Genomic DNA, 45,677 nt, shown 5'->3' with positions numbered 1-45,677 from the left:
CCGCCGCGCTCTGGGCCGCGGTCGCGCCGGCGGTACGGGACCGGGTCGTGCCCGCCGTCGTCCGCGACCGGCTGGTTCCCGTCGCCGTCTTCGCCCCGCCGGCGGCCGCCGTCGCCCGGGTCCGGCCGGTGGTCCCCGCGGCCGTTCGCGACCGGGTCGTACCGGTCGTCGCCCGGGTCGTGCCGGCGGTCGTCCGGCTCGTGCCCGTCGTCCGGGCGGTCCGGGCCGTGGGCGCGGCCGGCGCCGCGGCCTGCGTGCTCGCCGGAACGGGCCGTGCGGTCTCCCGTCTGCCGACGGCCCGGCGCGCCACCATCGTCCCGACGCCGACGGCCGCGGCCACCGGCCAGTCGAGGACTCCGATGGCGGCGGCGGCCGCGAGGCCGCCGTAGAACATCAGCCGGTCCCTGGGAGGCAGGTACGCGGCGGCGACCCGGCCCATGTCGCCGACGAGGGCGAAGCCCCGCGTGGGAAGGGGGATCCTCAGCATCTTGACGTGGGGCGTCACGACGGGAACGGGCAGCGCCGCCCCGTGCTCCTCTGTCCGCGTCGTGTCCGCCGTCACCGCCGTCGCCGGGGTCGCCGTACGACCGCGCCGCGTGGTGGCGGCGGTCGTCGCCGAGGCCCTTCGCGTCGCGGGCTTCTCCTTCGTGGCTGTGGCTCTTCTCTCCGCGGCCATGCCGACCATCCCCCGATCGTGCCGGTACACCGTTTCCGCTCTTGAAGACCCACGTTGCTCCGCGAACGGCCTCGACACAAGCCCACAATGGGAGATCCGGACAGACCTTTTCCCTGCTCAGGGTTAGACGGAGGGCAAATTCGAGCGCGTTGCCACATACGCCCGATTCATTCCGGCCCGCGGCCGCCCCGACGCAGATGAACGCCACGAGCAGACGTTCCCGGTCGGCGCACGTCCGAAGCGAACCCGCCCCGCCGGCCCGGTGACGCGACTCGCCCGGTGACGGCGGTGGTGGGTAGAAGCCTCATCGAGGTAGGGCGCGACCGTCTCGAGGAGGGCTTGAAGACGATGCCGGACGTCGAACCCGGGCACGAGCCCGACTACCGCTTCTCGCTCGCCAACGAGCGCACCCTGCTGGCCTGGGTACGGACGGCCTTCGGCCTGGTCGCACTGGGGATACCACTGGTCGGCGGCATCCACGGAGTGGTCCTGCCGGGGTGGCACCGGGAGATCGGCCTCGGTGCCATCACGCTGAGCGTGGTGATCGCGCCCGTCGCCTACCGGCGATGGCGGCGGGCTCAGCAGGCGATGCGGCTCGGGGTGTGGCTGCCGCGCGATCCGCTTCCCGCCGTCCTCACGGTCGGCGTGGCGGTCCTCTTCACGGTCACCCTCGTCAGCGGGCTCGTGACCCGGTGAGCTCCGGCCTCCAGGCTCAGCGGACGGAGCTCACCTGGCGGCGGGCCGTGCTGTCCTGCTGGGCGGCCGGCCTGCTCGCCGTCAAGATCGCGTTTCCGCTCGGTATCGTGGCGCTGCTCGGCCCGCTGGTGGTGACGGTCGTCGCCTACCGGAGGCGCCGGTGGCTGCGCGGGCGGAGTGAACCGCCGGTGCTGTCGCGGGTGGAGGGACTGCTGCTGGCCGGCGCCTGCGTGTGGGTCGCGCTCGCGGGCGTCCTGATGCTGTGACCCGCCACCCGGCGCGCCCGGCCCCGCGTGCGGCCTTCGTGCGCCCGCGCGCGGGCGGAGGTCAGCGGACGCCCCGTACGGTGAAGGCGGCCCACACGACCTTGCCGTGACCGTACAGCGGGGCCCAGTTCCAGGTGTCGCTGAACGCGGCGACAAGGTGGAGACCTCGCCCGCTCTGGGAGACGAAGTCGGCCTCTCCCTGCCGGGGCACGTCGTCGCTCGGGTCGGCGACCGCACAGGTCAGCCGACCGGCCGTGCGCAGGAGCCCGAGCCTGATGGGGGTGTCGCCGGATCCGGCCGTCGCTCCGACGGCGTGCCGGACGGCGTTCGTCACGAGTTCGGAGACGACGAGACCGACGTCGTCGTACATGGCCGCCAGACCCCAGATCCCCAACCCGTCCCGGGTGAACTCGCGCGCCTCGCGGACCGATTCGGGCACCGCCGCGAGGTCCCGCGTCACCGCGTCCAGCCCAATCCTGACGTGCGGTCCGGCGGGGCCGGACCAATGTCCGCCACGCGCGATCGCCGACAACAGCCACTCGTGCGCCTCGTCGACGCTCTCACCGGTCATCCAGCGCGCTCCGTGTGCTGTCATCGCGATCCCCTGGGAAGCAGTGATCGGCGTGCCCTCGCGCGCTATCCTGCTCGACATGCCTTGCATATGCAAGGCCGGATGCACGTGCAGACGATCGTGCAGACTCTGCCAGCGACGGGAGGGAGTGGCACACTGTGCGCTGACCGATGCTCATGGAGGTAGGGGTGGACACAGCGCAGCCCGCTGGGGGACCGACCGTTCTTCGCCGGCTCCTCGGCGCTCAGCTGCGGCGGTTGCGTGAGCGGCAGGGCATCACGCGCGAGGAGGCCGGATACGCGATCCGGGCCTCCGGTTCCAAGATGAGCCGCCTGGAGTTGGGCCGGGTGGGCTTCAAGGAACGCGACGTGGCCGACCTGCTCACCCTCTACGGCGTCATGGACGAGCGCGAGCGGGAGAGCCTTCTCGAGCTGGCCCAGGACGCCAACACTCCCGGCTGGTGGCACAGGTACGGCGACGTTCTGCCGGGCTGGTTCGAGACCTACGTGGGGCTGGAAGAGGCGGCCGCGCTGATCCGCACCTACGAGGTCCAGTTCATCCCCGGTCTGCTGCAGACCGAGGGGTACGCCCGCGCCGTCATCTCCCTGGGCAACTCGGCCGCACCTCCCGAAGAGATCGAGCAGAGGGTCAGCCTGCGGATTACTCGCCAAAAGCTGCTCACGCGAGGGGACGGTCCTCGCCTGTGGGCGGTCGTGGACGAGGCGGCGTTGCGACGCCCGATCGGGGGACGAGAAGTGATGCGCGGCCAGATCGAGCGCCTCATCGAGGCGACGAAGCTGCCGAACGTCATTCTTCAGGTGCTGCCGTTCCGGGTCGGCGGTCATACCGCCGAGGCCGGGGCGTTCACCATCCTGCGGTTTCCCGAATCGGACCTGCCGGACGTGGTCTACGTCGAGCAACTGACCAGTGCGCTCTATCTGGACAGACGCGACGACGTGGACGCCTACATGGAGGCCATGGAGCGCCTCTGCGTGGTCAGCGCGCCTCCGGACAACACCGCCGAGATCCTCAGCAGGATTCTCCAGGAGACATGAATGCAGTACCGGGCGTACAACGGCATCCCCGCCACCGATCTCGCCGACGTCCGATGGCAGAAGAGCCACCGGAGCAACTCACAAGGTAATTGCGTCGAGCTGGCCCAGCTCCCCGACGGCAGTGTCGCCGTCAGGAACTCCCGGCACCCGTCCGGGCCTGCTCTGGTCTACACGAAGGCGGAGATCAAAGCCCTCATCCAGGGCGCCAAGGCCGGCGATTTCGACACTCTGATCGCCTGACGGCGCCACCTCACACCCCCGCCCGGGCGCGCTCGGCCGGGGGCCCGCGCGGACCGGCCACTGCGGGCACGCCCCCCGAAACGAACCGAACAAGAACAGGTTCTTCTCCGCATCTATCGATACCGAGGGCCTTGAAACCGTCATATTAGAACGGGTTATAGTTCGGCGAGGCGTCGTCACCGCAGGAGGCCATATGGGCTCGCCGGTCATCGTGGAAGCCGTACGCACGCCGATCGGCAAGCGCCGCGGCCGGCTGGCCGGGCTCAAGCCGCAGGCGGTGCTGGCCCACGCGCAGCGCGCCGTGATCGAGCGCGCGGGAATCGACGCGTCCGATATCGGCCAGGTCTTCGCCGGCTGCGTCACGCAGGCGGGCGAACAGGGCGGCCACATCGGCCGTCACGCCTGGCTGTACGCCGGGCTCCCCCACCAGGCCGGCGTCACGACGATCGACGCCCAGTGCGGGTCGAGCCAGCAGGCGGTCCACCTGGCCGCCGCCCTGATCCAGGCCGGGGTCGTGGAGGCCGCGATCGGCTGCGGCGTGGAGGTCATGAGCCGCGCGCCGCTCGGCGCGAACATCACGGGCACCGGCCCCTGTGAGGAGGCCGGCGGCCGTCACCCGTACGCCCGGCCCCGTCCCGACGACTGGTCGATCGACCTGCCGGACCAGTTCACCGCCGCCGAGCGCATCGCGGCGCGGCGCGGCCTCACCCGCTCCGACCTCGACGCCTTCGGCCTGCGTTCCCAGCAGCGCGCCGCCAAGGCGCAGGCGGACGGCCGCTTCGACCGCGAGATCGCGCCGATCGAGGCGCCGGTGCTCGGCGACGACGGCGCGCCGACCGGTGAGGTCCGCACCGTCACCCGGGACCAGGGACCGCGCGAGACGACGCTCGACGGGCTGGCCCGGCTGCGCCCGGCGGCCGGCGACGGCCTGCACACGGCCGGGACGTCCTCCCAGATCTCCGACGGCGCGGCCGCGGTCCTCGTGATGTCCGAGGAACGGGCCCGCGCGCGGGGGCTGCGGCCCCGCGCGCGGATCCGGGCGCAGGCGCTTGTCGGCGCCGAGCCGTACTACCACCTGGACGGGCCGGTTCAGGCGACGGAGACCGTGCTCGCCGCGGCGGGCATGGCGATGCGGGACATCGACCTGTTCGAGGTGAACGAGGCGTTCGCCGCGGTCGTGCTGTCCTGGGCCGCGGTCCACGAGCCGGACCTCGACCGGGTCAACGTCAACGGCGGGGCCATCGCCCTCGGCCACCCGGTCGGGGCCACCGGCGCCCGGCTCATCACCACGGCCCTGCACGAGGTGGAGCGCCGCGACGCCTCGACCGCCCTCATCACGATGTGCGCGGGCGGCGCCCTGGCCACCGCGACGATCCTCGAACGCCTCTGATTCCCGCCTCCGCGCGGTCCCTCCCGGCGTCAGATGACGGTCTTCTCCTCCGTGACCATCACGCCGATCGAGTCCTGGTCGATGAACTTCGCCTCGTCGGGGTGGACCCGTAGCCGGTAGTTCTCGGAGGCGAAGAACGCGTCGTGATCCGCCCAGCTGTCGAACCAGATCTCGGTGAGGCCGTCGTACGCCGGAGCCGGGTAGTTCTCGGCCGGCACCGGATGCGAGACCGTGTACTTCCTGACGTACCGCTCCGCCTCGGGGATCGAGGTGAAGAGCGGGGCGTGATGGTTGCGGTGGTACTCGACGAACTCCTCGAAGGTCATGCCGTCGACCCGATTGATCAGATACGCGAACTTGATCACAGTGTCTCCTTCACTGACGCGAGGTCCGCCCACTTGACGCGGACCCCCTGTCGGCAGGGATTACGGTAAACGGTGACATTGATGTGAGGGGCAAGCGGAATCGTCAGCACGAAGGGACTGTCGATGAGGATCGGCGAGCTGTCGGAGCGGACCGGGGTCAGCCGGCGCTCTCTGCGCTACTACGAGGAGCAGGGGCTCCTCGTGAGCACCCGGTCGCCGAGCGGTCAGCGCCTCTACGCCGAAGACCAGGTCCAGCGGGTCCGGCTCATCCAGTCGTTCTTCGCGGCCGGCCTGTCCAGCCGCACGATCGTCGAGATGCTCCCCTGCATGACGACCAGGCCGACGATGCGGGCCGCGCAGGACTCGATGGCGGTGATGCGCCGCGAGCGGGAGCGTCTCTCGGCGACGCTCGACACGGTCCTCGCCGCACTCGCGGCGCTCGATCGGCTGATCGACGAGAACAGCGCCTATCAAGCGCGGCTGACCGGCGAATCGTCGGCGCGTCAGCGGGCCTCCACCACGACGATCTCCGAGACGGCGCTGACCGGTCACTCATAGTTCGCCCCACGAATTATGAGCAGGCCCGATGTTACCCTGGCCGGGTGAGCAAGCCTGATGATGGCCAGATCGGAATCGTCGCCGCACTGGTGCGGTCCTCGTTCCTGGTGAATGCCGTGTACGCGGAGTCCGGCCGAGAGTACGGACTGACCCCCCAGCAGGGGCAGTTGCTGTGCGTCCTGATGGCACGACCGCATGGCATGAGCGAGTTGGGGCCGATGCTGAGGCTGGCCAAGTCGAGCCTCACCGGACTGGTGGACCGCACCGAGCGCAACGGCCTGGTCCGGCGGGAACCGGATCCACGGGACACGCGCGCGGTCCGGGTCGCGCTGACCACGCACGGCGCCAAGCTGGCGGACGAGTTCTACACCGAGACGTGCCGGCGAATCGCGGAGTTGCCCGGCGATCTCACCCCGGACGAGCGCGACACGCTCGCCGATCTGCTGGGGCGCGTCGTACTGGCCCACGAGGTCCCCGCGGTCTTCCTGGAACCGAACGAAGGGGGCGCCGCCGCACACGAGCACTGATACGGCAGCGCACACCACCGGAAGGGTTGCTGTTCGTGGCGCGAACTAATATAGTTCGTGCAACGAACTCAACCCTTTTTAGGAGTGTGTAATCATGAGTCGTACCGTCGCGGTCATCGGCGGAGGCTACGGAGGCGCCGCGGTCGCCAAGGCGCTGGAGTCCGAGGCCGACGTCGTCCTCATCGACCCCCGCGAGGCGTTCGTCAACGCGGCCGCCTCGCTCCGGGCGCTGACCCGGCCGGACTGGGCGGGCAACATGTTCTTCCCCTTCGAGACGCTGCTCACCAAGGGCACGCTGATCCGCGACCGCGCGGTCTCGGTGGACACGGGCGGAGTCACCCTGGCCTCGGGTGAGCGTGTCGCGGCCGACTATCTGGTGCTGGCCACCGGCTCGAGTTACGCCTACCCGGCCAAACCCGCCTCCGACTCGATCGGCGCGGCCATGGACGACCTCCGCCGGACGCACAAGGAACTGCGGCAGGCCGACAAGGTGCTGATCCTCGGCGCCGGCCCCGTCGGCCTGGAACTGGCCGGGGAGATCAAGGAGGTCTGGCCGGACAAGCACGTGACCATCGCCGACCCGGCCGAGGAACTGCTGCCCGGTTTCCAGCCGGAGGTGGTCGAGGACCTGCGCGGCCAGCTGGACGCCCTCGGCGTCGAGCTGCGCCTGGGAACCGGCCTGGCGGCGCCGCCGAACACCGAGACCGGCCGGGCAGACGCGTTCACCGTCACGACCACCGGCGGCGACCAGATCACCGCTGACATCTGGTTCCGCGCCTACGGCAAGCGCACGAACAGCGACTACCTCGCCGACGGCAGGCTCACGACGCTCAACGCGCAGGGCCAGGTCCCCGTGACCGAGTCGCTCAACGTCAAGGGGTACGACCACGTCTACGCGGTCGGCGACATCACCGACGTCGCGGAGGCGAAAATGGCCGGCTACGCGATGCAGCACGCCGAGGTGGTCGCCACGAACATCTCCGCCCGGCTGAACGGCGAGGAGCCCACGGCCACCTACCAGCCCCTGCCCTTCCCCATGATCCTGCTTCCCCTCGGCCCGAACGGCGGTGTCGGACAGCTGCCCTCTCCCGACGGGCCGTTCGTCGCCCCCGCGTCGATGGTCTCCGAGTACAAGGGCACGGACCTGTTCACCGCCCGCTTCATCGAGCAATTCGGCCCCACCGTCTGAAAGGCCGGCAGACATGGAGTACACCCGCCTCGGCCGCAGCGGCCTCTCGGTGTCCCGGCTCGTCCTCGGCACCATGAACTTCGGACCGCGCACCACCGAAGCCGACAGTCACGCGATCATGGACCGGGCGCACGAGCACGGCGTCAACTTCTTCGACACGGCCAACGTGTACGGCGTGACGCCGGGTGACGGCGTCACCGAGGCGATCATCGGCCGGTGGTTCGCCCAGGGCGGCGGCCGACGCGACCGGACCGTCCTCGCCACCAAGGTCTACCTCCCGACGGGCGACCGGCCCAACGAGAGCGGCCTGTCCGCGCTGCACATCCGCCGCGCGGTCGACGCCTCACTCAAACGCCTGCAGACCGACCACATCGACCTGTACCAGATGCACCACATCGACCGGGACACGCCGTGGGAGGAGATCTGGGAGGCGTTCAGCGTCCTCCGCCAGCAGGGGAAGGTCCTCTATTACGGCTCGTCCAACTTCGCGGGCTGGCACCTCGCGCAGGCACAGGAGGCCGCGCGGTCCCGGCACTTCCTCGGCCTGGTCTCCGAGCAGTCGATCTACAACCTGATGAACCGCTGGGTCGAACTGGAGGTGCTGCCCGCCGCACGGGCGTACGGACTGGGCGTGATCCCCTGGTCGCCGCTGAACGGCGGAGTGCTCGGCGGGGTCCTGCGCAAGCAGGAGGCAGGCGCAGCCTCCCGAGGTGACTCAGGGCGCTCGGCGGCCACGCTCGCTAGACACCGGGACACCATCGAGGCGTACGAGAAGGTGTGCGCCGACCTCGGCGAGGACCCGGCCCACGTGGGACTGGCCTGGCTGCTCGCGCAGGACGGCGTGACCGGACCGATCATCGGCCCGCGAACGGTCCAGCAGCTCGACGGCTCGCTGCGCGCACTGCAGATCACACTGGACGACGCCACTCTGGCCGAGCTGGACGAGCTCTTCCCGCCGCCCGCCCCCAACGGCCCCAAGGCCGCCCCCGAGGCGTACGCCTGGTGAGCACCCCCGCGCCGAACCCCGGCACGCCGGAGACCACACCCGGTGCGGTGCCGCAGCCGCCGCACCGCACCGGGTCCCCCGGCGGATCACCACGTCGCACTGAACAGCGGCACACCCCGTCGAAGAAAGGCAGGAACATGTCCCTGGAACGAGTCGTCTTCGGTTTCGGCGCGCACAGCGGCATCGACGAGATACCGGAACTGCTGCGTATGGCCGAACAGGCCGACCGCGACGGGCTCGACCTGTTCTCCCTGTCGGACCACCCCTACATCGGCGGCCGCGCGGACGCCTACGCCTCCATCGGATTCGTCCTCGGACGAACCCGGCGCCTGTCCGGCTTCGTCAACGTCACCAACCTGCCGACCCGGCCCGCCCCCATGCTGGCACGGACGGTGACGACGCTGTCGGCACTGTCCGGCGGACGCGTCGTCCTCGGGATGGGCGCGGGCGGGATATGGGACCGGATCGCCGACATGGGAGTGCCGCGCCTGTCGCCGGCCGACGCCGTGGACCTCTTCGAAGAGGCGATCGTCCTGGTCAAGAAGCTGTCCGGGGGCGGTCCCCCGGTCACCCACCAGGGCCGCCACTACCAGGTGAAGGAGATCGAGCCCGCTCCCGTGGCCGCGCCTCCCGTGTGGACCGGATCGGTCGGCCGCAGATCCCTGGCCGCCACCGGCCGTGTGGCCGACGGCTGGATTCCCGGCCACGCCGCCGACTGGCTCAGCGACCGCTACCGGGAGTCGCGCCCGATCATCGACGAGGCGGCGGCCGCCGTCGGCCGCGATCCGCGTGAGATCCGTACGGTCTTCAACTTCCCTGGGCGCATCACCGACCGGCCGCTGCCCGCGACGCGCGACCGCGACGGGCGCTGGATCGGCGGCTCCGCCGACCAGTGGGCCGAGGAACTGACCGGAGCCGTACTCGAGCACGGCGCGTCCGGGTTCATGCTCTTCTCCCCCGAAGGCGGGACGCCGGACCTCGCCTCCCTCACCCGCTGGGCCAGGGACATCGTCCCGGCCGTACGTGAGGCGATCGCGAAGGAGAACGCCTAGTAGGGAGTGTCGGGTGGACACCCCCTAGGGACTCGACCGCGGTGGTCCGCGACAGGTGGGCCGCCTGGGCCGCCGCGGTCCCGGCGGCCTCCCGGGACCCTCCCCGCGAGGTGACGATTCCGTCACGGAGGGTCGATGAGATGCGCGCCACCCCCTCGGCGACCTCTGCCGTCTTGACCCGAGCGAGCGCTTGGTTTAGAACGTGTTTCAGACCAGCCGCCGCCCGAGGAGCGACGATGCGGATCGACATCATCACGCCGGAGATCTACGAGCGCGGAGGCTTCCCAGACGAGGCCTTCCGCCGTCTGCGACGGGAGGCGCCGGTCCACTGGCACGAGGATCCCGACGAAGGCTCCCCCGGCTTCTGGGCGGTCACCAAGTACGACGACGTGGTCCACGTCTCCCGCCACCCGGAGCTGTTCTCCTCGTACGCGCGCACGTCGATGTTCGAGGAGTTCACCGACGAGGACATCGCGCTCTACCGCCTGATGATGCTGTTCATGGACCCGCCGCAGCACACCCGGCAGCGGAGCTACGTGAACAAGGGCTTCACGCCCCGCATGATCAAGCAGCTCGAGGAGCACATCCGCGACGTGAGCCACCAGCTCATCGACGACGTCGTCGAGCGCGGAGAGGCGTGCTTCGTCCGTGACATCTCCGCGCCGTTCCCGCTCTACGTCATCTGCGAGCTCATCGGCGCGCCGGTGGAGGACCGCGGCCGGATCTTCGACTGGTCCAACGCCCTCATCGGCTTCGACGACCCCGACTATGCCACCTCCGCCGAGCACGCGCGCGACGTCTCGGCGCAGATCCTCGCCTACGCCCACGACCTGGCGGCCTACCGCCGGGAGCACCCGGGCGACGACATCGCGACCAAGCTGCTGCAGCCCGACGCCGACGGCCGGGTGCTCGGCGCGGACGAGTTCGCGATGTTCATCCTGCTGCTGATCATGGCGGGCAACGAGACCACGCGGAACGGCGCGTCGGGCGGCATGCTCGCGTTCTTCGAGCACCCGGACCAGTGGCGGCGGCTGCGCGCCAACCGGGCCCTGCTCCGGACCACCGCGGACGAGATCGTGCGCTGGGTCAGCCCGGTGAACCTGTTCCGCCGCACGGCGATGTCCGACACCGAGCTGCGCGGGCAGCCGATCAAGGCGGGCGACAAGGTCGTCGTCTTCTACCCCTCGGCCAACCGGGACGAGGACGTGTTCGCCGACCCGTACACCTTCGACATCGGCCGCGACCCGAACCCGCACATCGGCTTCGGCGGCGGCGGACCGCACTACTGTCTCGGCACTCACCTCGCGCGGCTGGAGCTCACCGTGCTGTTCGAGGTGCTCCTGGAGCGCATGCCCGACATCGGGCAGGCCGGCGAGGCGCGGCGGCTGCGCTCGAACTTCATCAACGGCATCAAGGAGCTCCCCGTCCGCTTCACCCCGTCCGGACGGCGTAGCTAGAACAGGTATCAATCTAGAACGGGTTTCACTTATAGTGGACGCGGTATGCCGGCGCCCGGAACGGCCACCCCGGGCGCTCGGCATGCCGTCGCGGAAGGAGCCGCATGGCCGCCACGGACAAGGACGTCTCGCTCGGGGGCAGGGTCGTCGCGGTGACCGGGGCCGGCGACGGCCTCGGCCGGGCCCACGCCCTCGAACTCGCCCGGCGGGGCGCGCGGCTCGTGCTGAACGACCTGCCCGGCGAGGCCGTCCGGCGGACCGCCGAGCTCGTGCGCGGTGAGGGCGCCGAGGCGGTGGTCGCCGAGGGCGACGTCGCCGACTGGACCGCGGGCGAGGCGCTGCTCAAGACGGCACTGGAGACGTACGGAACCTTCGACGTCCTGGTCAACAACGCGGGCATCACCCGCGACCGCATGATCTTCAACATGTCCGAGACCGAGTGGGACGCCGTCGTCGCCGTCCACCTCAAGGGCCACTTCGTGATGGCGCGCCACGCGACCGCGTACTGGCGGGCCCGGTCCAAGGAGACGGGCGGCCCGGTCCACGCCCGGATCGTGAACACCGCGTCGGAGGCGTTCCTGCTCGGCTCGCCCGGCCAGCCGAACTACGCGGCGGCCAAGGGCGGCATCGCCGCGCTGACCCTGTCCATCGCCCAGTCTTGCGGCCGGTACGGCGTGCGCGCCAACGCGATCTGCCCGCGTGCCCGTACGGCGATGACGGCCGGCGTCTTCGGCCCGCCGCCGGAGGACGGCCCCGACCCGCTCGCGCCGGAGCACGTGTCGCCGCTGGTCGCCTACCTCGCCTCCCCGGCGGCCGAGCACGTCACCGGCCAGGTGTTCGTCACGTACGGCGGCACCGTCACGGTGCTGGCCCCGCCCACGGTGGCGCTGCGCGTGATCGGCTCGACCCCCGAGGCGCTCGCCGAGGCGCTGACCGGGCTTCCCGGCGGAGGATTCCAGACAGCCGACCTTTGAGGGAGATCCGCGGATGGACATCGACCTGGTCGACCCCGACCGGTACGCGAACGCCGGCATCCCGCACGGCGAACTTCGATGGCTGCGCCGTAACGACCCCGTGCACCGGCACCCCGGCGAGCCGGACTTCTGGGCGGTCACCCGGTACGACGACGTCGTCCACGTCTCCCGGCACCCCGAGATCTTCTCCTCCCATCGCCGGCTCGCGCTGTTCTACGAGCCGAGCGACGAGCATCTCGTCATGCAGCGGATGATGATGCTCAACCAGGACCCGCCGGAGCACACCCGCAAGCGGAGCATCGTGAACAAGGGGTTCACGCCCCGGACGGTCGGGCGGCTGGAGGACCACGTCCGCGAGATCTGCCGGGGCCTCATCGACGAGGTCGCCGGCCGGGGCGAGGCCGACTTCGTCCGCGACATCTCCGCGCCCCTGCCGCTGTATGTGATCTGCGAGCTGATCGGCGCGCCCGTCGAGGACCGGGAGAAGATCTTCGAGTGGTCGAACCGCCTGATCGGTGAGGACGACCCCGACCTGCGCTCCACGGAGGAGGAAGAGGGCGCCGCCGCGGCCGAGCTGTACGCCTACGCCAACGAGCTCGCCGAGCGACGCCGGAAGGAGCCGCGGGACGACATCGTCACGACGCTGCTGCGCCCGCACGGCGGCGAAGAGCTGACGGTCGACGAATTCGACCTGTTCATGATGCTGCTGATCGTCGCCGGGAACGAGACCACCCGGAACGCCGCCTCCGGGGGCATGCTCGCGTTCTTCGAGCATCCGGACCAGTGGTACCGGCTCGTCGACGACCGGCGGAACGGCGGCGACCTGGCCCGGACGGCCGCCGACGAGATCGTGCGCTGGGTCAGCCCGGTCAACCTGTTCAAGCGCACGGCGACCCGGGACACCGAGCTCGGTGACAAGCGGATCCGCGAGGGCGACAAGGTCGTGGTCTTCTACGCCTCGGCCAACCGCGACGAGGACGTCTTCGCCGACCCGTACGACTTCGACATCGGGCGTGATCCCAATCCGCACCTCGGCTTCGGCGGCGGCGGACCGCACTTCTGCCTGGGCTCCCACCTGGCCCGTCTCGAACTGCGGGTGCTGTTCGAGACGCTCGCCGAGCGGCTGCCCGGCATCACCCTGGCGGGCGAGCCGCGCCGGCAGCGGTCCAACTTCATCAACGGCATCAAGGAGATGCCGGTCCGCTTCGACAGGTGATCCGGCCGCGAGTCACCTCCGGACGTGCCACCCGGCGCACCGAACGTGGCCTTCACCACCTTTTTAGACACAGTGGCTAATAGCGGGTCGGCCATAACGATTGTCAGGCTATGGTCTAACTTCACCAGCAGTGACACGTGCGGGAGGGGCAACGCGTGGGTGAGGTCGGCGAACCATTGCGCGTGGCCCTGCTCTCCTATCGGAGCAAGCCGCACTGCGGCGGCCAGGGCGTCTACCTGCGGCACCTGACCCGGGAGCTGGCCGAGCTCGGGCACCGCGTCGTCGTCTTCTCGGGCCAGCCGTACCCGGAGCTCGACCGCGACGACATCCTGCTGCGCAAGGTCCCCAGCCTGGACCTGTACGCCGACGAGAACCCGTTCCGCACGCCGGCGCTGTCGGAGTACCGCGACTGGATCGACGTCCTGGAGTTCGCGCACATGCGGACCGGCGGCTTCCCCGAGCCGCTGACCTTCAGCCTGCGGGTCCTGCGCGAGCTGCGGAAGTACCGCCACTCGATCGACGTCGTGCACGACAACCAGGTGCTCGGCTACGGCAACCTCGCCATCCCCCGGCTCGGCCTGCCCCTCGTCACCAGCATCCACCACCCGATCAGCGTGGACCGCCGGATCGAGATCGAGGCGGCCAAGACCCTCAAGGAGCGGTTCGGCAAGCGCCGCTGGTACGGCTTCGTCGACATGCAGGCGCGGGTCGCCCGGCGCATCGGCCCGGTCCTCACCGTCTCCGAGTCGTCCAAGCACGACATCATCCGGGACTTCCAGGCGCCCCCCGAGCAGGTGCACATCCTGCCGCTCGGCGTCGACACCCGCTACTTCCACCCCCGCGGCGAGCGCGTCCCCGGCCGCATCGTCGCCGTGGCCAGCGCCGACTCCCCCCTCAAGGGCGTCTCCACGCTGCTGCGCGCGGTCGCCAAGCTCGCCACCGAACGCGACGTCCACGTCGTCATCGTGAGCAAGCCGCGGCCCGGCGGCCCGACCGACCGGCTGGTCGGCGAGCTGTCCCTCGGCGACCGTGTCCGGTTCGTCTCCGGCATCTCCGACGAGGAGCTCGGCGAGCTGCTGGCCAGTGCCGAGATCGCGGTCGTGCCCTCCCTGTACGAGGGGTTCTCCCTGCCCGCCGTCGAGCACATGGCCTCGGGCACCCCGCTCGTCGCCAGCCGTACGGGCGCGCTGCCCGAGGTGGTCGGCGACGCCGCGATCCTCGTCGAGCCCGGTGACGTGGAAGAGCTGGCGGGCGTGCTCGGCCGGCTGCACGACTCCCCCGGGGAACGCGAGCGGGTCGGCGCGGCCGGCTACGCGCGCGTGCAGGAGCGGTTCACCTGGTCCGCCGTCGCGCGGGCCACCGTAGGCCACTACGAGGCCGCCATCGCCCGCCACCGCGGGCGCCGCCCGGAAGGAGCCTGACCCTGCTGACCGTGGACTTCGACCGGTTCCGCGTGTCGCCCGGCGAGCACGTGCTCGACATGGGCTGCGGCGCGGGCCGGCACGCGTTCGAGCTGTACCGGCGCGGGGCGCACGTCGTCGCGTTCGACCGCGACGAGGCCGAGCTCGCCGAGGTGGCGAGGATGTTCGGCGCGATGGAGCTGGCGGGCGAGGCGCCCGAGGGCGCCTCCGCGCGGACCGTCACCGGCGACGCGCTCGGCCTGCCGTTCCCCGACGACACCTTCGACAAGATCGTCGCGGCGGAGGTGCTGGAGCACATCCCGGACGACATGGCGGCCATGGCCGAGCTGCTTCGCGTCCTCAAGCCCGGCGGCGAGCTCGCCGTGACCGTGCCGTCGTGGCTTCCCGAGCGCATCTGCTGGGCGCTGTCGGAGGACTACCACACCGTCCCGGGCGGGCACGTGCGCATCTACACCCGCGCCGAGCTCGAGGCCAAGCTCAAGGCGACCGGATTCCAGGTCGGCGGCCACCACCACGCCCACGGCCTGCACGCGCCGTACTGGTGGATCAAGTGCGCGGTGGGCGTGAACAACGACGGCCACCCCCTCGCCAAGGCGTACCACCAGGTGCTCGTCTGGGACATCATGAAGCGCCCCCTCGCCACCCGGCTCGCCGAACGGGTCCTCAACCCGGTCATCGGCAAGAGCGTCGTCGTCTACTTCCGCAAGCCCACCGTCTCCGCGACGGAGGACCAGGAGCAGGCGCATGCGGCGGCCTGAGGCCGTACCCGGAATCCTGACCGCAGAAGACGTCCTCGCCACCGCCCGCAGCATCACCGCCCAGCAGGAACCTTCGGGCGCCATCCCCTGGTTCGCGCCGACCGGCGGTGTACCCGGCCACGTCGACGCCTGGAACCACGTCGAGGCCGCGATGGCGCTGTCGGTCGCCGGCCTTCACGACGAGTCCCGCCGCGCGTACGAGTGGCTGCGCGCGCAACAGCGCGAGGACGGCTCCTGGCCCGCCAAGTGGGTCCTCGGCGAGATCACCGAGCCCGGTGGCGAGTCCAACCACGCCGCGTACATCGCCGTCGGCGTCTGGCACGAGCTGCTGCTCACCGGCGACGAGGAATTTGCCGGGCGCATGTGGCCGGCGGTCCGCCGCGCGATCGAGTTCACCCTCGGCCTGCAGACCGCGCGCGGCGAGATCATCTGGATCCGCCACCCGGACGGCTCCCCCGATGACCACGCGCTGCTCACCGGCTGCTCGTCGATCCACCAGTCACTGCGCTGCGCCGTCGCCCTCGCCGAGCGCCTCGGCGAGCCCCAGCCCGACTGGGAGCTCGCCGCCGACCAGCTCGGCCACGTCGTCGCCGCCCACCCGGAGGCGTTCGCCGACAAGAGCCGCTTCTCGATGGACTGGTACTACCCCGTCCTCGGCGGCCCGCTGCGCGGTCCCGCGGCGTACCGCCGCATCGACGAGGGCTGGGAGACGTTCGTCGTCGACGCCCTCGGCTGCCGGTGCGTCTCCGACCAGCCGTGGGTGACCGGCGCGGAGTCGTGCGAACTCGTCCTCGCCCTCGACGCGATGGGCGACACCACCCGCGCCCGCGCGCTGTTCGCCGCCATCCAGCACCTGCGGCACGAGGACGGCTCGTACTGGACGGGCTGGCAGTTCGCCAACCGGCGCCACTTCCCCGGCGACCGCTCCACCTACACGGCCGCCGCCGTCATCCTCGCCGCCGACGCCCTCGCCGACGCCTCGCCCGCCGCACGCCTGTTCAAGGAGATCGACGGCCGCCCGCTCGGTCCCTCCGAGCCCGCCGACCCGGTCGCCTGCGGCTGCGAGTCCCTCGCCGAGGCGCTCAACTAGGGCCTGTCCCGCCGGAGCGGAAACGGGTTGCCCGAGGCGGACCTGAGCCAGCAGCATCGGGCGGTATGCGCGTTGATGACCTGATCCGGCGTGAAGAACAGGGTGAGCTGCCGGAGATGCTGTTGTTCTGGGGGCACCGGCCGCCCAAGGGCGGGGGCGTCGGGAAGGGGTGCCTGAGCCAGTGGTATCCGGCGCCGTTCACCGTGGACGGCCTGCGGTACGCGACCGCGGAGCACTACATGATGGCGGGCAAGGCGCGGCTGTTCGGGGACGCCGAGGCGGAGGAACGCGTGCTCGCCGACGACGACCCCGCCAAGGCCAAGAGCGCCGGGCGGAAGGTCCGCGGCTTCGACGAGACGACCTGGGCCGAGCACCGGTACGGGCTCGTCGTGGCCGCGAACGAGGCCAAGTTCGGGCAGCACCCGCCGCTGCGCGGCTTCCTGCTGGCCACGGGCGACCGGGTGCTCGTGGAGGCCAGCCCGTACGACACCGTCTGGGGCATCGGGCTGTCGGCGTCGCAGCCGGAGGCGGCTCGGCCGTCGGAGTGGCGTGGGCTCAACCTGCTCGGGTTCGCGCTGATGGACGTTCGCACCGCTCTGCGCGGATGAGAACGGCCGGCCCTCTCCGGTGTGCGGGAGAGGACCGGCCGTGGCCGTACGGATGCCCGTGATGGGCGTTGACTCAGCTGGGATAGAAGCCGAAGAGGTGCTTGCCGGCCTTGGAGATCGCGGTCCAGGACGAGCTCAGCGACGAGTGGTGGAAGCTGTTGTCCGCCGGGTCCCACCAGTAGAGCTGCTTGCCGTGGGAATCGGAGTGGTAACCGTAGATGACCATGACGTGGCCGGTCTTGTCGTTCCAATGCGGCGTCCAGGGCTTCGAACCGGCCAGCACCCGGGCGATGACCGCGTGTTTCTTGGTGCCGATGTCGTAGCTGACCGCGTTCCAGACGAAGCCCGCGGACGTGGGATGAAGGTCCTGATAATAGGACCCGCGGTGAATGGCGGTGTTGACGCCGATCGGGACCCAGGCGTTGCCGGTCCCGTTCGGCGACTTGGTGTGCATGTACTTGGCCATCGTCTTCTGGCTGGGCAGGGACTTCTTCGGCATCCACGTCGACACGACGGCGCGCCCGGCGGCCGGAGCGCAGTAGTAGGACTTCGACTGCTTCTGCGTGACCAGCTTGACCGTCTTCGTGACCGCGGCCGCTGACACCGTGCCGGCGGGCCGTGCCGGGGCGGGCGCGGAGGAGGGGGCGGAGGACGCCTGGGCACCGGTCGCGACCGTGAGGAGAAGCGGCGGCGCGAGGGCGAGGGCGGAGGCGAGCACACGAACCTTTGCCACGAGTGCCCCTTTCGAGGGGTCTAAAGGTGGAGGAAAAGGACCGGTCCGGGTGATCAGTATTGGATTCTGCCGTGGCCGCAGAAAGGGCTGTGAGCCCTATTTCGCATTGGGTCGCGAGACCTACCGAGCGGTCTCGCCGCCCGGGACTGATCGGTCAGGACGCCGCGCGCCGGAGGACGCGGAGGGAGCCCTCGACGCGCCGTTCGGTCCACTGGCCGGTGGCCAGGGCGCGCCGGTAGACGCGGTACGGCGCCTGCCCGCCGTCGGCCGGATCGGGGAAGATGTCGTGGAAGACGAGGGCGCCGCCCGGCATGACGTGCGGTGACCAGCCGTCGTAGTCGGCCTGGGCGAGGTCCTCGGCGTGGCCGCCGTCGATGAAGACCATGGCGAGCGGCCGGTCCCACAGCGCCGCGACGGTGCCGGACTCGCCGACCACCGCGATGACGCGGTCCTCCAGACCGGCGGCGGCGATGGTGCGGCGGAAGACGGGAAGGGTGTCCATCCGGCCCGTGGTCGGGTCGACGAGGGACGGGTCGTGGTACTCCCAACCGGCCTGGTTCTCCTCCGAGCCGTGGTGGTGGTCGACGGTCACGACCGTGGAGCCGACCGTACGGGCGGCGGCGCCGAGGTAGACGGCCGACTTCCCGCAGTAGGTGCCGACCTCGAGGATCGGCCCGCGAGCGCCGTACTCCAGCGCGGTCTCGTAGAGCGCGAGGCCCTCCGGCACCGGCATGAAGCCCTTCGCCGCCTCCGCGACGCGGCGCAGGTCGGGCGGCATGGGGGCGTGGTTCGTCGCCTGGCTCGTCACGCCCGGCACCCTACCCGCGCGGCCCGGCTGCTCCCCATTCGACCCGAGGTTCCCGTATGTCCACTAAGTGACCCACGTCACGTAGAGATCATGTAATCGTTTCCATACACTCTCGTGTAATCGTTTCCATCACGCACCGATCAGGAGGCCCGATGGCCGGCATCAAGGACGTCGCCGCACACGCGGGCGTCTCCGTCGCCACGGTGTCGCGGGTGCTCAACGACAGCCCCCGGGTGAGCCGGGAGACCCGGGACAAGGTCCAGGCGGCCATGCGGGCACTGCGCTACCGGCCGAACGCCGTCGCCCGCTCGCTGCGCACCGAGGCCACCCGGACGCTCGGGCTGATCATCGGGGACATCCTCAACCCGTTCTTCGCCGTCCTGGCGCGGGCCGTGGAGGACGAGGCGCGGGCGGCCGGCTACACCGTCGTGATCGGCAACGCCGACGAGCGTCCCGAACAGCAGGACCACTACGTGCGCACGCTGCTGGAGCAGCGCGTGGACGGCCTGCTGATCTGCCCGACGGCGGAGATCACCCCGCTCGTCGAGGACGGCGTGCGCTCCGGCGCCCCCGTCGTCTTCCTCGACCGCACGCTGCCCGGCCTGGAGGTGCCGTCCGTCCGCGCCGACGGCACCGAGGCCATCCACGACCTCGTCCGGCACATCCACCGGCTCGGCCGCCGGCGGATCGCGTTCATCTCCGGCCCGGAGCTGCTGTCCACCGGCCGCGAGCGCACGCGGGCCTTCCACGACGCGATGCGCGCGTGCGGCCTGGACATCCCCGGCGAGTACGTCGAGGCGGGCGACTTCCAGGCGGCCAGCGGGCGGGCCATCGCCGCGCGGTTCCTCGACCTGCCCGAACCCCCCGAAGTGATCTTCGCGGGCGACAACCTGATGGCGCTCGGCGCCCTGGACGAGATCCGGTCGCGGGGCCTGCGCATCCCCGACGACGTCGCCCTGGCGTCGTTCGACGACGTGGCGTGGTTCGTGCACCTGGACCCGCCGCTCACCGCGATCGCGCAGCCCGCCGAGGAGCTCGGCCGCCGCGCGGTGCGCGTGCTGCTCGACCGCGTCGAGGGCCGCCCCGTCGAGTCGGTCGTCCTGCCGGCCCGGCTCGTGATCCGCCGCTCCTGCGGAGAAGGAGAGACCACATGACAGAGGAGATCCTGCGGGTGCGCGGGCTGCGCAAGCGGTTCCCCGGGGTCGTGGCGCTCGACGGCGTCGACTTCGACCTGCGTCCCGGCGAGGTGCACGTCCTCCTCGGCGAGAACGGCGCGGGCAAGAGCACGCTGATCAAGATGCTGTCCGGCGCGTACCACCCGGACGAGGGCCAGATCTTCGTCGACGGCCGGGAGGCCGCGATCCGCACCGCCGAGGACGCCCAACGGCACGGCGTCGCCACGATCTACCAGGAGTTCAACCTGGTGCCGCAGCTGACCGTGGCGGAGAACCTCATGCTCGGCCGGCCGCCGCGCCGTTTCGGCATCGTCGACAAGAAGGCGATGTACCGCCACGCCCGCGAGCTGCTCGACCGGGTCGGCGTGGACGCCGACCCCCGCGCGCCGCTGGAGAGCCTCGGCATCGCCCGGATGCAGATGGTCGAGATCGCCAAGGCGCTCGGCCTGCGGGCCCGGGTCCTGATCATGGACGAGCCGACCGCGGTGCTCACGACGTCCGAGGTGGAGCGGCTGTTCGCGATCGTCCGGCAGCTCAAGCGGCAGGGCGTCGCGATCGTCTTCATCACCCACCACCTGGAGGAGATCGCCCAGATCGGCGACCGGGTCACGGTGCTGCGGGACGGGGCCTCGGTCGCCGAGGTGCCCGCCGACACGCCCGAGGACGAGCTCGTACGGCTGATGGTGGGCCGTTCCATCGAGCAGCAGTACCCACGGGAACGTTCCACCCAGGGCGCGCCCCTCCTGGAGGTCCGGAACCTCACCCGCGAGGGCGTCTTCGAGGACGTGTCCTTCGAGGTGCGCGCCGGCGAGGTGGTCGGCCTGGCCGGCCTGGTCGGCGCGGGCCGTACGGAGGTCGTCCGGGCGATCTTCGGCGCGGACCCGTACGACTCCGGCGAGGTCCTGGTCGACGGCCGGCCGCTGCCGCGCGGCAAGGTCACCGCCGCCATGGAGGCCGGGCTCGGCCTGGTGCCCGAGGACCGCAAGGGCCAGGGGCTCGTCCTCGGCGCGAGCATCCGGGAGAACCTCGGCCTCGTCACGATGCGCCGCGCCACGAAGGCCGGGTTCGTCGACCGGGCCGGCCAGGCCAAGGCCGCCGCCCGCGTCGCCGAGCAGCTCGGCGTGCGGATGAGCGGTCTCGGCCAGGAGGTCCGCACGCTGTCCGGCGGCAACCAGCAGAAGGTCGTCATCGGCAAGTGGCTGCTGGCCGACGCGAAGGTCCTCATCCTCGACGAGCCGACCCGGGGCATCGACGTCGGCGCCAAGGTCGAGATCTACCAGCTCATCAACTCGCTGACCGCCGGCGGGCACGCGGTGCTCATGATCTCCAGCGACCTCCCCGAGGTGCTGGGCATGAGCGACCGGGTGCTCGTGATGGCGCGCGGCAGGCTCACCGGCGAGCTGAGCGCCGCCGAAGCGACCCAGGACTCGGTGATGGCACTCGCCGTCGGCGAATTGGAGGAAACAGCATGACGACCGGAACGCTGCGGCTGCGCAAGGGCAGCGCGGTACTGAGCGAGAACGGCTCGCTCCTCGGGCTCGTCGTCCTGGTCGTCGCCCTGACGCTGCTGTCCGGCGACTTCCTGACGGTCACGAACCTGCTGAACGTCGGCGTCCAGGCGGCGGTCACCGCGATCCTCGCCTTCGGTCAGACGTACGTCATCATCACCAGCGGCATCGACCTGTCGGTCGGCGCGGTCGCGGCCCTGTCGGCCGTCGTGCTCGCCTGGACGGCGACCAGCCACGGCATGGCCTGGCCGCTGGCCACCGGCTTCGCGCTGATCGTCGGCATCGCGTGCGGGCTGGTGAACGGCGTGCTGATCACGTACGGGAAGCTGCCGCCGTTCATCGCGACGCTCGCGATGCAGGGCGTGGCGCGCGGCCTCGGCCTCGTCATCTCCCAGGGCAGCCCGATCGCCCTGCCGGACTCGGTCTCGCACCTCGGCGACACGATCGGCAGCTACCTGCCGGTCCCGGTGATCGTGATGCTCGTGATGGGCGTCATCACGGCCGTCGTGCTGAACCGGACGTACTCCGGGCGCGCGATGTACGCGATCGGCGGCAACGAGGAGGCCGCCCGGCTGTCCGGGATCAAGGTCACCCGGCAGAAACTGATCACGTACGCCCTCGCGGGCGGCTTCGCGGCCGTCGCCGGCATCGTGCTGGCCAGCCGGCTGGCGTCCGCCCAGCCGCAGGCCGCCGCCGGCTACGAACTGGACGCGATCGCCGCCGTCGTCATCGGCGGGGCGAGCCTGTCCGGTGGCAAGGGCAAGGCCCTCGGCACCTTCGTCGGCGCCCTCATCCTCGCCGTGCTCCGCAACGGCCTGAACCTCCTGTCCGTCTCCGCCTTCTGGCAGCAGGTCGTGATCGGGGTCGTCATCGCGCTCGCGGTGCTCCTCGACACGCTGCGCCGCCGCCAGGCCCGCTGAAGTAACACATCGAAAGGTCTCACCACCATGCAGTTCACCAAGCCGGCCGCGATCGCGGCCGCCGGTGCGGTCCTCGCCCTCGGCCTCACGGCCTGCAACAACGGCGGCTCGTCCTCCTCCGGCGGCGGTGGCGGCGACGTCAAGCTCGGCCTGTCCGTCTCCACGCTGAACAACCCGTACTTCGTGCAGTTCCGCCAGGGCGCCGAGGCGGAGGCGAAGAAGGAAGGCGTCAAGATCACCACGACGGACGCCCAGAACGACGCCTCCCAGCAGGTCAACCAGGTGCAGAACTTCGCCAGCCAGAGCATGAAGGCGATCATCATCAACCCGGTCGACTCCTCGGCCGCCGCGCCCGCGGTCAAGGCCGCCGACCGCAGCAAGATCCCCGTGATCGCCGCCGACCGCGGCGTCAACGGGGCGACCGTCGCCCAGACCGTCGCGTCCGACAACGTCGCCGGCGGCAAGCTGGCCGCCCAAGAGCTCGGCAAGGCGCTCGGCGGCAAGGGCAAGGTCGCCGTCCTGCAGGGCACGGCGGGCACGTCGGCCGCCAACGACCGGCAGAAGGGCTTCGAGGAGGGCATCAAGGCGTTCCCCGGCATCCAGGTCGTCGCCCAGCAGCCCGCCGACTTCGACCGGACCAAGGGCCTGGACGTCATGACCAACATCGCGCAGGCGCACTCCGACATCACCGGGGTGTTCGCGGCCAACGACGAGATGGCGCTGGGCGCGATCAAGGCGCTGGGCGCGAAGGCCGGCAAGCAGATCAAGATCGTCGGCTTCGACGGCACCCCCGACGGGCTCAAGGCCATCCAGGCCGGCACGCTCACCGCGGACGTCGCGCAGCAGCCGGTGCTCCTCGGCCAGATGGCCGTCCAGGCCGCCGTGAAGGCCGCGAAGGGCGACAAGATCGACGCTACCGTGGCGGTTCCCGTCAAGGTGGCCACGAAGGACAACGTGGCTCAGTTCACGAACGGATCCTGAATGCCGGACAAGACGTACGACGTGCTGGTCGTCGGCTCGGTCAACGCGGACCTCGTGGTCCGCGTCGACCGGCGCCCGGCGGCCGGGGAGACGGTGCTGGGCTCGGACCTGGCCACCTACCCGGGCGGCAAGGGGGCCAACCAGGCCGTCGCCGCCGCCCGGCTGGGCGGGCGGGTGGCGTTCCTCGGCCGCGCCGGCACCGACGGCCAGGGCGACTTCCTCCGAGAGGCCCTGCGCGGCGACGGCGTCGACATAGCCCACCTGATCACCACGCCGGGCCCGAGCGGCGTCGCGCTGATCACGGTAGGACCCGAGGGCGACAACAGCATCATCGTGTCCCCCGGCGCGAACGGCCGGGTCACCGCGGAGGACGTGACGGCGGCCGGTCCGCTGTTCGCCGCCGCGTCGGTGGTCTCGTTGCAGCTGGAGGTGCCGCTCGACGCGGTGCTGGCCGCCGCGCGCGCCGCCGAGGGGGCCGGCGCGCGGGTGGTGTTCAACCTGTCGCCGCCGGCCGCGGTACCGGACGAGCTGCTCGCGCTGTGCGACCCCCTCGTCGTCAACGAGCATGAGGCCGCCTTCCTCGGGGCGAGCGACCCGGCCGGGCTGCTGGCGCGCGGCCCGCGCTCGGTCGTCATCACGAAGGGCGCGGACGGCGCGGTCGTCGCGGACGGCGACGGCGTCATCGAGGTGCCCAGCCCGCGCGTCGAGGCGGTCGACACGACGGGGGCCGGGGACGCGTTCACCGGCGCCCTGTCCTGGCGGCTGGCGCGGGGCGACGATCTGGCGGAGGCCGCGCGGTTCGCCGCGCGCGTCGGAGCCGCCGCCGTACGTGTCGCGGGCGCGCAGAGCTCCTTCCCGCGGCCGGCCGATCTGGAGGACTAGGTGAAACGCGGGGGAATTCTCAACGGCGCCCTTTCCGGCGCCCTGGCCCGGCTGGGCCACACCGACCAGGTGCTGATCTGCGACAGCGGGATGCCGATCCCGGCCGGCGCGGAGGTGGTGGACCTGGCCTTCACGCTCGGCGTCCCCGGCTTCGCCGAGGTGCTGGACGGAATCCTGGCGGAGCTGGTCGTCGAGGGCGCCGTCGCGGCGGAGGAGGTCGTGGGCGGCAATCCGGAGTGCCACGCCCTGCTCGACGACCGGCTGCCCGCCCTCACGTACGTCCCGCACGAGGAGCTCAAGCTGCTGGCGCACGCGGTCAAGCTGGTCGTGCGGACCGGGGAGGCGACGCCGTACGCGAACGTCGTGCTCCGGTGCGGCGTGGCGTTCTGACCGGCTCGGGACGGGCGGCGCCGGGGACACTTGCCCACACTTACTGAAACGTGTTCTACTTTCTCGCGTGAGTCAGCGTTCCCGTGTCGCGATGACGGACGACGAGGTCGCCGCGCTTGTGCAGGAGTCGAAGAAACTGCAACTGGCGACCATCAATCGCGACGGCACCCCGCACCTCGTGACCATGTTCTACGGCCTGATCGACGGCAAGATCGCCTTCTGGACGTACCGGACCTCGCGCAAGGCGCACAACCTGCGCCGCGACCCCCGGGTGACCTGTCTCATCGAGACGGGCGAGGACTACTTCGAGCTGCGCGGGCTGATGATGTACGGCACGGTGCGGGCCCTTACCGAACCGAACGAGGTTCGGTATGTTGGCTGCGAAGTGGTCCGCCGGATGATGGACCTGAAGGACGATGACGCCATCGCGTCGCTCGTCGACCAGACCGCGGCCAAGCGGCACGCGTACATCGTCGAGCCGACGGGCGTCGCGTCCTGGGACCATCGCAAGCTCACCTGAGCGAGGAGCCATGGAAGTACGAGTCGACCCGCTGGTCTGCGAGGCCAACGGCGTGTGCGTGGGCCTGGTGCCCGAGGTGTTCGACCTGGACGACGACGACGTCCTGCACATCGTCGAGCCGCACCCGCCCGCCGAGCTCCTCGACCGCGTCCGGCACGCCGTGCGCTCCTGCCCCAAGGCCGCGCTGACCCTCGAGGAGTAGTCCCGGCGTCCGCGGCGCCGTCCCGTCCGGCGCCCGTCCGGCGCCATCAGGTCGTCCGGCGCCCGCCCGGGGCGCCGTAACGTCGGCCGGCGCTCCCGCCGGCCCTGCCATGGAGGTGTGCACGGTGCGAGCCGCGGTCCTGCGCCAGGTCGGCGACGAAGAGGTCGAGCTGCGCGACGACGCCACGACGACCGAGACCGGCCCCGATCAGGTCAAGGTCAAGGTCCGGGCGACCGGCGTCTGCCACTCCGACCTGTCCGTCCTTACCGGCGTGCTGCCCATGCCGATCCCCTGCGTCATCGGGCACGAGGGCGCCGGCGAGGTCGTCGAGGTCGGCGAGCGCGTCAGCGGCGTCGGCCCCGGCGACCACGTCGTCATCAACTGGACGCCGGACTGCGGCACCTGCGCCGAGTGCGTCCGCGGCGAGCCGTACCTCTGCATGACGTTCATCGCGCAGACGTTCGGCGACCCCAGGTTCCGCCTCGGCGGCGACGCCCCCGCGTACGGCATGGCCGGCTGCGGCACCTGGGCCGAGGAGCTCGTGGTGCCCTGGCAGGGCGTCGTCAAGGTGGCCGAGGACGTGCCGTTCGAGTACGCCGCGCTGCTCGGCTGCGGCATCCCGACCGGCGTCGGCGCGGTGTTCAACACCGCGAAGGTGCGGCCCGGCTCGAAGGTCGCCGTCGTCGGCGCGGGCGGCGTCGGCCTGTCGGTGATCCAGGGCGCCCGCATCGCGGGCGCGGCGACCATCCTGGCGATCGACCCGAACGAGGCCAAGCACCCGATCGCCAAGCAGTTCGGCGCCACCCACACGGCCACGCTCGACGGCCTGCAGGAGACGAACGGCCTGCTGACCGGCGGCCAGGGCTTCGACTACGTCTTCGAGGTCGTCGGCAAGGCGACGGCCATCGAGACGGCGTGGCGGACCACCCGGCGCGGCGGCGACGTCATCGTGGTGGGCGCGGGCGCCGCGGACGACAACTTCCAGATGAGCGCCTTCTCGCTGCTGTTCGAGGGCAAGAACCTCAAGTCCTCGCTGTACGGCGGGAGCGACCTGAGGCGCGACATCCCGATGTTCGTCGACCTGTGGCGCGGCGGCAGACTCGACCTCGAGGGCCTGATCACGCGGCGCATCCGGTTCGAGGACCTCAACGACGCGATGGCGGCCCTGCGGCGCGGCGACGCGATCCGCCAGGTCGTCGTCTTCGACTGAGCAAATGCGCTCCGCACTCCCCAGCGAACGCTAACCGACGAAAGTTTTATTTGCCGCATATCGGGCATCTGGCGGGCGTTCGGCTCGGAACCAGGAGGCTCCAATGCGCATAAGGGGCGGCATCAGCTTCGTCGGCCTCATTTACATATTGATCGGGATCTTCGTGGCCTGGGACCACGACTACATCACGGTCGGCCTGCTCAAGCGCGTCGTCAGTGCCCTGCTGGCGGTGTTCCTCTGGGTTCTCATCCTGCTCGGAGTCGACCTGCACGTCAGCTGACGCCCCAAAGGAACGCCATTGCGGCCGCCCTCCGACGAGGACAGCCGCAATGGTGTTTTCATCCGACCCCGAATTCGCTTCCCGGGTTTATTGCTCAGGGAACGGGCGTCCGCCAGAGGGTCGGCACGTCCCCGGACGCGTCCCCGGTGAATCCGACGGCGACGAGCGTGCCGCCCACGACGGTGAGCCCGGCGAGCCGCTGCGTCCCGAGCCCGTCCAGCCCCAGCCCGTGCGGCCGCGACGACCGCCAGGTCCGGCCGTCCGGCGAGGTCCACAGCACCACGTCCGACCCCGCCGTCCCGGCGAGGACGAATCCGTGCGCCGTCGCGGTCACCGCCGTCACCGCCGTGCCCTGCCCCGCGCCGGGCAGGGAGACCGGCTGCCAGCTCCTGCCCCCGTCCGCCGAGACCGCGGCGAAGGCCGCGGACCCCGGCGCACCCGCCGCGGGCGGGCCGGTGACGCCCGCCGCGCCGGTGACACCGGTCGCGACCAGCACCCCGCCCCGCGCCACGACCGAGGTCAGCGAGCCGGCGGCGGCGCCCTGCGGGAGCGCCGGCGCGGCCGGGGACAGCGCCCACTTCTTCCCGTCCGGCGAAGTCCAGACCGCCGGCTGCGCGGTCTTGTTCTTCGTCTGACCGCCGACCGCGACGAACCCGGCCGGGCCCGCCACGACGTCGGCCGTCCACTTGGGAGCGTCCCCGGTGCCGGCCAGATCGCCCTTCCCGGCGCTCCCGCCCCACGCCCAGTTCTTCAGGTCCGTGGAATACCAGGCCGCGGCACTCGTGTCGCCGCTCCGGCCGACGATGACGTACGTGCCGGCGTTCGCGGTCGCCGCCGCCGTGGTCGGGCCGGAGCCGCCGAACACCTTCCCGCCCGGCACGGCCTCCCAGGAGGCGCCGTCCGCGGACATCAGGGTCAGCGGGCGGCCTCCGGCGCGCCCGACCGCCAGCCAGCCCGCCGCCCCGTGCGCGACGTCGACGAGCTGCCGGGGCGGCGTTCCGGCCGGAAGCGTGGCGCGGGTCCACGCCGAGCCGTTCGGCGAGGTCCACAGCGCGGCGTCGCCGTTCGAACCGCCGACCGCCATGACGCGGCCGGCGTCGGAGAGCACGCCGGTCAGCGTGAGCTCGGGGTGCACGGCACCCGGGATCGCGCCGAGGTTCACCTCGCCCGCTCCGGCGACGGTGAGGTACGCGTCGCTCGTCCCGGCCCGGCCGGTGACCACCGCGCCGGCCGACCCCGGCGCGACGTCGGTGAGGGTCCGGCCCGGCGGGACGTCGCCCGCACGCTGCCAGCTCTTGCCGTCCGCGCTCGTCAGCACGGCCGTCTTGCCACCGCCCACCGGCACGAGCGCGGCCAGGCCGGTGTCGGCGCCGCGCAGCGCGCCCAGATGGGAGTAGCCGTCCGCGGTGAGCCGGCCCACCGGCGCCCAGGTCTGCCCGTCGGCGGAGCCGAAGATAACGGCGTACGACGTCGTACGACGGTGCTTCTTCGACCCGGTGGTCTGCGAACCCTCACGGGCGGCGAACAGACCCGACCGCGTCGCCACGAGGGCCGTGACGTCACCGGACGACCCCTGGGCCTGCGGGATCGTGACCGGCGTCCAGGTGCGCCCGGAGTCGGGGGACCGCCAGACGACCTCCCTGTCGACCGTCGACGTGACCTTCTTCTTCTTTTTCCTGACCTTCTTGGTGACCGTCACCGTGGTCCGCAGCGCCCCCTCGGCGACCACCGTGTCGCCGTACGCGGCGGCCGAGGAGACGCGGATCGGGGTGCCGCCCTTCTGCGGGGTGAGCTGCTCGGGGCCCACGCGCGTCCAGGAGCGCCCGTCACGGGAGGTCCAGATGACCCCCCGCGCGCCGTCCTTCGTCGTACTCGTCCCGACGGCGACGAACCCCGAGCCGGTGCGGACCAGGCGGTCGACCCTGTCCCCGGGAGCGAACGCGCCGACGACCGCCGCGTGCGTCCACGTCCGTGCGTCGCGGCTCGTCCACGAGACCACGCCCTGCGAGGTGACGCCGAGCGCCGCCCACCCGCCGGTGTTCCCGGCGATGAACTGCGGGTACTCCCCCGGCGGCGGGTCGCCGCCGTCGGCTCCGCGCACCCGCGCCACCCGCCAGGTGCGGCCGCCGTCGGCGGAGGTGAGGAACTGGGCGCGCGAGTAGACGCCGCCCTGCTCCGAGCCGATGGCCACGACCGCGCCACCCGCCGCGGCCACGGCGGTGAGCGCGTGCGACCGCCCGCTGCCCTTGGCCGCCGGGTCCGGGGCGAAGAGACGGTCGGCCGCCACCGCCACGGGCGCGGCCGGCCTCTTCGGCCCGTCGCCGCCCATGCCGAACACGGCGTACGCGCCTCCGCCGAGGACGATGACGGCCGCGGCGGCGATGGCGACCGGCCGCAGCGGCACCGGCGGCAGGCTGCGCGCCCGCTCGGGCGGCGCCCACGGCTCACCATCCGCCGTTCCGGTCTGCGGAACGGGGGGAGGCGCCGGGACGGGGACGGGAGGGGCAGGAACGGGAGTCGAGGGGACAGGGGTGGAAGCGGCCGCGGCGGGGACGGTCGGCGCGGCGGCGGCCGCGTTCGGATACGCCGCGGCGCTGGCCGCCACGGGAACGCTGGGCGGTGCCGACGGGCGCCGTTCCGGCTCGGCGCGGCTCCAGTCGATCCCGGCGCGGTGCCACACGGCGTTGGACCGCTGCCAGGGCGAGGAGTTCGGCACGCCCCGGACGCGGCGGCCGTCGGAGGCCGCGTCCGCCGCCTCCGCGAGCCGCTCGCTGATGCGGCGGCGCTCGTCGCGGCCGGAGCGCCGGGGCGCGCCCGGCCGGGGGTGATTCTGGGCGGGGCGGACGGCACTGCCGCCGAAAGGCTCCCCGGGGGGCGCTCCGCTACCGGTGGTGGTCACGCTCACCTCTTGTCGAAGACCGTTCGTGCAAGGACCTATCAAACCGCTATCCGGCCCGCAACGGGGGCGGAGACGAGACCCTCCCGGTGGGAATTCCCGAACCGGAACGGCCCGTCACCGGCCCATTCCCGTACGTCGGCGACCGCACGGAGGCTGTCGTCACCGTCGGGCCATAGACGTCTTCGGCAGGGCTGCCTGGCGTCCCCTTTCGGAGGTGGTGACATGTCCCTGACCGTTTCCCCCGAACTTCTCGAAAGCGCCCGGCGAGACGAAGTCGACGACGCGGCCTTCGTCGGAATGCATCCGCACGTCCCTGCCGTACGCCTGGCAGGTCGTCGAAGGGCTGATCGGCGAGCTCCGGGCGGACGGCGCCGACCACACGGCGAACGAGGTGCCGCCCCCCGACGAGGCCGCGCGCGGTCAGTTGCTGCGGATGCTGGCCAGCGACGCGATGCGGGGGGCGCTGGAGCGCCATTACGGCGTCCGCCTGGCGTTCCAGAACTGCCACAAGGTCGCGGTGTTCCGCCCGGACGCCGAAGTGGCGTACCGGGAGTTCGTCACGCCGCGCGCGCAGATCCTGAACCAGCGCCCGGACCTCGTGGACTGCTGAGACCGCCGGGAAAGGAGAACGGAGCCGTACGCCCGTGCGTACGGCTCCGTCTCACAAGGCTCAGGCCGGCGCCTTGCCCTTGACGTAGACCTTGGTCTTCAGGGGCAGCAGCTTGGCGACGATGTCCGCCGTGTGCATCGGCGTCCGCACGCAGCCGTGCGATGCCGGGTAGAGCGGCACCTCGGGCTCGCCGTGGATGGCGTAGCCGCGGTAGAAGTAGTTGGCCTTGTAGAGCTTGCCGAGCGGGCCGGTCTCCCAGCCCTTGGCCTTCCGGTACACGGCGTAGCTACCGGTCGGCGTCCGGGCGTTGATCTTGTGGCCGTTCTGGTAGTAGTACGCCCGGCCGCTGGAGACGTGGCTGATGAGGACCAGCTTGCCGCTCTTGTAGATGTAGAGCAGCTGGTGGGTCAGATCCACCTCGGCGCGGTTCTTGGCGCCGCTCTTGACGAGGGGCTTGGGAACCTTCGGGTGCTCCAGCGCCGCCCACGTCTTGGAACCCACCGGCGCGGACTGGTTCGGGTGCATTCCCTGGGCCTTCTGGAACGCCCACACCGCGAACCGGGTCTGGCTGCCGTACTGCCCGTCGACCGTTCCCGGGTCGTAGTGCAGAGCGATGAGGCGCTGCTGCAGGCGGGTGACCGCCGGGCCCTTGTCCCCGAAATGGAGCGTCGGGTTGGCCTGCGCCTGTACGGGGGATGTGGCGGCGACGGCGAAGGCCGTCGCGGGGGCGGCCACAGCCGGGACGAGGGCCGCTGCCGACAACGTCCCGATGGCGACGGCCTTCCCCAGGCTCATTCGCATACAGCTCTCCCAAACATTGACAGATTGCACGAGCTAACCTGTTCTACCTCATGCGAGCGATCATTACGATGCTTTTGCCGCCATAGAGGTTCGTTCGGGCGCTGTGGGAGATCTCACCACCGCCGGCCGGAAAGACCGGCGCCCGGCCGTAATCCGGAAAGGAAGGTCAGGCGTCCGCTTCCGGCCGCCGGCCCGGGACTCACCGCCGGGGCATCGTCCGCGTCTCGACCCGGCCCTTGTAGGCGAAGGCCCGGATGTGCACGACCGGGGCGCCGGGGTCGAGCTCCCCGGTCCACTCTTCGTCCCGGGTGACACCGAAGCCGCTCGCCTCGATACGGACGCCGGGCGGGACGAGGAACTCGATGTCGGACTTGTAGGCGACCGCGAGGATGGTGGTGACCGGTTCGGTCAGTTCCGCCGCCCGCAGGTCGATCACGCCGCCGCCCTTGTAGACGACCGCGCGGAACGTCCCGGGAACCCGCCAGCGTCCGGCGAGCCGCACGGTGTCCTTGAACGTGATCGAGTGACGCCCCGGCCTCGGCGTGTGCGCGGGCGCCGCCGGCCGCGGCGCGACGGGAGCGGTGTCCGCCGGCAGGTCGGCGAGCAGCCCGGCGAGGTCGCCGTACGTTCGCGCGGCCAGCGCGCCGCGCATCCGTTCGTCGAACTCACCGTCCGTGAGGCGACCCTCCGCGAAGGCGGCCTGCAGCCGCCGCACCGTCTCGTCGCGGTCCTGATCGGAGGCGCGCAGGCGCGCCCGCTCCGCCGCCGGCTCGTGGTACGGCTCCATCGGCAGACCCCTTTCACTCGCGATGTATCTTAACCGATTTCTCTCCAACTCCGAGAGCTGTTTCTCGCGAACACGGCAGGGACGCGGCCCGCGTCCGCCCGCCGGCATGCGCACCCCACTACGGTGGGACGGTGCTCCTACTCACGACGCTCGACGCATGGCGCGCGCACCCGGACGAGGCCTTCCGCAGCGATGCCGCCGCGTACACCCCGGAGGAGGACGCCGCCGCCCTGGCCACCGAGCACTTCGGCGACGAGCAGGTGATCGCGCTGGTCTTCGAGCATCCGCGGCTGATGCTGCCCGGCGCCGTCGACCGCGAGACGGTCCAGGAGATCCGGTACGGCCGCCGTGACCCGGGCGGCAGGGTCACCGGCTTCGAGGTCAGGCCACCGGCCGCCGAGGCCCTCGACCTGCTGCCGCACCCGGAGGGCGGCTGGTTCCGCGAGACCTGGCGGACGGGTCCGCGCGTCGCGGCGCACGGCGGCGAGCGGCCGACCGCGACCGGCATCTACTTCCTGCTCGGGCCCGGCGAAGAGTCGATGTGGCACGCCGTGCGCTCGGACGAACTGTGGCTCTGGCATCGCGGCGGCCCGCTGGAGCTGACGCTCGGCGGCGACGCCGACGCACCGGGCCGGACCGAGACGGTCCTCCTCGGCCCGGACGTCGAGGACGGCCAGCACCCGCAGGCGCTGGTGCCCGCGGGCGTCTGGCAGTCCGCCCGGCCCGCCGCGGGCCGGGAGGTCCTGGTCAGCTGCGTCGTCTCCCCCGGCTTCGACTACGCCGACTTCCAGGCGGCGCCGTGACCGGTGCGGCGGGCTCCGCCGCACCGGTCACGGGCGCCGGTGTCACCGCAGGGCCTGGAACAGCGCCGCGGTCTGCTCGCCGATGTTCCTGGCCAGCAGGTACGGCTCCGTCTCGTTGATCTGCTGCCAGTTGTCGCGGACGTCCTCGACGCTCAGGCCGTCCTTCTTGGTGAAGCCCGGCCCCTCGGCGACGAACACGCGCGCGACCCTGCCGCCGCCCACCGTGTAGGTCTCGCCGGTGCTCTCGTTGCTCTCATGGGCCAGCCAGGCGACCAGCGGCGTGACGTGCTCGACGCTGAGACGTTCCTTGAACTCGGCGGGGAACAGGTCCTCCGTCATCCGGGTCCAGGCGACCGGCGCGATCGCGTTCACTCTGATGCCGTACTTGGCGCCCTCGGCCGCGAGCGTCTTGGTCAGCCCGACGAGCCCCATCTTCGCCGCCGAGTAGTTCGCCTGCCCGAAGTTGCCGAACAGGCCGGCCGGCGAGGACGTCATGACCACCCGTCCGTACGCCTGCTCCCGCAGGTGTGGCCAGGCGGCGTGCGTGACGAGGAACGATCCGCGCAGGTGCACGGCGATGACCTGGTCGAACTCCTCCGGCGACATGTTCTTGAACGACTTGTCCCGCAGGATGCCGGCGTTGTTCACGACGATGTCCACCCGGCCGAAGGCGTCGAGCGCGGCCCGTACGATCGCCTCCGCGCCCTCGGTGGTGGCCACGTTGTCGGTGCTGGCGACGGCCTCCCCGCCGTTCTTCTTGATCTCGGCGACCACGTCCGCCGCCGGGCCACTGGAGGCGCCGGTGCCGTCCAGCGCACCGCCGAGGTCGTTGACGACGACCTTCGCGCCGCGCGCGGCCAGTTCGAGCGCGTGCTGCCGCCCGAGCCCCTGTCCCGCTCCGGTGACGATCGCCACCCGTCCGTCGAACCGCAGTTCCGCCATTCTCCGTACCCTCCTCGCGACCCGAGCTCCTGAACACTGATCCACCGCCCCCAGTGTCCAATACCCGACCGAATCTCGCTCGGTCGAGGATTGACTGAGAAGAGGGGACTGACTGAGAAGAGAAGGCGACGGCCCGCGATCCATCCCCGGATCACGGGCCGTACGGGGCGCCGCGGTGGGTCAGGGGCCGAGGTCGGGCACCGGCTTCGGCTCGTCGGCCGACGCGGGCTCCTCCTGCTCGACGGCGTTCTCCCGGCGCCGGCGGCGCACCGACCAGACCACGAAGGCCACGACGGCGACGACCGCCACCGCGATCGCCAGCACCCGCCCGGCCCACTGCGCCACCTGCTCGAAGGCGGTGCCGACCACGAAGCCACCGAGGGTGAACCCCACCCCCCACGTGATCCCGCCGAGCGCGTTGAACACCAGGAACCGGCCGTACGGCATCTTGGCGCTGCCGCACAGGGCGGGCATGAGCGCGCGGAGGAGGGCGGTGAAGCGGCCGATGAAGACGGCGTACGCCCCGCGCCGGCGCAGCAGGCCGTGCGCCTTGTCGACCTTCGGCCGGTGCTTGTGCAGCGCCCGCATGCCGAGCAGCCGGTCACCGTAGCGGCGGCCGATCTCATAACCGACCGAGTCGCCGACGATCGCCGACAGAACGATGATCCCCAGCAGGACGGGCAGCGAGACCCGGTGCTGGCTGGCCAGCACACCGGCCACGACGATGGCCGTCTCCCCTGGGAAGACGAAGCCGAAGAACAGCGCCGCCTCGGCGAAGACCAGCGCCGCGACGACGCCGTAGATGACCGGACCGTGCAGGTCCAGGAGAGCATGCGTGATGGAGCCCACAGGCGATCAACATCCCATTTCCGGCGTCGGCACGTCGCCATCGTACGAGCCCGCGTCCACCCGCGAATCGTCCTCAGGTTTGAGACCGGGTCATTACTTTGGATTGGAAGGGGAGGAGCGCACCGTGGACGACTTCATCACACGGCTGCGGGACCACCTGCCATCGGAGGCGAACCTCGTCTGGTCGCCCTACTCCGTGGCATCGGCGCTGGCCCTGCTCGCCGCGGGCGCGCGCGGCCGGACCCGGGAGGAGCTGACGCGGGTGCTCGGAGCACCCCCGGATGGCCTCCGGCTCGCCGAGGCGGCCGTGGTCGGCGACGCCGCGCTCCGCGTGGCCAACATCCTGTGGGCCCGTCCCGGGCTGACCGTGAAGGACGCCTACCGGCGGGCGATCGGCGACCTTCCCGGGGCCGCGTTCCGGGTCGCCGACTTCGCCGGTGATCCGGACGCCGCGCGCCGCTCGATCAACACCGAGGTGGCGAAGGTCACCGAAGAGCTCATCCGGGACCTGCTGCCGCCCGGCTCGGTGGACCGGCGGACCGCGGCCGTCCTCGCCAACGCCCTCTACCTGAAGGCGGCCTGGCGGAGCCCGTTCGCCCGGCGGGACACCCGGCCCGAGCCCTTCCACGGCGCGGGCGGGCGACGGCGGGTGCCGATGATGCGGCGGACCGGGCGGATGGCGTACGCCGAGGCCGGCGGCTGGCGCATGGTCGCACCGGCCGCCGACGGCGGTCTGGAGGTCGAGGTGCTCGTCGGGCCGGACGCCGACGGCGCGGCCCCGGACGCCGATCTCCTCCGGCGGCTGCGCGGCTCGGCCCGGCAGGTCAGTGTGGCGCTGTCCCTTCCCCGGTTCCGGGTGGAGAGCCGGGTCGGCCTCGGCGAGGCCCTGCGCGCCCTGGGCGCGGGGACCGTCCTGACCGGGGACGCCGACCTGTCCGGGATGGCCGAGGAACCGGTCCACCTCGACCGGATCGAGCACAAGGCCGTACTGGAGGTGGACGAGACGGGCTTCGAGGGAGCGGCCGCGACGGCAGCGGTGATGACGCTCGCGGCGTTCACCCCCACGCGCCCCGTGGAGTTCCGGGTCGATCGGCCGTTCGCCGTGCTGGCGCGCCACCCCGCCACCGGCGCGGTCTACTTCGCGGCCCGGATCACCGATCCGTGAGATGAGATCAAGGTCACACCCGAAGCGTGCTTAATCGATCAGTCCTACCCGCTTCCCGCCCAAAGCACACCAACGGCTTCGACGGAGATGGCCGTGGAGCGACCGGAGCATCCCGGGCTTTGCCCCGCCGCGGTCCTTAGGCCGGTAGCCTTGTCAAGGTTACTGATCCACCTGCGAGCCGCGGAAGAGGGCGATCGCCGCCGTGTCGACCCAGTCGTCGCGATCCTCCGCCGACCTGAACACTCCCGACTTCGGTCCCAACGAGTGGCTGGTCGACGAGCTTTACCAAAAATACCTGGAAGACCCCAACTCGGTTGATCGAGCCTGGTGGAACTTCTTCGCCGACTACCAGCCCGACCGTCCGGCCAAGGCGCCCGCCGGCGCCGACGGCGCGGCCGCGCCCCCGACGACTCCGCCCACGGCTCCCACCCCGAAGCAGACTCCGGCCGCTCCCGCGGCCGCGGCCCCCGCCAAGCCGGCCGAGGCCGCGCCCGCGAAGAAGCCCGCGCCCGCCCCGCAGGTGCCCGGCGGCGCCGAAGAGGTACGGCTGCGCGGCGTCGCGGCCCGCACGGTCACCAACATGGAGGCCAGCCTCGCCGTGCCGACCGCGACGAGCGTGCGCGCGGTGCCGGCCAAGCTGCTGATCGACAACCGCATCGTCGTCAACAACCACCTCAAGCGCGGGCGTGGCGGCAAGGTCTCCTTCACCCACCTGATCGGTTACGCCATCGTCCGGGCGCTGCAGGCGATGCCGGAGATGAACGCCTCGTACGCCGAGGTCGACGGCAAGCCGACGCTGATCAGGCCGGAGCACGTCAACTTCGGTCTCGCGATCGACCTGAAGAAGGACGACGGGCAGCGGCAGCTCGTCGTGCCGAACATCAAGGCCGCCGAGACCCTCGACTTCCGTCAGTTCTGGGCGGCGTACGAAGAGCTCGTGCGCAAGGCGCGCGCCAACAAGCTGACGATCGACGACTACGCCGGGACGACGATCAGCCTCACCAACCCCGGCACGATCGGCACCGTCCACTCCGTGCCGCGGCTCATGCCCGGCCAGGGCTCGATCATCGGCGTCGGCGCGATGGAGTACCCCGCCGAGTACGCCGGCACCTCCGAGGAGGCGCTCGCCCGGCTCGGCATCAGCAAGGTCATGACGCTGACCTCGACGTACGACCACCGCATCATCCAGGGCGCCCAGTCCGGCGACTTCCTGCGGATGGTCCACCGGCTGCTGCTCGGTGAGGACGAGTTCTACGACGAGATCTTCGAGGCGCTGCGGATCCCGTACGAGCCGGTCCGCTGGGTGCAGGACATCAGCGCCACGCACGAGGACGACGTCGCCAAGGTCGCCCGCGTGCACGAGCTGATCCACGCGTACCGCGTGCGCGGCCACCTCATGGCCGACACCGACCCGCTGGAGTACACCCAGCGCCGGCACCCCGACCTCGACGTCCTCAAGCACGGTCTCACCCTCTGGGACCTCGAGCGGGAGTTCGCCACCGGCGGCTTCGGCGGTAAGCCGACGATGAAGCTGCGCGACATCCTCGGCGTGCTGCGCAACTCCTACTGCCGCACCGTCGGCATCGAGTACATGCACATCCAGGACCCCGGCGAGCGGGCCTGGATCCAGAGCAAGGTCGAGGTCCCCCACGACAAGCCCGACCGCGAGGAGCAGCTGCACATCCTCGGCCGGCTCAACACCGCCGAGGCGTTCGAGACCTTCCTGCAGACGAAGTTCGTCGGGCAGAAGCGCTTCTCCCTCGAAGGCGGCGAGTCGCTGATCCCGCTGCTCGACTCGGTGATCACCGCGGCGGCGCAGGACCACCTCGACGAGGTCGTCATCGGCATGGCCCACCGCGGCCGGCTCAACGTCCTCGCCAACATCGTCGGCAAGTCCTACGGCCAGATCTTCGGCGAGTTCGAGGGCAACCTCGACCCGCGCAGCGCCCAGGGCTCCGGTGACGTGAAGTACCACCTCGGCGCCGAGGGCGACTTCGTCGCCCGCGACGGCTCCAAGATCCGCACCTCGCTCGTCGCGAACCCGAGCCACCTGGAGACCGTCGACCCGGTCGCCGAGGGCGTCGTCCGCGCCAAGCAGGACCTGCGCGACGTCGGCGAGGGCGGCTTCACCGTCATGCCGATCCTCATCCACGGCGACGCGGCGTTCGCCGGCCAGGGCGTCGTGGCCGAGACCCTCAACCTCTCGCAGCTGCGCGGCTACCGCACCGGCGGCACCGTGCACATCATCGTGAACAACCAGGTCGGCTTCACGACCGCGCCGGAGTACTCCCGCTCCAGCGTGTACGCCACCGACGTGGCCCGGATGATCCAGGCGCCGATCTTCCACGTCAACGGGGACGACCCCGAGCAGTGCGCGCGCGTGGCCCGGCTCGCGTTCGAGTACCGCCAGGCGTTCAACAAGGACGTCGTCATCGACATGATCTGCTACCGGCGGCGGGGTCACAACGAGAGTGACAACCCGTCGTTCACGCAGCCGCTGATGTACGACCTCATCGACGCCAAGCGGTCGGTCCGCAAGCTCTACACCGAGGCGCTGATCGGCCGCGGCGACATCACCGTCGAGGAGGCCGAGCAAGCGCTGCGGGACTACCAGCAGCAGCTGGAGCGGGCGTTCAGCGAGACCCGCGAGGCCACCAAGCAGCAGCCGCCCGCGGGCTTCACCAAGCCCGACGTCGAGCGCATTCCGCTCGACCATGTGGGCGTCGCCACGGCCGTCTCCGACGAGACGATCAAGCGGATCATCGACACGCAGCTCAACCTGCCGGAGGGCTTCACCCCGCACCCGCGCGTCCAGCCGCTGCTGGCCAAGCGGGCGCAGATGGTGGAAGAGGACGCGATCGACTGGGCGACCGGTGAGATGTTCGCGTTCGGCTCGCTGCTGATCGACGGCCGTCCGGTCCGCCTCGTCGGCCAGGACAGCCGGCGCGGCACGTTCGGCCAGCGGCACGCCGTGCTGTTCGACCGCAAGACGGGCGAGGAGCACACCCCGCTCAAGCAGTTCGGCAAGGGCACCTCGAAGTTCTACGTGCACGACTCGCTGCTCAGCGAGTACGCCGCGATGGGCTTCGAGTACGGCTACTCCATGACCCGCCCGGACGCGCTGGTCTGCTGGGAGGCGCAGTTCGGCGACTTCGCCAACGGCGCGCAGACGATCCTCGACGAGTACATCTCCTCCGGTGAGCAGAAGTGGGGCCAGCGCTCCAGCGTCGTCCTGCTGCTGCCGCACGGCTACGAAGGCCAGGGGCCGGACCACTCGTCGGCGCGCATCGAGCGTTACCTGCAGCTGTGCGCCGAGGACAACATGACGGTCGCGCAGCCGAGCACCCCGGCGAACTACTTCCACCTGCTGCGCTGGCAGGCCCTGTCGCCGCGGGAGAAGCCGCTGATCGTCTTCACGCCGAAGTCGATGCTCCGGCTGAAGGCCGCGACGTCGGCCACGGCCGACTTCACCTCCGGGTCCTTCCAGCCGGTGATCCCGGACTCGAAGCAGCTCGGGCAGGTCCGCCGCGTCGTGCTCACGAGCGGCAAGCTGTACTACGACCTGGCCGCGGCACGGGAGAAGTCCGGTGACACCTCGGTCGCGCTGGTCCGGGTCGAGCGGCTCTACCCGCTGCCCTGGGAAGAGATCAAGGCCGAGCTGGCGAAGTACCCGGCCGACGCGGAGCTGGTGTGGGCCCAGGACGAGCCCGCCAACATGGGGGCGTGGCCCTTCATGGCGCTGAAGCTGCCGCCGCTCCTGGAGGGCCGGGAGCTTAAGCGGGTGTCCCGCCGGGCGAGTTCCTCGCCCGCCGTCGGGTCCGCCAAGATGCACGCTCTGGAGCAGCAGGGCCTGGTGGCCGCGGTCTTCAGCGAGTAACGGCCGCACTCCGGCGTACGGCGCTCCGCACGGTCACGTGTGGAGCGCCGTTCCGCTCCGGCGCGAAGTGACAGTGAGAGAGAACGATCGCCATGTACTTCACTGATCGGGGAATCGAGGAACTGGCCGACCGCCGCGGCGAGGAGGAGGTCTCTTTCGTCTGGCTGGCCGATCGGCTGCGGGAGTTCGTCGATCTCAATCCCGAGTTCGAGACGCCGGTCGAGCGGCTCGCGACCTGGCTGGCCCGGCTGGGCGACGAAGACGACGACTGACCCGAGGCGAGCGCGGCAGTGAGCACTGCGGCGAGCCGACGAGCGAGCGGAGTGGCCGGTGAGGTACGAGTCGGCCGCGGAGCGAGTGAGGAGCCGAGCGTGGCAGGAACTCGGCGTCCGGTGACGGCGGCTCATCCGCACGTGTGACGCGATACATCTTGACTTTGCACAGACGCGACATATCGTGTTCAGCGAAGCCTCCCGACGGAAGGGGATCGTGCCATGGCGCGCTGGATGGTGAACGAGCCGACCGAACTCGACTTCGACGGCGTGGTGGCGCTCAAGGCCACCATCGTGGCCGGCACGATCTCGATCCTGCCGAGCGACGAACGGCCCACGATCCAGGTCGCCGAGATCTCCGGGCAGCCCCTCGAGATCGTTCACGAGGCCGGGATGCTGTCCGTCAACCACAAGAGCGCCGGCTGGGACGGCGTCCTCAAATGGCTGCAGAACACCCGTGGCAGGGTCAACGTGACGATCACGGTTCCGTCCGACTGCCCGGTCACCCTCAACGTCGTCACCGCTAACGCGATCGTCACCGGGCTGACCGGAAGGGTGTCCGTCAAGGCCGCCTCGGGCGACGTCACGCTCGACGGGGTGACCGGGACGATCGACGCGAACACCGCGGCGGGGGACATCGAGGCACAGGGGCTCGCGGGCTCGGTGGCCTTCAAGTCCGTCTCCGGGAATCTCGCGCTCGCCGGCGGCAGCCTCGACCGGCTGACCGCCCACTCGGTCGCCGGGAAGGTCACCACCGACGTCGACCTGCGCGCGGGCGGCCACGCCCAGGTGAGCACCGTCTCCGGCGAGGTCACGCTGCGGCTGCCCGACTCGACCTCCGCCAAGGTGACACTGAACTCCATGACCGGCCGCGTCGACGCGGCGTTCCCCGAGCTGACGCGGCAGGAGCGTCCGGTGGGCCGGTACGTCAGCGGTACGCTCGGCGACGGCGATGCGGTCCTCGCGGTGAACTCGGTCTCCGGTGCCGTCACCCTGCTCAGCCGACCGGGTCCAGAGGAACTGACGCGATCGGCGAGCGAATGAGAGAGGCGAGCGAGCGATGAGCCCGAGCGAACCCGACGCAGCGAGCGAAGTGAGTGGTCGAGGGACGAGACCACTCGCGCAGCGAGTGAGGAGGGCGAGCGAGCGATGAGCCCCGTTTTCGGGCACGGCCGGCTCCGGTTGTACCTGCTGAAGCTGCTCGAGGAGAGCCCGCGGCACGGCTATGAGGTCATCCGGCTGCTCCAGGACCGCTTCCTCGGCGTCTACTCCCCCTCTCCCGGCACCATCTATCCGCGGCTGGCGCGGCTGGAGGAGGAGGGCCTGGTCACCCACGAGGTGGTGCAGGGCAAGAAGGTCTACCGCCTGACCGACGCGGGCCGTGACGAGCTGGAACGCCGCATGGACGAGCTCGCGGAGTTGGAGGAGGAGCTCACCGAGTCCGTACGCGACATCGCCCGCGAGGTTCAGGAGGACGTGCGCGACACCGTACGCTCGCTGCGCGAGGAGCTCACCCAGGCCGCCCGTGAGATGCGCCGGCAGGGTCCGGCCGGCGCGGCGCAGAACCTGAAGGAGACGACCCGGCGGCAGAAGGACGAGTGGCAGCGGCAGAAGGCGCAGTGGAAGGAGCACAAGCGCGCCCTGCAGGAGGAGTGGCGGTTCACCTGGGATGAAGCCTGGGCCACCGCGACCGGCACGAGCGAGGACGCGGCCCGAGTGAAGCTCGACCGGGCGCTGCGCAAGTTCGTCGACGAGGTCCGCTCCGCGAGCCGTGACGGCCTGGACGAAGAGCAGGTGGCCGCGGTCCGCACGATCCTGGCGGAGACGTCCGCGCGGCTGCGCACGGAGATACTCGGCAAGGACTGAACGGAACGTCACCCCGGCCCGAGTTTGTCCGAATGGTTCTGGATTAGCGCAATTTTTCCAGATACGGTGTTGATGCACCGATAACACCACAATTGTGTGGTGCAAACCATCGGCCGACCTCCGCCGGGGGCCACTTTGATTCATGTAGCGGTCATTGATGATCACCCGATCGCGCGTTGCGGGGTCGAACACGCCTTAGAAACGGTCGCCGACATGACCGTCGTGGCGTCGGTGGCCGAGGTGGCCGAGCTGCAACGGCTGCTCGCCGGAGGGCTCGAGGTCGACGTCGCGGTCCTCGACCTCTACCCCGGCGGCGGCACTCCCGCGATCGACGCGGTGGCCGGGCTCGCCGCGACCCGTGTGCTCATCATGTCCACGTCGGCGAGGCCCCCGGACGTGCTGGCGGCGGTACGCGCCGGCGCGAACGGTTACCTCACCAAGCGCTGTGACACCTCGGTGCTCATCGCCGGCCTGCGCATCGTCGCGGGCGGCGGATTCCTGCTCTGCGACGAGCTCTCCGACGTAGCCCACGCCCTGATCGCCGCCTCGGACACGAGCCGGCCGCGCCTGTCCCCCCGCGAGGACCAGACCTTGCGGATGCTCGCGCGCGGCCTCACCCACAGCCAGATCGCCACCCAGCTCGGCGTCCGCAAGTCGACCGTCGACACCTACGTCGAACGGATCCGCGCCAAGCTCGGCGTCGGCAACAAGGCCGAACTCGCCCGCGCGGCGATCGAGCGCGAGATGTCGCCGCGCATGGCGGCGTGGTGAGCCCGGCGCCCCACACGGCCGTGGCTCGGGCACCACGGCCGTGTGGAGCACCACGGGGATGCCGCTGAGGTGTTTATATGACCTACCGTCGTTGGCTCCCCGGCACGCATAATTCCGGTCAGGGTGGGCAAGCGGAGGGGCCGACGTGGTGCTTTTCAACAGGGTTGAAAAGGTAAATCTGGACAGACTTGTCATCGGCGCACAACAGGCACGGACACGCGATGTCGAGCAGGACATCGACGAACTGGTGGAAAGCATTCGCGTGCATGGTCAACTGGAGCCCATCATCGTCGCTCCGACGGAGGACAAAGAGGGGTACTACGAGATCCTGGCCGGCCAGAGACGCTGGCTGGCGATGCGCAGACTCGGCGCCACGAGGATCGCGGCGGCGATCATCGAGGAGAGACCCGACAAGGACGTCGCCAGTGCCCTGTCGATCAGCGAGAACCTCATCCGCCGCGACCTCAACACCCTGGACCTGATCGACGCCTGCACCAGGCTCTACCACAAGTACGGCTCCATCAAGGCGGTCGCGGAGAGGTTCGGCCTGCCCTACGGAAGGGTGCGGCGATACGTCAAGTTCGACCGCCTCAGGCCGGCGCTGAAGGAGCTCGTCCGGAGCGGCGAGATCGACCTTCGGGCGGCCCTCCGGATCGAGGACCACTACGGACCCAGAGCGGTCGACGACGCGCAACTGCGCCGGATCGCCTCCGCGGTGGCCACGATGTCGAACGCGCAGCAGGCGGACTATTTCAAGGCGCGCGCGGCCGAGGTCATGACCTCCACCGGCGATGAGGACCCCACCGGCAGCGGGCATCGGCCGGGCTCGGTGAAACAGATCATCGTCACCCTGAGCATCGCCGACCTGGAGCTGCTGCGAGCGTGGGCGCGTTCCAAGAACCTCACCCAGGACCGCGCGGGCGCACGCATCATCTCCGCCTTCCTGCAGCAGGCGATGGCGATGCCGAACGCCCTCTACCGTGAAGCCGGTGGCGGCGCCCGTCTTCCGGCCGCGCCTTCCGCCGGGCGCTGAGCGGAGTTCCCGCGCCTCGCGGTGCCGCCGCCCTTCTCACCGGAGGACGGCGGCGGGAACCCGCCCTGGGTCTCCCAGCACGCAGCCGTAGAGCACGCGCGGGTCGTGGTCGCCGAGACCGGCGATGAGCCCGGACTCGATGCCCGCGCCCGCCGCCAGGAGGCGGAACGTCCCCGCCGCCACCGCGGCCTTGACCACGAGACGGAGATCCGGTTCGCCGGTGAACAGCAGGACCGCCGCGGCCTCCGGCGCCCGGTCCGCCACGTAGTCGTCGATCCACCCGAGCGCGCCGCGCGGGCGGCAGGCGTACCGCACCCGCCCTGCGGGGTGGATCTCGTCGGCGCGGGCGAGACCGAGGCCGGCGAGCCTCATCAGGCGGCTCACATCCCGAGCCGGATCGCCGAAGCGCCAGCTCGGTGGACGCCGCCGGCGCCGAGACGGGCGCGCCACCCGCCGTACCGGGCCGAGCTCGAGGACCGCGGTCACGCGCTCCCGGTCCGGATCGAGATCGAGCACGTCCGCGCGGCCGTCGGCGTCGCACGTCCGGGCGCTCCAGCCCGCGGACCTGGCGTCGTCGGCGAGCTGCGCGATCAGCAGACCGGTGTCACCGGAGAGCAGGCGCTCGCCGGGCGCGTCCTGCACCCACGCGCGGTCGCCGGTCAGCACCATGGTGACGCCCTCGCCGCCCGGCTTGACCGTCCCGGGCAGTTCGACCAAGGCACCCGCGGCCAGGTCGACGGCGTAGGCCCGGTGGCCGCCACCGGTAAGGTCGCCCACCAGGTACGCCCGGACGACGCCACCGGGCGCCGCCGCGGGCGCGAGCCGCCGGCCGGCCAGGATCCAGGCCATCGTGCGCACGAGCGGATGCGGGCTTCGCCGCAGGGGAAGGCGGCGCTCGGTCAGGTACCGCTTGACGGAGGGCGCCGGGAGCTCGGCCGCCCCCCAGCCCACCGCGGCCCCCGTCCCCGTCAGGGTCCCCACCCCCGCGACGATCCCCGGCCCTGCCGCAGTGCCCTTCCCCGCGACGGCCTCCGCCCCCGCGAGAGCGCCCCTCCCCGCGACGGCCTCCTCCTCGACGGTCCCCGGCTCCGCGATGACTCCCGGCGCCACCGGGTCCCCGGCCGGCCGGTACCCGGCGAGATGGCGCAGGGCGATGCCGGCGGCGATCCCGGCCGTGACGCCCGCACGAGCCGGATCACGGTCGGTTCCCCCGATCGGGACGGCGGCCGTGTCCGTCCGTACCGGCAGGAGGGCCCCGGATGTCGGGACGGCGGGCACCTCGGCACCGCTCAGCACCGCGACGGTCAGATCCGCGGGGCCTCCGGAACGGTCGACCGTCCCGACGCCGGACCGGCGGAGCACCCCGGCCAGCAGGTCGGCCACCGGGCGATCGCCGGTGACGGTGACCCGCGCGGCCCGCAGCCGCCGCCACATCCCGTCCGCCTGGGAGGCGGGCAGGGACCGCTGGAGGAAGATCCACGACGGATGGGGGTCCGGTTCTTCCACGAACCGCACGAGGTCCCGTCGCGCCAGCAGGTCCACGATTTGGTGGACGGGCACGCCGAGCGCCTGCCCGATCTGCTCGACGGTCCTGGTGCCGTCCATCAGCTCGAACAGCACGGGCAGTGCCTCACGGGCCAGCCGGCCGGTCAGGTGCTCCCGCCGCGGCCCGCCGTCCACGATGTAACCGTCGGCGGTCGGGACGAACGCCAGTCCCTCCCTGCGGCGCGGGTGACGGCTCATCGTCCCGGCCCGTCGTCGTCGCAGCCGGGGCACTGTTCCGCCGGCACCACGCGCCAGGTGGCCACCTCGTCGGTACGGCAGTCGATCACGGCGACCGTTCCCCTCTCCTCGCCGCGCAGCAGCGCCAGCGCCAGCCCGGCGGCGAGCATGGACTGGTGCGGCGGGAATCCGCGCACCCCGAGTGCGGGGTCCGCGGCGAGCCGCCGCCTGATCTCCTCCTCCACGGGGTCCTCGTGCTGCCGTGCCCGGGCGCGGAAGCAGTTGTGGCAGGGGGCACGGCCGGGCACGAACAGCGGGCCGACGCGGATGTACGGGTGCGCCACGGCGACCGGCAGCCAGGGCGCGGGACGCGCCGCGGCCCCGAACGCCGCGAACTCGTCGGGGACGTCCCGCCAGGACGCCCGGACGTCGACCCGCGGCCACGCCGCGCGCACCGGTTCCGTGGCCGAGGCGACAAGGTGGCGCAGGTCCTCGGCGACGGCGGCGCCGAAGTCGCCGTCGGCGGCGACGCGTATGTCGGTCTCGACTCGTACTT

Annotated in this window: 47 protein-coding genes and 1 pseudogene (1 of these 48 cut by a window edge); 36 read left to right on the top strand and 12 right to left on the bottom strand. The window is 71.4% G+C overall.

Going from position 1 to position 45,677, the window contains the following annotated elements; translation table 11 throughout:
• Positions 1-685, bottom strand: a 685-nt coding sequence (locus tag NE235_RS31855; RefSeq protein ID WP_252809545.1) for a hypothetical protein, incomplete at its 3' end; no start/stop codon positions are given.
• Positions 686-1,024: 339 nt separating this feature from the next.
• Between NE235_RS31855 and NE235_RS31850 the strand changes: the two genes are divergently transcribed.
• Positions 1,025-1,372 (top strand): YidH family protein, encoded by a 348-nt coding sequence (locus tag NE235_RS31850; protein ID WP_252809559.1) that lies wholly within the window; start codon positions 1,025-1,027, stop codon positions 1,370-1,372.
• Entirely contained in the window at positions 1,369-1,638 is a 270-nt protein-coding gene (locus NE235_RS31845; protein ID WP_252809543.1) for a hypothetical protein, read from the top strand. The genes NE235_RS31850 and NE235_RS31845 overlap by 4 nt, the downstream gene beginning before the upstream one ends.
• 61 nt (positions 1,639-1,699) lie before the next feature.
• On the opposite strand, the gene NE235_RS31840 is transcribed toward NE235_RS31845, so the two are convergent.
• The gene (locus tag NE235_RS31840; protein ID WP_252809542.1) at positions 1,700-2,209 is read right to left on the bottom strand and encodes an ATP-binding protein; all 510 of its coding nucleotides are present in this window, start codon (positions 2,207-2,209) and stop codon (positions 1,700-1,702) included.
• 188 nt (positions 2,210-2,397) lie between these two features.
• Between NE235_RS31840 and NE235_RS31835 the strand changes: the two genes are divergently transcribed.
• From NE235_RS31835 to NE235_RS31825, 3 genes are all read left to right on the top strand, one after another.
• Positions 2,398-3,264, top strand: a complete 867-nt coding sequence (locus NE235_RS31835) for a helix-turn-helix domain-containing protein (protein WP_252775746.1) — start codon at positions 2,398-2,400, stop codon at positions 3,262-3,264.
• A complete protein-coding gene (locus tag NE235_RS31830) occupies positions 3,265-3,504 on the top strand; it encodes a DUF397 domain-containing protein (RefSeq protein ID WP_252809541.1) in 240 nt (79 codons plus the stop codon). It abuts the gene before it with no gap.
• 193 nt (positions 3,505-3,697) lie between these two features.
• Positions 3,698-4,894 carry a steroid 3-ketoacyl-CoA thiolase gene (locus NE235_RS31825; RefSeq protein WP_252809539.1) on the top strand — a complete coding sequence of 399 codons (1,197 nt, stop codon included), beginning with the start codon at positions 3,698-3,700 and terminating at the stop codon, positions 4,892-4,894.
• Between the two features lie 29 nt (positions 4,895-4,923).
• On the opposite strand, the gene NE235_RS31820 is transcribed toward NE235_RS31825, so the two are convergent.
• The gene (locus NE235_RS31820; RefSeq protein ID WP_252809538.1) at positions 4,924-5,259 is read right to left on the bottom strand and encodes an EthD domain-containing protein; all 336 of its coding nucleotides are present in this window, start codon (positions 5,257-5,259) and stop codon (positions 4,924-4,926) included.
• A 123-nt stretch (positions 5,260-5,382) separates the two neighbouring features.
• On the opposite strand from NE235_RS31820, the gene NE235_RS31815 reads away from it, so the two are divergent.
• The 12 genes from NE235_RS31815 to NE235_RS31760 all read left to right on the top strand — a co-directional run bounded on the left by NE235_RS31815 (position 5,383) and on the right by NE235_RS31760 (position 17,115).
• Positions 5,383-5,817 (top strand): MerR family transcriptional regulator, encoded by a 435-nt coding sequence (locus tag NE235_RS31815; RefSeq protein ID WP_252809536.1) that lies wholly within the window; start codon positions 5,383-5,385, stop codon positions 5,815-5,817.
• 44 nt (positions 5,818-5,861) lie between these two features.
• Positions 5,862-6,344 (top strand): MarR family winged helix-turn-helix transcriptional regulator, encoded by a 483-nt coding sequence (locus NE235_RS31810; protein ID WP_252809534.1) that lies wholly within the window; start codon positions 5,862-5,864, stop codon positions 6,342-6,344.
• A gap of 94 nt (positions 6,345-6,438) precedes the next feature.
• Positions 6,439-7,533, top strand: a complete 1,095-nt coding sequence (locus tag NE235_RS31805) for an NAD(P)/FAD-dependent oxidoreductase (protein WP_252809532.1) — start codon at positions 6,439-6,441, stop codon at positions 7,531-7,533.
• 13 nt (positions 7,534-7,546) lie between these two features.
• A complete protein-coding gene (locus NE235_RS31800; RefSeq protein ID WP_252809530.1) occupies positions 7,547-8,539 on the top strand; it encodes an aldo/keto reductase in 993 nt (330 codons plus the stop codon).
• Between the two features lie 137 nt (positions 8,540-8,676).
• Positions 8,677-9,591: an LLM class flavin-dependent oxidoreductase gene (locus NE235_RS31795; protein WP_252809528.1), complete on the top strand. Its 915-nt coding sequence runs from the start codon at positions 8,677-8,679 to the stop codon at positions 9,589-9,591.
• Positions 9,592-9,827: 236 nt separating this feature from the next.
• A complete protein-coding gene (locus NE235_RS31790) occupies positions 9,828-11,048 on the top strand; it encodes a cytochrome P450 (protein ID WP_252809526.1) in 1,221 nt (406 codons plus the stop codon).
• Positions 11,049-11,152: 104 nt separating this feature from the next.
• On the top strand, positions 11,153-12,022 hold the full coding sequence (locus NE235_RS31785; protein WP_252809524.1) for an SDR family NAD(P)-dependent oxidoreductase: 870 nt from the start codon (positions 11,153-11,155) through the stop codon (positions 12,020-12,022).
• A gap of 13 nt (positions 12,023-12,035) precedes the next feature.
• Positions 12,036-13,238 (top strand): cytochrome P450, encoded by a 1,203-nt coding sequence (locus NE235_RS31780; protein WP_252809522.1) that lies wholly within the window; start codon positions 12,036-12,038, stop codon positions 13,236-13,238.
• 155 nt (positions 13,239-13,393) lie between these two features.
• On the top strand, positions 13,394-14,659 hold the full coding sequence (locus tag NE235_RS31775; RefSeq protein WP_252809516.1) for a glycosyltransferase family 4 protein: 1,266 nt from the start codon (positions 13,394-13,396) through the stop codon (positions 14,657-14,659).
• 2 nt (positions 14,660-14,661) lie between these two features.
• A complete protein-coding gene (locus NE235_RS31770) occupies positions 14,662-15,417 on the top strand; it encodes a class I SAM-dependent methyltransferase (RefSeq protein WP_252809557.1) in 756 nt (251 codons plus the stop codon).
• Positions 15,404-16,507, top strand: a complete 1,104-nt coding sequence (locus tag NE235_RS31765; RefSeq protein WP_252809514.1) for a prenyltransferase — start codon at positions 15,404-15,406, stop codon at positions 16,505-16,507. Before NE235_RS31770 ends, NE235_RS31765 begins: the two co-directional genes overlap by 14 nt.
• 65 nt (positions 16,508-16,572) lie before the next feature.
• Entirely contained in the window at positions 16,573-17,115 is a 543-nt protein-coding gene (locus tag NE235_RS31760; RefSeq protein WP_252809512.1) for an NADAR family protein, read from the top strand.
• A gap of 73 nt (positions 17,116-17,188) precedes the next feature.
• Here NE235_RS31760 and NE235_RS31755 read toward each other — a convergent pair whose 3' ends face one another.
• A complete protein-coding gene (locus tag NE235_RS31755; protein ID WP_252809510.1) occupies positions 17,189-17,848 on the bottom strand; it encodes a C39 family peptidase in 660 nt (219 codons plus the stop codon).
• A gap of 154 nt (positions 17,849-18,002) precedes the next feature.
• Positions 18,003-18,626 carry a class I SAM-dependent methyltransferase gene (locus tag NE235_RS31750; RefSeq protein WP_252809556.1) on the bottom strand — a complete coding sequence of 208 codons (624 nt, stop codon included), beginning with the start codon at positions 18,624-18,626 and terminating at the stop codon, positions 18,003-18,005.
• 182 nt (positions 18,627-18,808) lie between these two features.
• On the opposite strand from NE235_RS31750, the gene NE235_RS31745 reads away from it, so the two are divergent.
• The 10 genes from NE235_RS31745 (at position 18,809) to NE235_RS31700 (ending at position 26,724) form a co-directional block, all read left to right on the top strand.
• Positions 18,809-19,810 (top strand): LacI family DNA-binding transcriptional regulator, encoded by a 1,002-nt coding sequence (locus NE235_RS31745; protein WP_252809508.1) that lies wholly within the window; start codon positions 18,809-18,811, stop codon positions 19,808-19,810.
• Entirely contained in the window at positions 19,807-21,303 is a 1,497-nt protein-coding gene (locus tag NE235_RS31740) for a sugar ABC transporter ATP-binding protein (protein ID WP_252809506.1), read from the top strand. Before NE235_RS31745 ends, NE235_RS31740 begins: the two co-directional genes overlap by 4 nt.
• Entirely contained in the window at positions 21,300-22,259 is a 960-nt protein-coding gene (locus NE235_RS31735; protein ID WP_252809504.1) for an ABC transporter permease, read from the top strand. The genes NE235_RS31740 and NE235_RS31735 overlap by 4 nt, the downstream gene beginning before the upstream one ends.
• Positions 22,260-22,286: 27 nt before the next feature.
• On the top strand, positions 22,287-23,240 hold the full coding sequence (locus NE235_RS31730; protein WP_252809502.1) for a substrate-binding domain-containing protein: 954 nt from the start codon (positions 22,287-22,289) through the stop codon (positions 23,238-23,240).
• Positions 23,241-24,122: a ribokinase gene (locus tag NE235_RS31725; RefSeq protein ID WP_252809500.1), complete on the top strand. Its 882-nt coding sequence runs from the start codon at positions 23,241-23,243 to the stop codon at positions 24,120-24,122. It abuts the gene before it with no gap.
• Positions 24,123-24,512 (top strand): D-ribose pyranase, encoded by a 390-nt coding sequence (gene rbsD / locus NE235_RS31720; protein WP_252809498.1) that lies wholly within the window; start codon positions 24,123-24,125, stop codon positions 24,510-24,512.
• Positions 24,513-24,579: 67 nt separating this feature from the next.
• Positions 24,580-25,032, top strand: a complete 453-nt coding sequence (locus NE235_RS31715; protein ID WP_252809496.1) for a pyridoxamine 5'-phosphate oxidase family protein — start codon at positions 24,580-24,582, stop codon at positions 25,030-25,032.
• Positions 25,033-25,042: 10 nt separating this feature from the next.
• The gene (locus NE235_RS31710; RefSeq protein WP_252809494.1) at positions 25,043-25,234 is read left to right on the top strand and encodes a ferredoxin; all 192 of its coding nucleotides are present in this window, start codon (positions 25,043-25,045) and stop codon (positions 25,232-25,234) included.
• A 124-nt stretch (positions 25,235-25,358) separates the two neighbouring features.
• A complete protein-coding gene (locus NE235_RS31705; RefSeq protein ID WP_252809492.1) occupies positions 25,359-26,444 on the top strand; it encodes a Zn-dependent alcohol dehydrogenase in 1,086 nt (361 codons plus the stop codon).
• A 103-nt stretch (positions 26,445-26,547) separates the two neighbouring features.
• The gene (locus tag NE235_RS31700; RefSeq protein ID WP_252809489.1) at positions 26,548-26,724 is read left to right on the top strand and encodes a hypothetical protein; all 177 of its coding nucleotides are present in this window, start codon (positions 26,548-26,550) and stop codon (positions 26,722-26,724) included.
• Positions 26,725-26,818: 94 nt separating this feature from the next.
• Here the strand turns inward: NE235_RS31700 and NE235_RS31695 are convergent, their stop codons facing one another.
• On the bottom strand, positions 26,819-29,623 hold the full coding sequence (locus NE235_RS31695; protein ID WP_252809487.1) for a hypothetical protein: 2,805 nt from the start codon (positions 29,621-29,623) through the stop codon (positions 26,819-26,821).
• Between the two features lie 222 nt (positions 29,624-29,845).
• Here NE235_RS31695 and NE235_RS31690 point away from each other — a divergent pair.
• A pseudogene (locus NE235_RS31690) lies at positions 29,846-30,233 on the top strand (SCO5389 family protein).
• Between the two features lie 60 nt (positions 30,234-30,293).
• Here the strand turns inward: NE235_RS31690 and NE235_RS31685 are convergent.
• Positions 30,294-31,034: a L,D-transpeptidase family protein gene (locus tag NE235_RS31685; RefSeq protein WP_252809485.1), complete on the bottom strand. Its 741-nt coding sequence runs from the start codon at positions 31,032-31,034 to the stop codon at positions 30,294-30,296.
• A gap of 199 nt (positions 31,035-31,233) precedes the next feature.
• Positions 31,234-31,821, bottom strand: a complete 588-nt coding sequence (locus NE235_RS31680; RefSeq protein ID WP_252809484.1) for a DUF1707 SHOCT-like domain-containing protein — start codon at positions 31,819-31,821, stop codon at positions 31,234-31,236.
• A 131-nt stretch (positions 31,822-31,952) separates the two neighbouring features.
• Here NE235_RS31680 and NE235_RS31675 point away from each other — a divergent pair, with 131 nt between their 5' ends.
• On the top strand, positions 31,953-32,624 hold the full coding sequence (locus tag NE235_RS31675; RefSeq protein WP_252809481.1) for a cupin domain-containing protein: 672 nt from the start codon (positions 31,953-31,955) through the stop codon (positions 32,622-32,624).
• Between the two features lie 42 nt (positions 32,625-32,666).
• On the opposite strand, the gene NE235_RS31670 is transcribed toward NE235_RS31675, so the two are convergent.
• Positions 32,667-33,566: an SDR family oxidoreductase gene (locus NE235_RS31670; protein WP_252809478.1), complete on the bottom strand. Its 900-nt coding sequence runs from the start codon at positions 33,564-33,566 to the stop codon at positions 32,667-32,669.
• 180 nt (positions 33,567-33,746) lie between these two features.
• Positions 33,747-34,415, bottom strand: a complete 669-nt coding sequence (locus NE235_RS31665; RefSeq protein WP_252809477.1) for a DedA family protein — start codon at positions 34,413-34,415, stop codon at positions 33,747-33,749.
• Between the two features lie 124 nt (positions 34,416-34,539).
• Between NE235_RS31665 and NE235_RS31660 the strand changes: the two genes are divergently transcribed.
• The 7 genes from NE235_RS31660 to NE235_RS31630 all read left to right on the top strand — a co-directional run bounded on the left by NE235_RS31660 (position 34,540) and on the right by NE235_RS31630 (position 43,399).
• A complete protein-coding gene (locus tag NE235_RS31660; RefSeq protein WP_252809475.1) occupies positions 34,540-35,580 on the top strand; it encodes a serpin family protein in 1,041 nt (346 codons plus the stop codon).
• 202 nt (positions 35,581-35,782) lie between these two features.
• The gene (locus NE235_RS31655) at positions 35,783-39,457 is read left to right on the top strand and encodes a multifunctional oxoglutarate decarboxylase/oxoglutarate dehydrogenase thiamine pyrophosphate-binding subunit/dihydrolipoyllysine-residue succinyltransferase subunit (RefSeq protein ID WP_252809473.1); all 3,675 of its coding nucleotides are present in this window, start codon (positions 35,783-35,785) and stop codon (positions 39,455-39,457) included.
• A 92-nt stretch (positions 39,458-39,549) separates the two neighbouring features.
• Positions 39,550-39,729, top strand: coding sequence for a DUF6104 family protein (locus tag NE235_RS31650; protein WP_252775676.1), 180 nt, complete (start codon positions 39,550-39,552; stop codon positions 39,727-39,729).
• A gap of 222 nt (positions 39,730-39,951) precedes the next feature.
• Positions 39,952-40,773, top strand: coding sequence for a DUF4097 family beta strand repeat-containing protein (locus tag NE235_RS31645; protein WP_252809471.1), 822 nt, complete (start codon positions 39,952-39,954; stop codon positions 40,771-40,773).
• 105 nt (positions 40,774-40,878) lie between these two features.
• A complete protein-coding gene (locus NE235_RS31640; protein ID WP_252809470.1) occupies positions 40,879-41,595 on the top strand; it encodes a PadR family transcriptional regulator in 717 nt (238 codons plus the stop codon).
• A 96-nt stretch (positions 41,596-41,691) separates the two neighbouring features.
• Positions 41,692-42,366 carry a response regulator transcription factor gene (locus NE235_RS31635; protein WP_308206181.1) on the top strand — a complete coding sequence of 225 codons (675 nt, stop codon included), beginning with the start codon at positions 41,692-41,694 and terminating at the stop codon, positions 42,364-42,366.
• Between the two features lie 145 nt (positions 42,367-42,511).
• Positions 42,512-43,399, top strand: a complete 888-nt coding sequence (locus NE235_RS31630) for a ParB/RepB/Spo0J family partition protein (protein ID WP_252809466.1) — start codon at positions 42,512-42,514, stop codon at positions 43,397-43,399.
• Between the two features lie 36 nt (positions 43,400-43,435).
• On the opposite strand, the gene NE235_RS31625 is transcribed toward NE235_RS31630, so the two are convergent.
• The gene (locus tag NE235_RS31625) at positions 43,436-45,142 is read right to left on the bottom strand and encodes a hypothetical protein (protein WP_252809464.1); all 1,707 of its coding nucleotides are present in this window, start codon (positions 45,140-45,142) and stop codon (positions 43,436-43,438) included.
• On the bottom strand, positions 45,139-45,677 hold the 3' portion of the coding sequence (locus tag NE235_RS31620; protein WP_252809462.1) for a TOMM precursor leader peptide-binding protein. It continues 58 nt past the right edge of the window; the window shows 539 of its 597 coding nt (coding positions 59-597); its start codon lies off the right edge, out of view; its stop codon occupies positions 45,139-45,141. The genes NE235_RS31625 and NE235_RS31620 overlap by 4 nt, the downstream gene beginning before the upstream one ends.

This window comes from Actinoallomurus spadix, assembly GCF_024055725.1.
Classification (GTDB): Bacteria; Actinomycetota; Actinomycetes; order Streptosporangiales; family Streptosporangiaceae; genus Actinoallomurus; species Actinoallomurus spadix.
This window is presented reverse-complemented; position numbering and strand designations above follow the sequence as displayed.

Coding starts and splice junctions, on each gene's coding strand:
- NE235_RS31850 (WP_252809559.1), top strand. CDS start 1,025: ATGCCGGACGTCGAACCCGGGCACGAGCCCGACTACCGCTTCTCGCTC.
- NE235_RS31840 (WP_252809542.1), bottom strand. CDS start 2,209: ATGACCGGTGAGAGCGTCGACGAGGCGCACGAGTGGCTGTTGTCGGCG.
- NE235_RS31830 (WP_252809541.1), top strand. CDS start 3,265: ATGCAGTACCGGGCGTACAACGGCATCCCCGCCACCGATCTCGCCGAC.
- NE235_RS31825 (WP_252809539.1), top strand. CDS start 3,698: ATGGGCTCGCCGGTCATCGTGGAAGCCGTACGCACGCCGATCGGCAAG.
- NE235_RS31815 (WP_252809536.1), top strand. CDS start 5,383: ATGAGGATCGGCGAGCTGTCGGAGCGGACCGGGGTCAGCCGGCGCTCT.
- NE235_RS31805 (WP_252809532.1), top strand. CDS start 6,439: ATGAGTCGTACCGTCGCGGTCATCGGCGGAGGCTACGGAGGCGCCGCG.
- NE235_RS31800 (WP_252809530.1), top strand. CDS start 7,547: ATGGAGTACACCCGCCTCGGCCGCAGCGGCCTCTCGGTGTCCCGGCTC.
- NE235_RS31795 (WP_252809528.1), top strand. CDS start 8,677: ATGTCCCTGGAACGAGTCGTCTTCGGTTTCGGCGCGCACAGCGGCATC.
- NE235_RS31790 (WP_252809526.1), top strand. CDS start 9,828: ATGCGGATCGACATCATCACGCCGGAGATCTACGAGCGCGGAGGCTTC.
- NE235_RS31785 (WP_252809524.1), top strand. CDS start 11,153: ATGGCCGCCACGGACAAGGACGTCTCGCTCGGGGGCAGGGTCGTCGCG.
- NE235_RS31780 (WP_252809522.1), top strand. CDS start 12,036: ATGGACATCGACCTGGTCGACCCCGACCGGTACGCGAACGCCGGCATC.
- NE235_RS31765 (WP_252809514.1), top strand. CDS start 15,404: ATGCGGCGGCCTGAGGCCGTACCCGGAATCCTGACCGCAGAAGACGTC.
- NE235_RS31760 (WP_252809512.1), top strand. CDS start 16,573: ATGCGCGTTGATGACCTGATCCGGCGTGAAGAACAGGGTGAGCTGCCG.
- NE235_RS31750 (WP_252809556.1), bottom strand. CDS start 18,626: ATGCCGCCCGACCTGCGCCGCGTCGCGGAGGCGGCGAAGGGCTTCATG.
- NE235_RS31745 (WP_252809508.1), top strand. CDS start 18,809: ATGGCCGGCATCAAGGACGTCGCCGCACACGCGGGCGTCTCCGTCGCC.
- NE235_RS31740 (WP_252809506.1), top strand. CDS start 19,807: ATGACAGAGGAGATCCTGCGGGTGCGCGGGCTGCGCAAGCGGTTCCCC.
- NE235_RS31735 (WP_252809504.1), top strand. CDS start 21,300: ATGACGACCGGAACGCTGCGGCTGCGCAAGGGCAGCGCGGTACTGAGC.
- NE235_RS31730 (WP_252809502.1), top strand. CDS start 22,287: ATGCAGTTCACCAAGCCGGCCGCGATCGCGGCCGCCGGTGCGGTCCTC.
- NE235_RS31725 (WP_252809500.1), top strand. CDS start 23,241: ATGCCGGACAAGACGTACGACGTGCTGGTCGTCGGCTCGGTCAACGCG.
- NE235_RS31710 (WP_252809494.1), top strand. CDS start 25,043: ATGGAAGTACGAGTCGACCCGCTGGTCTGCGAGGCCAACGGCGTGTGC.
- NE235_RS31700 (WP_252809489.1), top strand. CDS start 26,548: ATGCGCATAAGGGGCGGCATCAGCTTCGTCGGCCTCATTTACATATTG.
- NE235_RS31685 (WP_252809485.1), bottom strand. CDS start 31,034: ATGCGAATGAGCCTGGGGAAGGCCGTCGCCATCGGGACGTTGTCGGCA.
- NE235_RS31680 (WP_252809484.1), bottom strand. CDS start 31,821: ATGGAGCCGTACCACGAGCCGGCGGCGGAGCGGGCGCGCCTGCGCGCC.
- NE235_RS31670 (WP_252809478.1), bottom strand. CDS start 33,566: ATGGCGGAACTGCGGTTCGACGGACGGGTGGCGATCGTCACCGGAGCG.
- NE235_RS31650 (WP_252775676.1), top strand. CDS start 39,550: ATGTACTTCACTGATCGGGGAATCGAGGAACTGGCCGACCGCCGCGGC.
- NE235_RS31645 (WP_252809471.1), top strand. CDS start 39,952: ATGGCGCGCTGGATGGTGAACGAGCCGACCGAACTCGACTTCGACGGC.
- NE235_RS31640 (WP_252809470.1), top strand. CDS start 40,879: ATGAGCCCCGTTTTCGGGCACGGCCGGCTCCGGTTGTACCTGCTGAAG.
- NE235_RS31625 (WP_252809464.1), bottom strand. CDS start 45,142: ATGAGCCGTCACCCGCGCCGCAGGGAGGGACTGGCGTTCGTCCCGACC.